The organism is Candidatus Yanofskybacteria bacterium (assembly GCA_003514055.1).
Taxonomy (GTDB): domain Bacteria; phylum Patescibacteriota; class Minisyncoccia; order 2-02-FULL-40-12; family GWA2-44-9; genus UBA12115.
In genome coordinates this window covers 1-44,546 of sequence record DOSG01000004.1, presented here as the reverse complement: position 1 = coordinate 44,546, position 44,546 = coordinate 1, and the positions used below count along the sequence as shown (strand labels likewise).

At 44.7% G+C, this 44,546-nt stretch carries 41 protein-coding genes and 2 tRNA genes; 36 read left to right on the top strand and 7 right to left on the bottom strand.

Features of this window, described 5'->3' with window-relative positions; translation table 11 throughout:
• The 6 genes from DEG18_01970 to DEG18_01945 form a co-directional block, all read left to right on the top strand.
• The coding region (locus DEG18_01970; protein HBX58352.1) for a hypothetical protein at positions 1-600 on the top strand (600 nt) is incomplete at its 5' end.
• A 45-nt stretch (positions 601-645) separates the two neighbouring features.
• A complete protein-coding gene (locus DEG18_01965) occupies positions 646-2,271 on the top strand; it encodes an arginine--tRNA ligase (protein HBX58351.1) in 1,626 nt (541 codons plus the stop codon).
• A gap of 83 nt (positions 2,272-2,354) precedes the next feature.
• The gene (locus tag DEG18_01960; protein ID HBX58350.1) at positions 2,355-5,810 is read left to right on the top strand and encodes an isoleucine--tRNA ligase; all 3,456 of its coding nucleotides are present in this window, start codon (positions 2,355-2,357) and stop codon (positions 5,808-5,810) included.
• Positions 5,811-6,040: 230 nt separating this feature from the next.
• Complete coding sequence (gene recO, locus DEG18_01955) at positions 6,041-6,766, top strand: DNA repair protein RecO (GenBank protein HBX58349.1); 726 nt, start codon at positions 6,041-6,043, stop codon at positions 6,764-6,766.
• A gap of 30 nt (positions 6,767-6,796) precedes the next feature.
• Complete coding sequence (locus tag DEG18_01950; protein ID HBX58348.1) at positions 6,797-8,602, top strand: hypothetical protein; 1,806 nt, start codon at positions 6,797-6,799, stop codon at positions 8,600-8,602.
• A 31-nt stretch (positions 8,603-8,633) separates the two neighbouring features.
• Positions 8,634-9,902 (top strand): glycine--tRNA ligase, encoded by a 1,269-nt coding sequence (locus tag DEG18_01945; GenBank protein ID HBX58347.1) that lies wholly within the window; start codon positions 8,634-8,636, stop codon positions 9,900-9,902.
• A gap of 90 nt (positions 9,903-9,992) precedes the next feature.
• Here the strand turns inward: DEG18_01945 and DEG18_01940 are convergent, their stop codons facing one another.
• The gene (locus DEG18_01940; GenBank protein ID HBX58346.1) at positions 9,993-10,559 is read right to left on the bottom strand and encodes a hypothetical protein; all 567 of its coding nucleotides are present in this window, start codon (positions 10,557-10,559) and stop codon (positions 9,993-9,995) included.
• A gap of 168 nt (positions 10,560-10,727) precedes the next feature.
• On the opposite strand from DEG18_01940, the gene DEG18_01935 reads away from it, so the two are divergent.
• From DEG18_01935 to DEG18_01910, 6 genes are all read left to right on the top strand, one after another.
• Positions 10,728-11,873 carry a hypothetical protein gene (locus DEG18_01935; GenBank protein HBX58345.1) on the top strand — a complete coding sequence of 382 codons (1,146 nt, stop codon included), beginning with the start codon at positions 10,728-10,730 and terminating at the stop codon, positions 11,871-11,873.
• 111 nt (positions 11,874-11,984) lie between these two features.
• Entirely contained in the window at positions 11,985-12,476 is a 492-nt protein-coding gene (locus tag DEG18_01930) for a hypothetical protein (protein ID HBX58344.1), read from the top strand.
• A 1-nt stretch (position 12,477) separates the two neighbouring features.
• Positions 12,478-14,664, top strand: a complete 2,187-nt coding sequence (locus tag DEG18_01925) for a hypothetical protein (protein HBX58343.1) — start codon at positions 12,478-12,480, stop codon at positions 14,662-14,664.
• Between the two features lie 73 nt (positions 14,665-14,737).
• Complete coding sequence (locus DEG18_01920) at positions 14,738-15,181, top strand: hypothetical protein (protein ID HBX58342.1); 444 nt, start codon at positions 14,738-14,740, stop codon at positions 15,179-15,181.
• Positions 15,182-15,514: 333 nt separating this feature from the next.
• Positions 15,515-16,963 carry an IMP dehydrogenase gene (locus DEG18_01915; protein HBX58341.1) on the top strand — a complete coding sequence of 483 codons (1,449 nt, stop codon included), beginning with the start codon at positions 15,515-15,517 and terminating at the stop codon, positions 16,961-16,963.
• Between the two features lie 68 nt (positions 16,964-17,031).
• Positions 17,032-17,105: transfer RNA gene (locus tag DEG18_01910), tRNA-Asp, on the top strand.
• 206 nt (positions 17,106-17,311) lie between these two features.
• Here the strand turns inward: DEG18_01910 and DEG18_01905 are convergent.
• The gene (locus DEG18_01905; GenBank protein ID HBX58340.1) at positions 17,312-17,530 is read right to left on the bottom strand and encodes a hypothetical protein; all 219 of its coding nucleotides are present in this window, start codon (positions 17,528-17,530) and stop codon (positions 17,312-17,314) included.
• Positions 17,531-18,572: 1,042 nt separating this feature from the next.
• On the opposite strand from DEG18_01905, the gene DEG18_01900 reads away from it, so the two are divergent.
• The 12 genes from DEG18_01900 (at position 18,573) to DEG18_01845 (ending at position 29,290) form a co-directional block, all read left to right on the top strand.
• Entirely contained in the window at positions 18,573-20,186 is a 1,614-nt protein-coding gene (locus DEG18_01900; protein ID HBX58339.1) for a hypothetical protein, read from the top strand.
• Positions 20,187-20,275: 89 nt separating this feature from the next.
• Positions 20,276-20,659: a hypothetical protein gene (locus DEG18_01895; GenBank protein ID HBX58338.1), complete on the top strand. Its 384-nt coding sequence runs from the start codon at positions 20,276-20,278 to the stop codon at positions 20,657-20,659.
• Between the two features lie 4 nt (positions 20,660-20,663).
• A complete protein-coding gene (locus tag DEG18_01890; GenBank protein HBX58337.1) occupies positions 20,664-21,800 on the top strand; it encodes a hypothetical protein in 1,137 nt (378 codons plus the stop codon).
• A gap of 58 nt (positions 21,801-21,858) precedes the next feature.
• Entirely contained in the window at positions 21,859-22,101 is a 243-nt protein-coding gene (locus DEG18_01885; protein ID HBX58336.1) for a hypothetical protein, read from the top strand.
• Between the two features lie 168 nt (positions 22,102-22,269).
• Positions 22,270-24,363 carry a DNA topoisomerase (ATP-hydrolyzing) subunit B gene (gene gyrB / locus DEG18_01880; GenBank protein HBX58335.1) on the top strand — a complete coding sequence of 698 codons (2,094 nt, stop codon included), beginning with the start codon at positions 22,270-22,272 and terminating at the stop codon, positions 24,361-24,363.
• Between the two features lie 72 nt (positions 24,364-24,435).
• Positions 24,436-24,624, top strand: a complete 189-nt coding sequence (locus DEG18_01875) for a preprotein translocase subunit SecE (GenBank protein HBX58334.1) — start codon at positions 24,436-24,438, stop codon at positions 24,622-24,624.
• A 72-nt stretch (positions 24,625-24,696) separates the two neighbouring features.
• Positions 24,697-25,242, top strand: coding sequence for a transcription termination/antitermination protein NusG (locus tag DEG18_01870; GenBank protein ID HBX58333.1), 546 nt, complete (start codon positions 24,697-24,699; stop codon positions 25,240-25,242).
• Between the two features lie 43 nt (positions 25,243-25,285).
• Entirely contained in the window at positions 25,286-25,708 is a 423-nt protein-coding gene (rplK, locus tag DEG18_01865; protein HBX58332.1) for a 50S ribosomal protein L11, read from the top strand.
• A 104-nt stretch (positions 25,709-25,812) separates the two neighbouring features.
• Positions 25,813-26,535, top strand: coding sequence for a hypothetical protein (locus DEG18_01860; protein ID HBX58331.1), 723 nt, complete (start codon positions 25,813-25,815; stop codon positions 26,533-26,535).
• A 70-nt stretch (positions 26,536-26,605) separates the two neighbouring features.
• The gene (locus DEG18_01855; GenBank protein HBX58330.1) at positions 26,606-27,514 is read left to right on the top strand and encodes an FAD-dependent thymidylate synthase; all 909 of its coding nucleotides are present in this window, start codon (positions 26,606-26,608) and stop codon (positions 27,512-27,514) included.
• A gap of 49 nt (positions 27,515-27,563) precedes the next feature.
• Positions 27,564-29,060, top strand: coding sequence for an Asp-tRNA(Asn)/Glu-tRNA(Gln) amidotransferase subunit GatB (locus DEG18_01850; GenBank protein ID HBX58329.1), 1,497 nt, complete (start codon positions 27,564-27,566; stop codon positions 29,058-29,060).
• 2 nt (positions 29,061-29,062) lie between these two features.
• Positions 29,063-29,290 (top strand): hypothetical protein, encoded by a 228-nt coding sequence (locus tag DEG18_01845; protein ID HBX58328.1) that lies wholly within the window; start codon positions 29,063-29,065, stop codon positions 29,288-29,290.
• On the opposite strand, the gene DEG18_01840 is transcribed toward DEG18_01845, so the two are convergent.
• Positions 29,279-30,187 (bottom strand): tRNA (adenosine(37)-N6)-dimethylallyltransferase MiaA, encoded by a 909-nt coding sequence (locus tag DEG18_01840; GenBank protein HBX58327.1) that lies wholly within the window; start codon positions 30,185-30,187, stop codon positions 29,279-29,281. The two genes, DEG18_01845 and DEG18_01840, sit on opposite strands and share 12 nt — an antisense overlap.
• A gap of 50 nt (positions 30,188-30,237) precedes the next feature.
• Here DEG18_01840 and DEG18_01835 point away from each other — a divergent pair, with 50 nt between their 5' ends.
• Positions 30,238-30,705, top strand: a complete 468-nt coding sequence (locus tag DEG18_01835; protein HBX58326.1) for a hypothetical protein — start codon at positions 30,238-30,240, stop codon at positions 30,703-30,705.
• Between the two features lie 74 nt (positions 30,706-30,779).
• On the opposite strand, the gene DEG18_01830 is transcribed toward DEG18_01835, so the two are convergent.
• The gene (locus DEG18_01830) at positions 30,780-32,567 is read right to left on the bottom strand and encodes a threonine--tRNA ligase (GenBank protein HBX58325.1); all 1,788 of its coding nucleotides are present in this window, start codon (positions 32,565-32,567) and stop codon (positions 30,780-30,782) included.
• 97 nt (positions 32,568-32,664) lie between these two features.
• On the opposite strand from DEG18_01830, the gene DEG18_01825 reads away from it, so the two are divergent.
• Positions 32,665-32,970, top strand: a complete 306-nt coding sequence (locus DEG18_01825) for a hypothetical protein (GenBank protein HBX58324.1) — start codon at positions 32,665-32,667, stop codon at positions 32,968-32,970.
• Positions 32,967-33,152: a hypothetical protein gene (locus DEG18_01820; protein ID HBX58323.1), complete on the top strand. Its 186-nt coding sequence runs from the start codon at positions 32,967-32,969 to the stop codon at positions 33,150-33,152. The genes DEG18_01825 and DEG18_01820 overlap by 4 nt, the downstream gene beginning before the upstream one ends.
• Positions 33,153-33,612: 460 nt before the next feature.
• Here DEG18_01820 and DEG18_01815 read toward each other — a convergent pair whose 3' ends face one another.
• A complete protein-coding gene (locus DEG18_01815) occupies positions 33,613-36,822 on the bottom strand; it encodes a DNA polymerase III subunit alpha (protein ID HBX58322.1) in 3,210 nt (1,069 codons plus the stop codon).
• A gap of 170 nt (positions 36,823-36,992) precedes the next feature.
• On the opposite strand from DEG18_01815, the gene DEG18_01810 reads away from it, so the two are divergent.
• From DEG18_01810 to DEG18_01780, 7 genes are all read left to right on the top strand, one after another.
• Positions 36,993-37,208 (top strand): 50S ribosomal protein L32, encoded by a 216-nt coding sequence (locus DEG18_01810; protein ID HBX58321.1) that lies wholly within the window; start codon positions 36,993-36,995, stop codon positions 37,206-37,208.
• Positions 37,209-37,211: 3 nt separating this feature from the next.
• Positions 37,212-37,754, top strand: coding sequence for a transcription antitermination factor NusB (nusB, locus tag DEG18_01805; protein ID HBX58320.1), 543 nt, complete (start codon positions 37,212-37,214; stop codon positions 37,752-37,754).
• Positions 37,755-37,839: 85 nt separating this feature from the next.
• Positions 37,840-38,532: a ribonuclease III gene (gene rnc, locus DEG18_01800; GenBank protein HBX58319.1), complete on the top strand. Its 693-nt coding sequence runs from the start codon at positions 37,840-37,842 to the stop codon at positions 38,530-38,532.
• A gap of 457 nt (positions 38,533-38,989) precedes the next feature.
• The gene (locus DEG18_01795) at positions 38,990-39,589 is read left to right on the top strand and encodes a hypothetical protein (protein ID HBX58318.1); all 600 of its coding nucleotides are present in this window, start codon (positions 38,990-38,992) and stop codon (positions 39,587-39,589) included.
• 153 nt (positions 39,590-39,742) lie between these two features.
• A complete protein-coding gene (gene rpsP / locus DEG18_01790) occupies positions 39,743-40,129 on the top strand; it encodes a 30S ribosomal protein S16 (GenBank protein HBX58317.1) in 387 nt (128 codons plus the stop codon).
• A 74-nt stretch (positions 40,130-40,203) separates the two neighbouring features.
• Positions 40,204-40,839 (top strand): threonylcarbamoyl-AMP synthase, encoded by a 636-nt coding sequence (locus DEG18_01785; protein ID HBX58316.1) that lies wholly within the window; start codon positions 40,204-40,206, stop codon positions 40,837-40,839.
• Between the two features lie 128 nt (positions 40,840-40,967).
• Complete coding sequence (locus tag DEG18_01780; protein HBX58315.1) at positions 40,968-41,777, top strand: bifunctional 5,10-methylene-tetrahydrofolate dehydrogenase/5,10-methylene-tetrahydrofolate cyclohydrolase; 810 nt, start codon at positions 40,968-40,970, stop codon at positions 41,775-41,777.
• A 47-nt stretch (positions 41,778-41,824) separates the two neighbouring features.
• Here DEG18_01780 and DEG18_01775 read toward each other — a convergent pair whose 3' ends face one another.
• Both DEG18_01775 and DEG18_01770 read right to left on the bottom strand, forming a co-directional pair.
• Positions 41,825-42,322: a hypothetical protein gene (locus tag DEG18_01775; GenBank protein HBX58314.1), complete on the bottom strand. Its 498-nt coding sequence runs from the start codon at positions 42,320-42,322 to the stop codon at positions 41,825-41,827.
• A gap of 252 nt (positions 42,323-42,574) precedes the next feature.
• Positions 42,575-42,658 (bottom strand) — tRNA-Leu (locus tag DEG18_01770).
• A gap of 220 nt (positions 42,659-42,878) precedes the next feature.
• Between DEG18_01770 and DEG18_01765 the strand changes: the two genes are divergently transcribed.
• Together DEG18_01765 and DEG18_01760 are read left to right on the top strand one after the other, a co-directional pair.
• The gene (locus DEG18_01765) at positions 42,879-43,643 is read left to right on the top strand and encodes a hypothetical protein (protein HBX58313.1); all 765 of its coding nucleotides are present in this window, start codon (positions 42,879-42,881) and stop codon (positions 43,641-43,643) included.
• Positions 43,644-44,519, top strand: a complete 876-nt coding sequence (locus tag DEG18_01760; GenBank protein HBX58312.1) for a chromosome partitioning protein ParB — start codon at positions 43,644-43,646, stop codon at positions 44,517-44,519. It abuts the gene before it with no gap.
• Positions 44,520-44,546 lie beyond the last annotated feature (27 nt).

The following is a 44,546-nucleotide window of genomic DNA, read 5'->3' as shown; positions in this document are numbered from 1 at the left end:
CAGATCAGTCCCGTTACTGAGAGATATGAATATCTGTATGAGCAGGGAGTAATGTTGCTGTATGGAGAAGTCAATCCAGAGATGATGCTTAATTTCTTTATTAATTCGGTGGCATTTGCCAAAAGGAATGGCAATCGGAAGCCTATCTGGGTCGTCTTATATAGTCCAGGCGGATATTTTGACGATGGGTTTGGTATATATGACACCATAAGGGCGTTAGTCAATTCGGGAATATCCGTAAACACGGTTGGTCTTGGGGATGTGTCTTCTATGGCTGTTTGTATATTGCAGGCTGGATCAAGGAGATACGCTATGCCCAATACGCAATTTGTAGTCCATCAGGGTAGGAGTAACGATGGTCCGGATATGAAAGAGATTAATGAGCAGAAAGAGGCGATCCGTAACTTTGATAGATTGAATGACAGGATATTGACGGTTATTGCTCAAAGGATAGGCATGTCCTTGAAAGATATTAAGGCCCACACTCGAAAGAAAGATAGACTTCTGATAGGCGAAGAAGCTTTGACATTCGGAGATAATGGTCTAGTTGATGAGATCGTGAGCTCATTCCCATTCGTCCCATTGATCAACAACTCTTAAGCGGCGATATCGCCGTTTTTGTTTTTTTATTGTATATTATCGATAATGGCCAAAACGACTAGGCAGATAATCTATAATGCTATCTCGAAACACTCTGCGGAGGCTGGCTTCGATATTTTGAATCCGCCTAGCTTAGATTTGGGCGATTATTCCGTTAACGTCGCTTTTAAGCTGGCTAAAATAAATGGCCAGAAAGTTAACGAAGTGGCCGAAGACATAAAAAGCAAGCTAGAACTAGACAAAGACATCCAAGATATTTGCAGAGAGATAAGGGTGGTCAACGGATTTATAAATTTTTACCTAAAAGATGGGCATCTATTAAATGAGCTGGGCAATATAATTAAGGAGGGGAATGATTACGGCAGTTCTGTGCTTGGCTCCAATAAGAAAATAAATCTAGAATTCGTGTCCGCGAATCCAACCGGACCGATGACGGTTCATAATGTCCGCGCTGGATCGTTTGGTGATTGCCTGGGTAATATATTTAAAAAGGTCGGCTTCGATGTAGCTAAGGAATACTACATAAATGATGCTGGTGTTCAGGTTGGGAAGCTTGGGAAATCGGTTCTACGAAGACTGCAGGAGTTAAAAGGTGAGGCTATAGAATTTGAAGACGGGCTGTACAAGGGGGACTATATAGTGGACATCGCTAAAAAGCTTATCGATGAAAAGTTGCCAGACGGAGAAGCGGCGCAGATTGATCATTGTCGAGAGTTTGCGGTTGAACACATGATTAAATCGGCCCAAGCCTCGATGGCCAATGTGGGCATTAACTTCGATGTATGGTTTAGGGAGAGCCAGCTTCACGAAAAAGGATTAGTCGTTAGTGTTTTGGGTGGCCTAGAAGCGAGTGGCTTGGTATATGAGAAAGAAGGCGCTAAATGGTTTAAGGTCAGTGATTATTTTCCAGATCAACAAGATGCGGTTGTAGTTAAGAGCGATGGTCAAACTTCTTATCTAATGAATGATATCGCTTACACCAAGAACAAAATTGAGGAAAGAGAATTTGATAAGGCTATAAATATTTGGGGGACTGACCACCATGGCGATGTGCCGCGACTTCTGGCTGGAGCCAAGGCTCTTGGCTACGAAGACGGTAAGTTGGAAATCCTACTGCATCAACTGGTCTTAGTTAAAGAGAAAGATGAATATCAGAGAATGTCTAAGCGAGAGGGTAAGTTTATTCTGTTGGATGATTTTTTGCCCAAAGTCGGCCGGGATGCTCTGAGATTTTTCTTTTTGGCAAAGGATTTAAACACTCATATGGAGTTCGATGTCGATTTGGCTAAGGATCAATCAAGCAAGAACCCAGTATTTTATATTCAGTATGCTTTTGCCAGATTAAATAGCCTGCTTGAGAAGATAGGAACTAAGCCGAGTGATGGCGATTATGAGATTGGACAATCATACGATGAGGTAGAGATGAATTTGGTCAGGAAGATGGCTAAGTTGCCCGAGTTGCTCGAAGACATTTCTAGGAGCTATAAAGTCCATCATCTGGCTGAGTATTCTTTGGATCTAGCCAATAGCTTTCATGGATTCTATGAAACTCATAGGATTATCGAAAACGACAAGATCAATAGGCCCCGAGTCGCCTTAATAGGCGGGCTGCTTATTATTATGAATATTTGTTTTGATCTGATGGGTATCACGGCTCCGAAAAAAATGTAAAAACATTAAAACACACGGGGCCATTCCGGCCCCGTGTGTTTTAATTGAAATATAGCGCCATTCAGGCTATATTTAATAACATCATGTACGATTTCAATAAGACAGAGAATAGGGTACTAGATTTTTGGAAGAAGGATAAAACCTTTGAAAAAAGTTTAGAAAAAACCAAAGGCGGTAAAAGCTTCGTATTTTTTGATGGTCCGCCCACGGCCAATGGTAGGCCGGGTATTCATCACTTTCTAGGGCGAGCTTTCAAAGATCTCTATGGACGCTATAAGACTATGCGTGGTTTTTATGTTTTACGTCGAGCTGGCTGGGATACCCATGGATTGCCAGTTGAGATAGAAGTTGAAAAACAGCTAGGCTTTAAGTCTAAAAAAGATATTGAGAATTACGGCATAGCCGAATTTAATAAAAAATGTCGTGAGAGTGTTTGGCAATATAAAAAAGACTGGGAGAACATGGTCCACAGAATGGGCCATTGGATAGACATGGATGACGCCTATATTACTTATTCTCCTAAGTACATGGAGACTCTGTGGTGGATCATAAAGCAGATCTGGGATAAAAAATTGCTCTACAAAGCTCATCGAGTCGTACCATTTTGTACAAGATGCGGCACGCCGTTATCATCCCATGAAGTTGCACAAGGTTATCAATTAGTCAAAGAGCGATCGGTCTATCTAAAATTTAAAGTTAAAAATTGGCCGTATAGAATGGTCTCTGGCGCAACATCGGTTATGAAGGCTCATTCCATGGGAGATGTTTTTATTTTGGCGTGGACGACTACCCCGTGGACATTGCCAGGCAATGTCGCATTGGCGATCGGCAAAAACATTGAATATGTTGTAGCCAGAAAAGATGGCGAGGATTTAATATTGGCTAAAGATTTATTAGCCCAAGTTCTACCTGAGGGCGAGATTATCATGGAGGTTAAGGGAAGTGATTTAATTGGCATAGAATACGAATCGCTGTTTGATATCCCTGAATTAAGATCGGAGAAATCATACAAGGTTTACGATGCTGACTTTGTTTCAACGACTGACGGCACGGGCGTGGTCCATACTGCAGTCATGTACGGAGTTGATGATTATAATCTTGGCTTTAAGATCGGCTTGCCGACGATTCATACCGTCGACGAGCAGGGTAAATTTAAAGAAATCGTTGGCGATAATCTGGCCGGGATGTACGTCAAAGACAAGAAGGCCGAGGCAATAATCATCGAGAAACTTGAGAAGGAAAACAAGCTTTTAAAAACCGAGGATTACGAGCACGACTATCCTTTCTGCTGGCGTTGTAATTCTCCTTTGCTTTATTACGCTAAAGATTCTTGGTTTATAAGCATGTCTAGCATCAACGAGAAGATGCTGGCTAATAATGATCAGATTAATTGGCAACCAGAGCACGTCGGTAAGGGAAGATTCGGCGAATGGATCAAGGAAAGTAAGGACTGGGCATTCTCTAGGGAAAGGTACTGGGCCACACCTCTCCCCATATGGGAGTGCGCTGATTCTAAGTGTGATAATAGGCGAGTCATTGGAAGTATTGAGGAGATGGAGAAAGACTCGATTGGTAGCGGCAATGAATATTATATTTTGAGGCATGGTCTTAGCGAGAGACAAGAGCAGACGAAGATGATTATCGGTTGCCATTTAGAGCACGATAAATATCCATTAACCGAAGAAGGCCGGGGCATGGTTAAGAAATCGGCCCGAGAGCTAAAGGATCTTGGCGGAGTAGACTATATTTTCTCGTCACCATTTTTGAGGACTAAAGAAACGGCCGAAATCGTGTCTAAGGAATTAGGCGTGGACGTTGTAATTGACGAGAGGCTAAGGGAGATAGAATGGGGGATGCAAACGGAAGGCAAAAGCATATCTGAATTTCCGGGAGATTGGGGTAATGATTTCAATAAGAAGCATTACGATGGTGAAAGTTGGAATGACGAAAGAGAACGAATCGCCAGTTTCATGAAAGAGGCAGATGCTAAGTACAAAAATAAAAAGATATTAATTGTTAGTCACGGGGATCCTCTGAGGATGATTCGGGCTGCTGCTGAAGGCATAGGCGAGAATGAGATATATGATAGAGGCGAAGAGATGGAGCCTAGGTGGGCCGAATTGATTAAGCTCGATTGGCGAAATATCCCTAGGAATGACCTGGGGGAACTGGACTTGCACCGACCGTTTGTCGATCGAGTTGAATTGAAATGTGACAAGTGCGGACAGTCGATGAAGAAAATACCAGATCTTATTGATGTTTGGTTTGATTCTGGAGCCATGCCTTTTGCGCAATGGCACTATCCTTTTGAAAATGAAAAAACTTTTGACGGTCAGTTTCCGGCCGAGTTCATAACTGAAGGCACGGATCAAACTCGTGGATGGTTCTATACGCTCTTAGCAATATCTACCTTGTTGGGCCGCGGGGAACCGTTCAAAAATGTTATCAGCTATGCCCATGTATTAGATGAAAAGGGCAAGAAAATGTCTAAATCAAAGGGTAATATTGTTTTGCCTTTCGATATCATTGAGAAATATGGCGCCGATGCCCCACGCTGGTATTTCTATACCGTAAACGCACCAGGGGAATACAAGCTATTCTCAGCTAAAGAACTACAGATGCGTTCGCAGGGATTCTTCTCTACTCTTCAGAACTGTTTAAGATTCTATGAGTTGTACAAAGAAGGATCACGAGGTTCGATTAAGGCCAGCGACGACGCTCTGAATCGATGGGTAATCTCGAGATTAAATAAAACCATAAAAGATGTAACTGAGAGACTAGATGCTTATGATCCGACCGGGGCAGCCAGATCAATAGAAAAATTCTCAGGAGACGATTTCTCGAACTGGTGGCTGAGAAGGTCTAGGAAGAAAGACGACGTTCTTGAGCTTTTGAAGCATATATTGATCGAGATATCCAAACTCTCAGCGCCATTTGTACCCTTTATAGCTGAAGATACATTCCAAGCCTTAAACGGCGAAGAGAAGAGTGTTCATCTTGAAGATTGGCCTAGAGTAGACGAGTCAGTGATAGATGAGGAACTTGAAACTGCCATGGCCGAAGCTAGGGAAGCGGTGGCTGCGGGACTAGCCTCAAGGAAGCAGAACCAAATAAAGGTTAGGCAACCATTGAAATCGGTTACCATAAATCGAATTAAAGAGTTTGATGCCGACATCGAGAATCTAATAAAAGACGAGCTTAACGTTAAAGAGATAAGGTATACTAAGGGCGATACTATCAGCCTCGATCTTGAGATAACGTCAGAGCTGAGAGACGAGGGCTATGCCCGCGAAATGATCAGGCAGATTCAGGATATGAGAAAGGAAATGAAATATAAGATGGATGAAAAAGTAACTGGTCAGTGGCATAGTGATGATCCCGAATTGTCGGCCGCCATTAATAAATGGATTGATACGATTGCTAGAGAGACACTTTTCGAAGAATTCAAGAATATTAAAGACGATTCTGGATCTTTTGATGTCGAGAAGGAATCCGAGATAGTCCCAGGCAAAAAGATTTCGATTGGTATTAAAAAATAAGCGCTCCGACCCAAGCCTCTGACTCGACCGATAGTCGAGCCGCTCCTGCGGCGGCTCGCTGTCTACGCGCTACAGAGACTTAGAGGATGGGCTAAAGCACCATCCCTCCGAGACGGCCATCGGTCCGGCATCCCGGCAACTGCCGGAGCCGGAATCCAAGCCCTCGGGCCTGCGCGAGTTCTCGCTGTAGGCTTGGGCCTTCGCTAGATGATTAATATAACCTACAAGGAATGAGAACTAAGGCGATTGTGATTAAGAAGCAGAATACCAACGAGTACGATCAACTTGTGACTTGTTATACTGAAGAATTTGGCAAGCTCACAGCCATAGCAAAAAGTATTTTAAAGAAGTCGTCTCTGCAAGCGATGCATCTTGACGTTCTGAATATGGTTGAGTTTGATCTGGTTGCCGGTCGTGCACTTCCGATTATTGCCAGCGCTCACTCGGACAACGTATATTCAGCGATAAAGAAGTCCATAAAATTAACAGCCGTGGCTAGTTTTTTTGCCGACTTAGTAGATAAGATAATTTTTGATAACGAGAAAGATCCTGCAATGTGGGATCTTCTAAATCATACGTTGCAGGCTATAAACGATGCCGGCGAGAATAAGGTTTTAAACGTAATGCGCAATGCTCAGGCGAAGTTCTTAAATGTCTCTGGATATTCACCGCAGACCAGTCATTGTGCCTTATGCTTAACCCAAGTGACTTCCGACAGTCACATAGATCACGAGTGGGCTCTTAATTTTGATCTTGGTGGTCTCATCTGTCGTAACTGCCACTTGCAAACTAATCGGGGCTTCTTACTTAGAAGCGAAGATTTAAAAATTTTGAAGAATGGCCAATCCGATTCCAGCCACATAGGCAAGTCTTCGTTGGATATAATATTTGAGGGCATTACTGGCCGCAAATTGAATTCATTGCAATTCGTATACCAAGCAAGGATTAAATCGTAAGTTGGCTTCTTGTGTGTTAGGATTAACTCAATGAACGAGATAATATATACTAAACCTACGCCTCCGGTTGCTCCCAAACAGCCCGAGTTGTTGGTTATTAAGCAAGGTTTTATGCATAACAAGATATTCAAGTGGCTGGTTGCTTTGGCTTGTGCCCTATTCATTATCAGTTTAATGGTCTTTTGGTTTGGTGGATCATCTTTTGTCGAAAGTGGCGTCGAGTTGTCTATATCTGGCCCGACCCAAATTGGGCTAGGCGATGAAATGATCTATAGGGTTAAATATACGAATTCGACCAACACCGACCTTGTCGACTTAAAATTCTCTTTCAATTATCCAGGCAAATCAATTATTCTTAAGGACGGCATCCTCGTCGAAGACTTAACTGAGAAGTTTAACCTAGACGTGTTGGCCAAAGGACAGTCTGGTGAGAAGGAGTTTAAAACATTCTTGGTTGGCAATCGAGGAGACGTAAAGACTGCAAAAATGGTTATGTCTTACAAGGCTAGTGATCTTAATTCTCAATTTGAGAAAACTGCAACGTTGGGGACTACCATTATCAGCGTGCCGGTGTCGCTAACTCTGAGTGCTCCGCCAAATTCTACTACAGGCCAAGTTGTTAATTACATTCTTGATTATAGGAATGAGTCTGCCGGAGATATCTCGGGCTTAAAGTTTGTGTTTGATTATCCGGATGGATTTGTCTTTCAAAGCTCTAGCCCGGCTAGCGACCCAGGCGATAATAACTCTTGGACTGTGGCCAACCTGAGAAAGGGTCCAGGGTCAAGAATAAGTATCCAGGGAGTTCTAAGTGGCAGCGAAGGTGAGAGTAAGGCGGTGGCCGTGCATTTAATGCGTAAACTTGGCGACCAGCATATAAATTACGAAGAAGCTTCTAATACGACAGTAATCTCTAGTCCTTTGTTGGCCGTGGATATTCTGGCTAACGATAGCAAGGATTACGTTACTAATCCGGATGACAGACTGCGCTACACTCTTAAATATTCAAATAATTCGAATTTTAATCTTGTCGGTTTGACCTTAACTGCCAAGCTAGAAGGCGACATGTTCGATTTAAATAGTGTAAATCCTGGTGGAGGTTATTTTGACTCATCTAGTAATACTATTACTTGGAACTCGAGCACTGTTTCAAATTTTGCCAATTTGTCGTCTAGGAAAACTGGGACTGTCGATTTCTCCGTAAAGATCAAACCGCAGTTCAGCTATGGTGGCACTGGAACAAAAAACACGTTAGTGAAAGTTTCGGCCAGATTGAGCACTCCTAATATCCCTCCAGGCATTGATGTTGAAGAAATCTTTTCGGCCGGAACTCTAATCACTAAAGTTAGCACTCAACCTGCTTTTGCTCAGTTGGCATACTACAATGACCCGGCGTTTGGTTCTTCTGGGCCCATGCCCCCCAAGGTAGGCGAGACTACTACCTATACTATCCATTGGCAGTTGGGTAACCCTGGTAACGATGTGGCCGAAGCTAAAATTGTCGGAACTTTGCCGCTTGGCGTTTCTTGGAAGGGTAGTAGCAGTGTAACTTCCGGTCAGCCGGAGCCGACTTATAATAAAAATTCTTCAGAGATAGTCTGGGATATAAAAAATATACCATCGGGAGTAGGTGGGAATCTGACTCCTAAATACGAAGCCGTATTTCAGGTGACTATCAAGCCGTCGGCCGCTCAGAAAGGCTCGGTCATGGACATACTTAAAGACATAGTTTTTTCTGGGAAGGATAGCTTTACTAAGCAAGCCATAGTCATAAACGCCAAAGACGTAGATACCAACAGTATGGTTGACGGCCGCGGCGAAGGCGTGGTTCAATAGACAAAATATGGAGAAAGAAAAAAATAACTTGATGGAGAAGATTGTATCGTTAGCTAAGCGTCGAGGTTTTGTTTTCCCCGGATCCGATATATACGGCGGCCTGCAGGGTTTTTATGATTATGGTCCGTTGGGCGTGGAATTAAAAAACAACCTAAAGGCTTTGTGGTGGAAATGGATGACCAAGGATCACGAGAATATCGTCGGTATCGACGGCGCGATAATAACTAATCCCAAAGTCTGGGAGGCTAGCGGTCACCTGAAGAGCTTCGTTGATCCACTAGTTGAATGTAAGAAGTGTCACCATCGTTTCAAGGCTGATGATATAGAGGGCGCCAAGTGTCCCGATTGCGACGGAGAGCTGACCGAGCCAAAGATATTTAATATTTTGGTGCCAACTAAACTTGGCATCATTGAAGGTGAGAAAATCGAAGCCTATCTTCGAGGCGAAGCTTGTCAGACTATCTATCTAGATTATAAAAACGTTTTGAGCTCGACACGACTCAAGGTGCCATTTGGTATCTGCCAAATTGGTAAAGCTTTCAGGAACGAAGTTACGCCTGGCAATTTTTTGTTCAGGCAGAGAGAATTCGAGCAATGGGATCTGCAGTGGTTCTGTCATCCTTCAGAAATGGAGAAGTGGTTTGAATTTTGGAAGCAGGAGAGAATGAATTGGTACAAGAGCATATTCACTCATCCTGAGAATTTAGGATTCTATCAGCATGAAAAGCTGGCTCACTATGCCAGAAAAGCTTTTGATATAAATTATGAAGCGTCGCCGATAGGCAAGGAGATGGAGGGGATCCACTGGCGTGGCGATTGGGACCTATCTCGACATTCTGAATACTCCGGCGAAGATCTAGGCTACACTGATCAAGAGACAAAAGAAAAGTTTACGCCTAATATCGTGGAGACGTCTGGTGGCGTCGATCGTACATTTTTATTCTTATTGTTGGATGCTTATGCGGAAGAGGGCGACAGGGTGATCTTAAAGCTAAATCCAAAATTGTCGCCATACAAGGCTGCCATATTCCCATTGCTAGCCAATAAGCCGCAGTTGGTCGAGAAGGCTAGGAGGGTCTACGACGATTTAAAACAAGAATTTTCTATTGCTTGGGATGATCGTGGCAATATCGGTAAACGCTATTATTCTCAGGACGAGATAGGCACGCCATTTTGCGTGACCATAGACTTCGACACGCTTGAAAATAATACCGTGACTGTCCGCGATCGAGATACGGCCACTCAACAGCGCATAGCCATATCTGAACTTCGCGACTTTATTTACCAAAAGATAAAATAATGAGACTGGGCGTCTGATATCAGAATCTTCTATTGAGAATTATTAACTTAGCGTATTAAAATAATTCCCCGCCGGAGGCGGGGATTGTATTTATTTCCGAGCTAGTTCTCCTTCAATCTGCTGAAGAAGAAGATCAATGTAAACCTTGGCCAGGAACGTCCCGGCAGATTCTTGGCCGGAGGCATTGATATTCCGAAGACATACGAGGCCAATATCGCCATCGCCACTCAGGGACTTGAGCTTACTTGAGAATTCGTAGAAGGCCCTTTCTCCGAAGTTAGCCATATCTTGAAGATACTCATCAAACATGTCTTGAGTAAGCTTTGGCAGGCGATTGCCAAGAGCTTTGTACATCGCGGCATATATTAGTCCGATAGCTGTTATCATCGCCTGGGCCTCATTAATATTCCGTTCAGGCTTGTCGACGCGTTCGAGCGAAGAATGATCATGAGCTATTCGGTACATCATTGAGACGTAGAATTTCTGAGAATCTAGTTGGCGGAAGAGATATTGCTGCCAATTGGCCTCGTGGCCGCGACTTATCCCAAGCGATGTCCTTTTGCCGGCAAGAATCATCATAAGCTGTTCTCGGGCGTATTTGAGTTGATCGGAACTGATTTTGATAGGGAATTCTCTGCTCCTGCTAAGTCCGAACATAGTGTCTCCTGGATTGGAACTGGGCCCATAGTAACAGCATATAGTGCCCTTGACAAGCCCAGAATCTTGGGTTTGACTTTTTGGGGGTAGAGTGGTATAATTAAGGTACTGATAGGTCTTTAAAAACTGGGGCCAGAAAATCCCCAAAACAGATCGAAGGAGGCTACCATGACCACGAAGATTCGTTCGACGGTGACGGTCGTGATGGCCATTCTGACCATCACTTTCTCGTTGGGCTGTCCGGGTAACCCGGTTCAACCCACTACGCCTACGTCTACGGCGACAATTACCTGCAATAAGCAGGCCAACATTTGCTCAGTTGATTCTGGGGATGCGCCCCTGATTGACTGGACGGCTACTAATGTTGAGAACTGCGTCGTCAAGCGTGACGGCGTGCCAGTTATCGGTTGGGCCGGCCTTGTCGGTGCTAACAACACTCCGACACTTACGGCCAATACCGTGTATTCTCTGGAATGTACCGGTCCGAATGGATCGGCTACTGCCAGCGTGAGCATCACGGTAGTTGCGCCAGTAGTAATAGAGCTGACGTTCGTCAGTCGGCTAACTGGACAACCCGTCACGGGTGCGACGGTGACGGTGCTTGAGAAAAATTACGTTACTGATGGCCAGGGCGTGGTGAAAGTTATCGTGCCAGCAAATACGAAGAGTTATTTTACCGTGCTGGCTATTGCAACGGGCTTTCTGCCTCGCGGAGATGCCTACACTGGGACAACGAGTACGTTCTCGATGTTTCAGTGTTACGACGGCAACTGCGAGACACAAGTCAAGCAGATGCTGTACGGAGATCAATCAGCTCCGAATAACACGGGGCTACACCCGTTGAAACGGCTGAAATATCCAGCGGTGATCGGAGAGTTGTCTCAGAACATGGCCGATAATCCCACGGTTGTGGCCATCCACAAACAGGCACTTTCCATCGCTCAGACGGCGACGGGCGGTGCAGTCTTCTTCTCGATTGGAGCATCCAATCCGGCATCCGTGCCGGTGAAGTTCTCGATCGATTCGGCTACTTGTCCCTATGTCGGATGTACCACAATGGTGGACGTTCAGAACGTCGCTCAGAGTGGTAAAGTGCAGTACCGTGATTTAGGCGGGGCAGTCTCTCTATTTGATGTGGCGCATGAGCAAGGGCACGTATTGAGATTTGAGCATCATGCGTTTATCGGTCTTATGGGCGGGAATCTCGGCGGCATAGTAATAGATTTCTCGCCAGCCGAGAAAACGTATATCCTGCAGGCTTTGCGCACGGAGGCAGGGAACACGTTTCCCGATAATGCGCCTGCAAGGCGCTGACGGTTTGCGAGTGAGCCCGGATGAGGTGTAGGCACGTAGCCTGCGCTTCGTCCGGGCTTTTTTGTTGATAAGTATTAAGCGTTTACTTATCTTTGGTGCTATAATTTATATATGGATTTGAAACTCTTAATAAGAGACAAAAGAACGATATATATTGTCGTCGTTTTTGTTTTAATTTTGGTCGTTCTAGCTAGCGCCAGTTTTTTCTATAAAGGATCTCTAGTCATGCCCCCCGATAACACAAAACAGTTTTCTATCGGCGGCACAGTTCTAGTGGCTACGGCCAAGGATAATGGAGGTACGTATACCCTAAAAACGGCCTTGCCTTATTCTAAGTTCGGCCGATCAAGTCTTATCGATACGGAAAAGCTTTTTTATATAGATAATAAATCTGTTGTCCAGGTGTTAATGAAAGACGAGAACGGCAACTGGGCTACCGCGCACCCAACGATCATAAGAGACGACAGCGGCAAAGTAATCAAGGTATCCGGAGAATTAGCTAATAATATAATCAGAGAGGGAGATGCTATAACTATCTCTACCAAAGAAAATGTTTTCTCGGTGTCTAATTTCCATGCGGATAAGGTAACTATTTACAGGTAATATGAAAAAAATACTTTTTGGTTCTACATTATTGGTCGCAGCTCTCCTATTCTATACCCTTTCTTTCGATACATCGCTCGCTCTTACCACTTCTGGTAGTTGTAGCGGTTGGAACGAAGACGTATCGTGTAGCAGCTTATCCGAGACTTCTTGCGATGCGACTTCTGGTTGTTTCTGGACCCCAGCTGGCGATGGCGGAGGCACATCCGAGGATGGAGTTTGTGGAGGTGCCAACGCAACTTATGCCTATGATGCCACCGACTATATAATGATAAGCACTTCGGGCATACCTTATTATTGTCAAAGTGGCGTGACCTCAGCTACTCCAGCTTTTCCAGCCGCGGGCGAGTCTTCAAGCTGGATATGCGAAGGACAGGGCATGGGCGTTGATAGCGGTACTTGCACTGCCAATCATGAGCCTGTACCACCGGTCATCCAACCAGCTACTGGTAGAATAAATGTTACTTCGAAATATCTTGATACTTCTTCTGCTATTGCTTCATGGCAGATATCAGGCCCAGAGAATTTAGCGGGTACTAATATGCCCGGAGATTCTTATCTATCAAAACCCCTGGGCGACTATACGATAGTAGTAACGGGAGGACCAGCAGGGTACACATCGGCTGTAAATAGTGGACCTCTTACTTTGACGGCTGATCAGATTATTACTTTTAATATAACTTGGACTTATAGTGGAGGAGGCACTCCTGAGCCAACGCCTACCCCGACTCCAACTCCGACTCCGACTCCTGTGTCAGCAACGCCTACGCCTCCACCAGCGACTGCTCCGGCGCCAGCGCCAGCTACTTGTGGAGAAAATGCCTCGATACCTAGCACGAATTTACCGAGTTCTATCACCATGACTCCAGGAGAAACGCAAAGCTTTTATGCTGATGTAAATAATGCGGGAGACACTATGTGGTATAACGGTAATTATTTTAAATTTGTAAAAACAGGCGGCGCTCCGATTATAAGTCCGACGTATGGCCACTTGCCAGCAGTGATTAATCCGGGGGATACGCCTAGATGGAGCTTCTCGTTGACTGCTCCTGCGGCAGAAGGATCGTACCCCTTTGCTATGCAAATGGTGCATACTGCTGGCGCTCTCTACATGAAGCCAGATGGAACCACTTGTGCGGCCCCGGTAGCTGACTCTTATTTCGGTGGCGTTTGGGCATCTACAATTGTAGTTAGCTCCGGTCCCACGCCGACACCGGTTCCAACTCCTACGCCGACGCCTATACTACCCTTATCTTGTAGCCCGACTACTCAAAATGCTCAAACTAACGTTGATGCGACTATAACCGCTACTGGTGGCAATGGTACATTCTCTTGGTCGGGTGGTGGCACTCCAGCAACTGGAAGTGGGAGTTCGTTTACTACTAGATACGCAGCCTCAGGCACAAATAATGTAATCGTAACAAGTGCTAGCCAGACGGCCACGTGCCAGGTTATTACTTCGAATCCGCCATTGGGCAGTAACATCGGTCTAGTATTGCCAAGCACAAATGATTATTGTTTTGGCGGCGGAGCGTTCGTCCAGCTAACCTGGACGTATTCGGGTGAAAATCCTCAGGCTTCATATGACATGCAGATCGTTGAGAGTGGCCAAGCTTTTAGCGATATAAATAACGTTGTCGAGAATCCTAACGCTTTAGTTCCAAGCTCTCTTGGTGGTGACAGATATGCATCTCGCGTTGTGAACATTACAACTGATCCAGAATATAGTTATAACAAGACCTACAAGGCTAGAGTAAGACTGCGCGATACTCTTGGCTATGTATCTGATTGGCTGGTATCATCACCAGCTACATGGAGTACGCCAGTAAATGCTTATCCTAAGGCTGACTTTACATTCAGTCCAACTAGACCAGCGGTAGGACTTCCGGTCTTATTTAATGGAGATGCGCCTAACGTGGAATTTTATGATGGACTTGCGTTTGGCCATGCTTCGCATTTATGGAAATGGGTATTTGGCGATGGCACAGAATTACCTGAGGGCGGTTCGACACTGGCTACTACGACTCACGAGTATCAATCAGAGGGCATATTTTATCCAAGCTTAAGAGTTGTCGATGGTAGTGGTCTATCGTGCACATATCAGACGAGTTCCGTTGCTGATGGCGGCACTGGCGGTGTAAATGTCCAAAAGCCAATACCGGAATGGAAAGAGGTGGCTCCTAGATAAGAACTACAAAACAAAACCAGTCCCATCATGGGGCTGGTTTTGTTTTGGGCGTATGTGATACAATGCCATTGCCATGACGATCAAACTTCTAAAGTTAAAGAATTATTTGACAATGATTAGTAATTCGGCCAAAGGCGAGAACAACATGTTTCGTAATCTATTTGGATTGGCTGAAAATCAAGAGGTTGATCTTCTGGATAACGGTGGCAAAAGTTGTGCCGTTTTCGTATCGGCAGTTCTTTATTTGCAGAAATTAATCAAAGATATCCACGCTACTGTCGAGAGCACAGAGAAGGATATGTTGTCTTTTGGCTGGCAGGAAGTTCCTGAACTAAAAGTGGGTGCGGTTATTGTGTGGGAAAGGCAGGGCGGACATCTTCACGTGGGCTTCTATGCTGGCAACGATAAGGCTATTAGTAACGCCTCCAACTCATCTGGCGTACCCGAAGTTCATGATGCTACGTATGGTGGTACTCGAAAGATAGAGAGAATTTATTGGCATAAGAGTCTAGATTAGGCATGCTTACGCAAGCCCCGCCTCCGGCGGGGCTTTTTAATTAAAATTGAGTAGCCGCGGCGGCTTCGTGCAAGTTTCGCAGGCCCGAGGGCTTAATCCTACCGAATACAATGGCTGCCTTTGCAGCCAAAAAGGCGGCCATTGTATTCATGATTGTCTATGGTGACTTTTATTATGGGACTCTGGTAAGGCTTTCGAGAGGCCCGCGCAGGCTCGACTGGAGCCGAGCGAGAGGGTGATTTCTCAGCAGAGAAATACAGCCCGTACTCGAGAAGGCCATGCCAAGGTCCTTCGCCATTGTATTGTTTGCCGTTTAGATTATAATTTTCATGTATGAAAATTAGACTTGAAGAGATATTCTACGGAGCCACATATAATGATTTTCTAATGCGACCTCAGCACGCCGTGGTTAAGAGTAGGAAGGTGATTGACCTAACCATGCCTCTCTCTCGCAATATTGATATTGCTATACCTATTGTTGGAGCGAATATGGATACTGTGACTGGCGAAGAGATGATGAAAACCCTTTCGCTAGAAGGCGCCTTTGGATTCTTAGATCGAAACTGTTCAATTGAAGAAGAGGTGCGCAGAGTAGAATATGTTAAGAGCCAGCACTCTTTTGTAATCGAGAACCCGCTGATAGTTCACAAGAAGGCCACCATGGGCGAGGCCAAGAAACTTATCAACGAGAAAAACTCAAGTAGTATTTTGATTGAAGAAGATGCCGGCAACGGCGTACTTGCGGGCATACTTAGTCATAGGGACATGCCGGCGGTGAATCAAAATGAAAAATTAGTCACTGAATTTATGACGCCGTTTTCTGAGATGATTACGGCCAAGCCAGGCATAAGCATGGACGAAGCCGAAAAATTAATGTTCGACAATAGAATCGAGAAGTTGCCATTGATAGATTCCAAAAGAAAGGTAAAAGGATTGATCACCATGCGTGACTTAAAGATGGCTAAGCAGAAGCCATACTCATCCAAAGACAAGAAGGGCAGGTTGTTGGTGGGTGCATCTATCGGCGCAGTGGGTGATTATATGGAGAGAGCAGAGGCACTGATAGAGGCTGAGACAGATATCATTCTCATGGATATAGCTCACGCTGATTCTGAAGTGATTCGTGAAGCCGTAAAGAACTTTAGAAAAAAGTTTGGCAGGTTCGAATTGGCAGTTGGGAATGTAGGTACGGCTGAAGGTGCTGAATTCTTGGCAGGACTTGGCGTAGATGCGATCAAGGTTGGTATTGGGCCAGGCAGGGGATGTCGTACTCGATTGGAGACGGCGGCTGGCGTGCCACAATTGCAGGCCGTACGAGAGGCTTATCTAGCCGTGGGTGGTAAGGTGCCTATCATCGCTGATGGTGGTACTAAAAATGATAAAGATATATTTCTAGCTATAGCTACTGGGGCATCAACGGTAATGCAGGGTAGTATGTTGTCGGGCACAGATGAGGCGCCTGGGATAATCGTGGAGGATCCGGCTACTCGTCAGAAGGTTAAGTTCTATCGCGGCATGACTTCGCCCGAAGCAGTTGTCGATGGTACCAAGGGCGAGACCGAAGAAGCTCTGAGTACGCCGTCGGAAGGACAATCAATCAGGGTGCCTATAGTTGGGAGCGTTGTGGATATACTTCATAGGGTTAAAGGGCATCTTCAGTCATCAGTCAGCTACGCCGGCGAAAAAGATATGGTCAGCGCTCATAAAAAAATTGCTAAAAATCCAGAAAAGTATTTAATAAAGTTATCGAGCGCATCTCGGGCAGAATCTTTCGATAGATAGGCCTTTTCAATCGGCCCAAACTATGTTAGGATTTTTTAGGTTTTACAACGTATCATTCCCCACAAGCTGGGGACGTAGCTCAATTGGTTAGAGCGCTTCCCTGTCACGGAAGAGGTCGCGGGTTCGAGTCCCGTCGTCCCCGCATATTATAAAAGGAGTGCCATTTGGCACTCCTTTTATAATCCTGTTGATGGATACGACGGGACTCGAACGCCGGAGCGATGTTGCACTAGCAAGTGCAGCCGCGAGGCGGTGGCCAGGCCGAGGAGCGCGACGGCGCGACGAGAGCTGAAGCAGAGTCCCGTCGTCCCCGCCAGTTATCAAATAGACTCCTCTTAAATGAGGAGTCTATTTGATAATAGCCAGCAAAGTGCTGGCAGCGTGTGGATAAGCTATGTGTATTAAATATTGATGAGCTCGTATACTTAATCTAATGAAAAGAACTAACATCTCTATCGTTTTCGCGGTGGCCATCTTCGCCATTGGGTCTTTTGTGTTCACGTCAAACAATTCTTCAGCGGCTATTGATTGCAGTCTATCCCTATCAGATAAGGCTGGAAATATCATCACTCAAGTTAAAGCCGGAGACCCAGTATCTTGGAAATTTAAATCAAGCATGAATGGTCTTAGGGCATACTGGTTCGGTTCCAGAGATGGCAAGAATGATATTTGGGACATATACAATGGCTATACATCCAATTCAACCTACTCAGGCATACTATACAAATCAGGAGAAGAAGGTAGTTACTCTAGATACGTAGCTTTCAAGAATAGCGCAGGCAGAACTATCTGCGTTAGTCCTAAGGTTGAGTTTTCGGTGGTCGGCGATGGTGTGGCTAGGACAACCGTAAGCACAAGGCCCACGGCCTCAAAGAAGGCGAATGGTCTAGGCGCCGCTATAGTAGGCGCCATGTCGCCCGTATCATTAACTCCAAGTATTTACGCCCCGTCTTGTTCGAACACGGATTATACTGTTCAAATTTCTTATACGCCAGTCGATAATAATATTTTGATATTTATCGACGACGAGCCATCTTCATCGTCAGCGTGGAGTAAATATTTTAGCGGCTCAAGTGGTTCTACCTCGGCGCCTAGCGGGTTTACTCCAAGATTACCAGGCATGGCTAGTCTAGCGCTTCAGCCTGGTGTACAATATTACGCTTTCATTCAGAATAACTCTGATGTCGATGGGCCGGTATCAAGCTGGATGGTGCCTAGATGCGCAACTCCTACCCCAACTCCAGCGATATCCTCGCCGACACCAATACCAACATCGGCACCATTGCCGACTCCTACCCCAACACCCGTCCCAACACCAACGCCTGCGCTCACTTGCGAATCGAGAGGAGCTTTTAGCCAACAATATCAGTGCACATCTTACTACCCATCCGGATGCTACTTCTCAGATCTTACCGGGCAAGGGTTAATGTGTTGGAGGGGAGCAACTGCAACGCCGACGCCGATTCCAACGCCGTCATCAACGCCGATACCATCGTCGACGCCAGCGCCTACCTTGACGCCGATTCCAACTAGTATCCCAAGTCCAACTAGTATCCCAAGTCCAACTCCAGTCCCAGTAGGCTCTAATATTCTCGGCTCTGGGCAGGTTATGAGAGTTGATAGTCCTATCTTATCCCCAGACGGGCGCTATTCTCTCAGATTTCAAAGTGATGGCGATCTAGTCTTATATGGTGGCGGTGTGGCAGTATGGAGTAGTAACACTTACAGGACAGGGATGGGCGGAAGAGTAGTCATGCAGGGTGATGGCAATTTAGTGTTGTATAGTAGTAGTAATGCGCCATTGTGGCATGCTAGCACTCATGGTAATTCAGGAGCTTATCTGAAGGTACAGAATGGTGCAGGCGTATATAGCGCCAGCGGATATTTGCTTAAGGCCTTAAGTGGTGGATCTAATCCGGTTCCGACCCCGGCTCCAACGTCAACACCGAGACCCAACCCAACACCGACGCCAATGCCAACGCCGTCATCAACGCCGATACCAACTCCGATACCGTCGTCGACGCCAGCGCCTACCTCGACCCCGGCTCCAACGTCAACGCCTACACCTGCCCCAACAACGACGCCAATTCCTAATCCCAGTCCGGTGCCCGGCGGATCCGATACTTTGGCTTCTGGGCAGTCTCTAAACGGAGCATCTTCGGCGCTTATTTCTTCTGATGGTAAATACATTTTAGGCTTCCAATATGGTGGAAATCTAGAATTATGGGAACGCCCTGCAGACAGCGCCTTAAGAATTAGAATTTGGTCTAGTGGAACCGATTCAGTAGCTGGCTCCCAAGCTAAGTTGGTGATGGAGCCTTCTGGTAATTTAGTTATATATAGTGGCAGTGGTGTCCCAGTATGGCATACCGGGACCAGCAGTTCTCCGGACAACTATCTCAAGCTCAGCAACGGGGGAGCTATTCTATATCGCAAAGACGGATCTACGATATTAAATCTGAAAGGATTCGTATCTCCACCTATTGCTTCTCCAGCTCCAGCCCCTAGCCCTGCCGGCTCTGATGTCCTAGGCTCTGGTAAGAACTTAGGAATTGGGGCATCCATCCAATCTCAAAATGGACGGTACGTCTTAAAATATCAAAGTGATGGTAACCTTGTCCTTTATGGCGGATCCTCCCCAGTCTGGTCTTCTGGTACGAATGGTCCTGGTGGTGCCGGGTTTGTTGGAATGTTAACCACCGGAGATCTTATAATATTCGACTCCTTCTATAGGCCAATTTGGTCTTCTAACACGAATGAGAATAGCGGAGCTTACTTGAGAGTGGAGGATACTGGCCAAATAAAAATCTACAGTTCAGGAGGATCTGAGAAGTGGACCTCGTCTCAGTCTACCGCCACAGCGTCAGCACCTACGGGCGTGCTAGATATTTCCGGGTCAAGCATCTTGTCCTCGGGCGAGACTATGGGAGTCGAGAATCCTATCCTATCTCCCGATGGCTGGTATTCTTTAAGATTTCAAAGTGATGGCAATCTTGTCCTTTATAATAAGGGTAATCCAGTTGGAGATAGCAAGACCTATAATTCTGGAATTGGCGGTCGCGTAATCATGCAACCTGATGGCAATCTAGTTTTGTACAGTAGCAGCGGCACTCCGCTATGGAACTCGAAAACTTTTGGTAATCCAGGAGCCTATTTAAGAATAGATGGCGGAGCTGCCATATATAGCAACAGCGGAGTTGTTATAAAACGCCTAGGCTTCTAGGATTATCTCAACAAAACAAGTCCCCGATATCGGGGACTTGTTTTGTTGATTTATTGTAATTGCTAGCCACAATTGATAGTATTTACTCAATGCCAAGAGAGATTATCGCTACTTTATTAATCGCCATCATAGGATTGATTGGCACTCTGCTGATCACATTTAGTTATGACCCATATCAATCCACGGCGGCAATAAGAATACTTTTCTTATTGGCGTTGTCCATAACCATCTGGGCTTCGACTTTTATCTTTTTGTCTGCGATTGCTCGAATGCTAATCGAGTCTAAATACGATTCATGGTTATCGCTGGTCCAGTCACTATTTATTACCCTTGGCGTGATTACATTCTTTTCTTTAAATATTCTAAAGATATATACTAATGTTTATTTTGGCGTGGCGGCCATTATCCTGATCACAATATACGCACTAGCTGTAAGGGTGCATAATAAAAATAAATATTATAATTTTGCATAATAATATGAAAAATATAGTTATTAGCTCAGATGAAGAAAAGAGAATAAAAGAGGAAATAGGTAAGCGAAGTGATCCTGAGAGCCAGAGGTTGGCCAGATTCTTAGCCATGCCTGATCTAACGCGCACCGAGAATAGTCCGTTGCATGAAATAGCGCAGCGCGTAATAGCCTTGCCGGATTTCGCAGATTTTTATGTTATTGAAGATCCAGAGATTGTCAGGGCTGACATAAGTTTTGACTTATTTGATTTCGCGCAAGATCACCCAGCTCGAAGCAAATCCGATACCTATTACTTAGATGATCAGCATATCCTTAGAACGCATACGACCATTATGTGGTATTACCTTCTAATTCAAGAAGAGGTGAAGAAAAAGATAGCAGCTGGTCAGAATATCGGATCATTGTCGTATGGTAAGGTTTATAGGAAAGACGAGATAGATCGCAACCACATGAATGTATTCCACCAAATAGATGGTTGGTATCTATGTCCACGATCAGTCAAAGAGATTACTAAAGATGACCTGCAAGATGTTCTGGTGAAGATCGCCAAAGCGATTTATGGGGAAGATATTAAATATAGATTTAATGAAGATACTTTTCCATATACGAATCCCAGCATTGAGATGGAGATAGATAAAGACGGCAAGTGGCTAGAGGTTCTCGGCGCAGGAGTAGTTAAGGGGGTAGTTTTAAAAAATCTTGGCGTTGATCCCGAAGTCTATAATGGCTGGGCCTTTGGATTTGGCTTAGAGAGATTGGCCATGATCAGCATGGAGCTACCGGATATACGTCTTCTTTGGTCTGATGACGAGCGTGTAAAAAAGCAATTGGTCTTGGGTAATAAATTCAGAGAAGTTAGTAAATTCCCACCAATTACTCGTGATATATCTTTTGTCGTTGATAAAGATTTTACTCCTAATAATTATTACGACTTGGTTAGAGATCTGGGTGGCGGTTTAGTAGAGGAGGTTAAGTTACTCGATAACTATGACAACGAAAAGTTTGGTGCTGGTAAGACTAGCTACACTTTTAGAATAGTTTATCGAAGCAATGAGCGCACCCTTGTCTCGGAAGAGATAGACGCGATTCAAGACAAGATATGCGAAGACACAAAAAATCAATTTAAGGCCGAGATCAGATAGACAGCAGCTGAAAATTGTGATATAAAATAGATAAGTTCTTTGCTATCGGGAGGCGCCGATGCCACGCCTGATCATCGCCTTCGCCGCATCTATTATCTTGGGTGTACTTATTGGACTAAATGTTGCATTGGTTAATATTCTCGTTCTTACCGCGATTATCGCATTCTTCTGTGCGATTTGGTCTTTAGGAATGCCTCCCGCTGGTGGTAGTAATTTTCAATGGATGGTGCTGCTCTCTGTGGTTGTATTTGGCGCAGAAACGATCTTCGTGGCCCTAGTGTGTAATTGGCTATTTCGTTAGCGCATGGCACTCATTTGAAAACCCGCATTAAAAGCGGGTTTTTGTATATCAAATTAGCCACAAATATTGTTGATTTAAGCAAGCTAAAATGCTATAATAATCCTATGTAGATTAAGCTAAATCCCGCAAGGAAGTGGCGGGATTTTATAAGCGATTCCCTGTATTACTATGGCAGATAAAGAAACGAAACAGCAATCATATTCGGCCAAAGACATTCAAGTCCTCGAAGGGCTTGAGCCAGTTAGGAAAAGACCAGGTATGTATATCGGCTCCACTGGAGTCGAGGGACTTCACCATTTAATATGGGAGGTTTTTGATAATTCGTTAGACGAGGCCATGGCGGGTCATGCTAAGAATATTGAAGTTGCATTGTTACAAGATAACAAAGTTAGGGTAGTTGATGATGGTAGAGGTATACCGACAGATATCCATCCTAAGACTAAAAAATCTGCTCTTGAGACGGCGGCTACAACCTTGCATGCCGGAGGTAAGTTCGGCGGGGATTCCTATAAGGTCTCTGGCGGATTACATGGAGTCGGTTTGTCTGTGGTTAATGCATTATCAACTTGGATGAAGGCCGAGGTCCATCGTAAACCAGATATCTTTGTCCAAGAATATAAAATTGGAAAACCATTATATGCGGTTAAGAAAGCTGGAAAAACAAATCGAACGGGGACGTCGATCACATTTCAACCCGATCCCGATATATTTAAAGAGATAGTTTTTGATTGGGACTCTATCTTGAATCATCTAAGGCAGCAGGCCTATCTAACTAAAGGCGTACGCATCTCAGTGAAAGACGAGAGAGAGCCATTGAAAGCGGCTGATTCAAAAGAGGAAGAGATAAAAGACTACAACTTTTATTTTGAAGGCGGTATTGTCTCATATGTTAAATATCTAAATAGGCTAGAGGAACCAAAGCATGACAATGTTTTTTATGTTGGCAAGGAATCTGAAGACATTTTTGTCGAAGTTGCATTGCAATACGTAGAAGACGTCCAAGGCAGAGAATTAAGCTTTGCAAATAATATCCATACAATTGAAGGCGGTATGCATCTGACTGGATTCAGAACGGCCATCACCAGAACTCTAAATGATTACGCAAGGAAGAATGGATATCTTAAAGAGAAAGACGATAATTTGACGGGCGAAGACATCCGCGAAGGATTAACCGTCGTTATTTCGGTTAAATTAAGAGAGCCTCAGTTTGAGGGACAGACCAAGGCTAAATTGGGAACTCCAACTGCTCGTTCGGCCGTGGATTCCGTTGTTAGCTTGGAGTTCGCTGATTGGCTAGAAAGGAACCCCAACGATGCTAGGGGCGTACTCGATAAAGTAATACTGGCTTCGAAGGCTCGTTTGGCAGCTCGTGCGGCCAGAGATACTGTTTTAAGGAAGGGAGCTCTCGAGGGCATGACTCTTCCTGGAAAACTTGCCGATTGTTCAAGCCGTGATGCTTCGGAATCGGAATTGTTTATTGTCGAGGGAGATTCTGCCGGAGGTAGCTCCAAATCTGGAAGAGATAGAAGGACGCAAGCCATACTGCCGCTGAAAGGCAAGATCTTAAACGTGGAAAAAGCCAGAATCGATAGAATGCTAGCCTCCGAAGAGATCAGAGCCCTTATTATAGCTATGGGAACGGCTATAGCCGAAGAGTTTGACCTAGCTAGGCTTAGGTACCACAAGATTGTAATCATGACCGATGCCGATGTCGACGGAGCCCACATAAGAACCTTGCTTTTAACTTTATTCTTCCGCTATTTTCCACAGCTAGTTGAGGCTGGCCATTTGTTTATCGCGCAACCTCCTTTGTATAAGATTTCAAAAGGCAACAAATCGTTCTATGCTTATAGCGATGCCGAGAAAGATAAGGTTTTGGCTGAATTTATTAAAACCTTACCGACGGGTAAAGACACCAAAAAAGAGAAAGCTAAGGACTCTGGAGATTGGGAGGTGACTCCATTGGAGGGAGAAGGTTCGTCAGAGGTGGTTGTCGATGATATTGACAACGCTACAAGGGGTGACAGCGAAGATAAAATAAGTGGGGTGAATATCCAACGCTACAAGGGTTTAGGAGAGATGAACCCAGATCAGCTATGGGACACAACCTTGAATCCAGAGAATCGGGTTTTGCTCCAGGTAACCATAAAAGATGCCCAGGAAGCCGATAAGATATTCGATATATTAATGGGGTCCGATGTTATGCCGAGGAAGAAATTCATCCAAACACACGCGAAAAGCGTGCAAAACCTAGATATATAATTGACAAACGGTGCCGGATTTGGTAGGCTAATAATACGCCTGCGGGCGATTTTTAAATCCTTTATTAAGAACATGGAAAAGATAATAAATTTTCTAAAAGAGGTAAGAGTCGAATTGTCAAAAGTAACTTGGCCAACAAAGAAGCAGACCACAGTCTATACTCTTGTTGTTATTGGCATAAGCTTATTCTTGGCCATATTCCTAGGATTGCTAGATTTCTTTTTTGAATTTTTATTAAACAAATTTATCTATCTTGGATAGATCGAGGTTCTAGGCGGCTAGCTAAAACTATTTAACGAGTTTTTGAGCGAGTGCCTAGGAAATCATTAAATAATGCCAAAACAAGTCGCAACAGGAGAAAGACACTGGTACGCAATCCACACCTATTCTGGGTATGAAGACAGCGTCGCAAGAAGCCTACAGCAAAGAGTGGAGTCTTTAAGTTTCGAAGACAAGATATTCAATGTTTTAGTACCTAAAGAAAAAAAGATAAAAATTAAAGGCGGCAAAAGGGAAACCATAGAAGAGAAGATCTATCCTGGATATGTTTTAGTTGAGATGATCGTCGACGATAGCTCGTGGTATGTTGTTAGAAACACGCCCAGCGTGACTGGATTTATTGGTGCCGGAACAGTGCCGACCCCATTATTACAAGCTGAAGTGGATACGCTTATGAAGAGAATGGGCGTGGACGAGCCGAAATACAAAATTGACGTGGCTGTGGGCGACAGGGTTAAAATCACCGATGGACCATTTAAAGATTTTGATGGTAAGATTGACGAGATTGATATGGAGAGGGGAAGAGTCAAGGTATTGGTGACGATATTCGGAAGAGAGACGCCAGTCGAATTGGACTTTTTGCAAATAAAGAAATTATAATTAGTTTAGATTGCATCGCTTCTAAGCAATCTAATTTAAAGAAATGGCAAAGAAAATAAAGACAATTGTAAAACTTCAGGTTGAAGGTGCAAAGGCTACGCCGGCGCCTCCAGTTGGCACGGCTTTAGGTCCTCATGGAATAAATCTTCAGCAGTTTGTGCTTCAATTCAATGAAGCTACAAAGGATAAGCCAGGAGAGGTTACTCCAGTTGAGATAACTATTTTCGAGGACAGAACATTCGAATTCAAGCTCAAGACCCCGCCAGCCGCCTACTTGATAAGAGTTGCAGCCGGCGCTGATAAGGGTTCTGGAGAGCCAAACAAGAAGAAGGTTGGCTCAATAACTCAGGCCCAACTGAAGGAGATAGCCGAGAAGAAGATGCTAGACCTTAACGCCAATGATATCGAAGGTGCGATGAAAGTTATCGCTGGCACAGCTCGATCCATGGGCATAGAAGTTAAGTAGAATTTTAAACTAAAACCCCCACTAGGTGGGGGTTTTAGTTTATCCACTTTAGTTTTATTAGTTTTTTGATAGGCTTTCATAAACTAGTTCTTTGAGAGGACGCCATGATACCAAACGGATTGCCCGGTGCGTTTATTGTTTTCGAAGGTATGGATGGATGTGGCAAGACAACAATATCTGAGATGTTGAGCAGGCTTCTTAGGTACGATCCGCGATATCGAGCGAAAGGAGCCATAGGGCTCAGTGAGAATCTTATCGTTACCAGTACTGCTAAGCCAATCGAAATCGTTGAGACAAAAGAGCCTGGTAAGAGCAGACTCTGGGGCGGGAGGATATATCAAGAGCTTCCGAAGCCAGTTGGTGTACATACGATGGATCCATTCGGTTTTCAGAAGTGGTATGCCCTCGACAGCGCCGAAAATTTGGAAACGATCATCGTCCCAAGTTTGAAACTCGGCAAGCTAGTTATTAGCGATCGATTTAGGCCGTCTATGGTTTATGGTGCTCAGAGTCTAAAAGATATTCAAAGGCTGATGCGCATGAATGAAGTCATTATTGGCAGACACTTTATCTGGCCAGATCTAATCCTCATATTCGATGTCCCAATTAGTGTCGCTGCTGAGAGGCTCGCCAGGAAGGGTCGACCTATCGACCAATACGAGCGAGGTCCAGTTCTTGAGCGGGTAAGGCGAAATTATAAACTGTTCGCCGAAAATTATCCTAATTGTTATGTCATCGATGCTGCAAGATCGCCAGAAGAGATTCTGGAAGAGGTTCTCGGTTTAGTGATTCCGGTTTTGGTAGCCAAGGGCATCATGGTTTCATAAGGGGATAACTACCCCTTTTTTGTTTATTATTTTTTGATAAAGTAATCGCAGCTTCTTGAAAGGATAGCTTATGATAATCCTGCCAGATCGGATAAACGAGCAAGCCAATTCGACCTTGCGCCCAATATCTATTGGCGCGGAGAAGTGGTTGTATCGACCCATACAATGCCTAGACCATGGCTATGTATATCTAGTTGATTATATGGGCAACGATGAAGCGATCGCCGAAGCGGCGCGCACTTCCTATGGTAAAGGCACCAAGCAAATTCGTCGAGATAGGGGGTTGATCAGATATCTTCGAAGGCACGTACATACCGGTCCTTCGGAGATGGTCGAATTCAAGTTCCATTGTAAAATGCCAATCTTTGTCGCTAGGCAATGGATCCGTCATCGTACGGCGAATGTGAATGAGTATTCGGGAAGATATTCGGAGATGCTGGATGAATTCTATTTGCCATCGCCGGAAGTTATCCGAAGACAATCCAAAACGAATCGCCAGGGACGAGGCGATGAGCTTGATCCTGAGACCCAGGCTACTGTTCTCGAGTTGCTAAAGTCGGAGTATGAAGGCCAGTTTAAGGGCTACAAGAAACTTCTTGAGCTAGACGTAGCTAAGGAGTTGGCTAGAATCGGATTGTCGCTCGCGAGCTATACCCAATGGTATTGGAAGCTTGATCTCCATAACCTGATGCACTTCTTGAGACTCCGCCTAGATGCGCATGCCCAGTACGAGATTCGTGTATATGCCCAAGCCATGGCGACGATAATTAATGATGCCGTACCGGCATCATTCGAAGCCTTTGAAGACTATCAACTCTATGCGCTTACATTCTCGAGGCTTGAGCTAGATATACTTAGCCAGAACCAGTGGCCTAAGGACCAAGCGGATATTTTGAAAATCGGCGAAGATACATTCGGGGACAGGCTAGAAGCCCAGGAATTTCTAGAAAAGTTAAGGCGAGTTAATTTTGTGATTTAAGCCCCTGCCGGGGCTTTTTTTTATAGATAAATAGTGATAAATTGGTCTTATGCGTAAACCAGTTATCGGTTTAGAAATTCATACTGAACTCAAGACAAATACGAAGATGTTTTGCGATTCGTTAAACGATCCGAACGAAAGACACCCTAACATAAATATCTGTCCAATCTGCATGGGTCATCCGGGCACGTTGCCGGTAGCCAATAAAGAAGCTATCGAAAAAACAGTTATGGCTGGGTTGGCGTTAAATTGTTCGATAAATGAAGAAACTTTTTTTGAGAGGAAGAACTATTTTTACCCTGACTTGCCGAAAGGTTATCAAATTACTCAATATCAAAAACCGTTTTGCGAGAAGGGCTATCTTGAGATAGGTGAAGGGAAAAACATCAGGATTACGAGAATACATCTCGAAGAGGATGCAGGTAGGCTTCAGCACGTGCCCGACAAAGACTACTCACTAGTGGATTATAACCGAGCCGGCGTGCCTCTTATGGAGCTTGTCACCGAGCCGGACTTTGAGAACGGTCAGCAGGTAAAACAATTTGCCGAAGAGTTGCAACTAATTTTTAGATATTTAGGCGTTTCTGATGCCGACATGGAGAAAGGCCAGATGCGGGTTGAGGTCAATATCTCGCTTACAAATGACGATGGGTCGTGGGGAACGAAGGCCGAGATAAAAAATCTGAATTCGATCAGAGCCGCGGCCGGAGCGGTTGATTATGAGATACAAAGACAAGGTGACATCCTAGATGAAGGCGGTAAGATAATTCAAGAAACCCGAGGCTGGGACGATTCGAAAGGAGTAACATTCAGTCAACGCTCGAAAGAGGAGGCTCATGATTACAGATACTTTCCAGAACCAGACTTACCGCCAGTAAGAATCGATGCCAGCTGGTTGGAGTTAATAAAATCAAGGATGACCGAATTACCAGCTCAACGACGTGTCCGTTTCCTTGGATATGGATTGAATAAATCCCAGATTGAAGTTTTCACGATAGCTAGGCACTTAGGAAATTATTATGAGCACGTGGCCAGCGAAATCGATTCCGCAGCCAAAGATTATCATCATAAAAAAGGCTTACCCGGAGATTTCTCGAGTGAGTCTGGAGTTGCTAGTAAGCTTCATTCTATGGCGGCTAATTATATTATCACCGAATTCCCGCCGCTGTTTAATATGAAAGGCATGGAGATTGATGATGTCGAAGGACTAAACATAACGCCAGAATCATTTGCTGAGCTGATGGTTTTAATTTTTCATAAAGAGTTGTCGTCGACTGGGGCAAAGGTTGTCATGAAAGAAATGGCCGAGACTGGTCTACATCCAGAGCAGATCATGAAAGAAAAAAACTTGGGACAGGTATCTGATGCTGGCGAGCTTGAATCTATCATTCAAAAAGTTATAGACGACAATTCGAAAGCGGTCACTGATTACAAGGCGGGCAAAGAGGCTTCACTCAAATTCTTAGTTGGCATGGTGATGCGTGAATCGAAGGGCAAGGCCAATCCACAAGTGGCCGAGGAGTTAATTAAAAAACTAACCAAATAAAAATGTTTAAATTTCTCGCAAAATTAGTTAATTGGGAATCAGTAAGAGGTGGGGATCAGTCGACGGCAAAAAGATTTGCCGATATCCAATCCAGGGAAGGGGTGCTTGCTAAGGAGAGAGAGGCCGACGCATTAAGGCTTAGGCAAGAAGACCTTAGAAGACAAAGAGACGGATCTGAACCCGCGAAAGGCGCTGAAGAGACTGATCCACACAGCGAGCTAAGAATGTAGGAATTTCTTAACCAGGCCGAAGGCCTGGTTTTGTTTTTTAGGATTGATCCAAGCTATATCCTTATTTCTCTTAAACCAAGTCGCCTGTCTCTTTGAGAATTTTATGATATCTCTATATAGCCCTTCGGCCATTTCTTGGCGACTTGTCTTGCCTTGGAGGTATTCCGAAATCCAGCGATATTCCAATCCAAAACTAAAGAGGCGTTTATGGCTCAGGCCAGCGGCAGAAAGCTTTTTAATCTCACTGACCAGCCCTTGTCTCAAGCGCTTGTCTAGGCGTATTTTTATGCGCTCAGTGAGTATCTTCTTGGGCCAGGTGATGCCAAGCCAGATAATCTCATAGGCTGATCCGTGAGACTTAACTGGTGGCACCGGCTTCCCGGTGGCGAATATAATTTCTAGGGCCCTAGTTAGGCGATATTTGTTGTGCTTATCAATGTTCTTAGATCTTTGAGGATCTAGCCTGGCCAGCTGTTTGAATAACTGTTCCGCTGTTTGTTTCTCAAGTTTCGCACGCAATTTTTTGTTTGGCGGAACATTTGGCAGGGAAGTGTTATAAGCTAGGGCGTCGATCCAAAAACCAGTTCCGCCACAGACTATAGGCAACTTACCGCGAGAGATAATTTCGCTTATAGTTTTACCGCTAAGCTTTTGAAAATCCGATACGTTGAATTCTTTTTTAGGCGATGCAATATCGATTAGGTGATGCTTGACTAGTTTTTGTTCTTTCTTGGTGACCTTGCCGGTACCAATGTTCATGCCCCTATAAACCTGTCGGCTGTCGGCGGATATAATCTCGCCATTAAAATGGCGCGCCATTTTAATGGCGAGATCCGACTTACCCGAAGCCGTCGGTCCGAGTATGACTACAATTTTAGGCCTCTTCTTGACATCCATCGCAAATATATTAATATCACCTCAGCACGTTTCATGCAAGGAGCACCAGTATGGCCACGACTAAGCCTTTTAGGCAAATGATTATTGAAGCCCAGAACTCTGCTCAGGCAAAACGCGAAAAAGAAAGAATCAAGTGGTTAGAAGAAACAAGGCCCATTGTTGAGGGAGTGGCCAGAGGAATCTTTCTGGCGCTTACGAATAATGCCCGCATCATGAGAGACCTGGAAGGAGCTATCATAAGAGGCGCCAAGAGGTCTAGCGGGGTATCCAGCCAGACCCACTCGCTGGTTTTGCTGGTGAACTCTCCGACTAATGGGGATAAAATAGATAGGTACATAACCATGGCACGAGACGAGAGAATCCTGGCAATATTGAATAAGAGATTGGCAGAATTCGTAGAATCTAGAAAACGTTATGCTGGGCTTAGATTCACGATCTCAGAAGTCAACCACAAGGCACGTCAGGTGGACCAAATTGATCAATTGGTCTATGGGGTTGAGCTGACCGTTACTTGGTAGAGAAAAAAACAACCGCTTAATGCGGTTTTTATTTAAAATAAAACGCCGCTTCAGATTTGAAGCGGCGTTTTTGATTATATCTTATTCTTAATTTCCTCAGTGATCTGCTTTGTGAATTCGGCGATTTTAACTTGGCCAATATCGCCTTTGCCACGCTGGCGGACGGCGACCGCTTCGGCGGCAATCTCTTTATCGCCGACGACTAATAAATAGGGGACTTTCTGCATCTCAGCTTCGCGGATTCTTTTACCTAAAGTATCGTTGGCATCGCTGATCTCGGCGCGGACTCCAGCGGCGATTAAGTCGTTGTATACTTTTTGAGCAAAATCTTTTTGTTTTTCGCTTATGGGGATTATGGTTGCTTGCACTGGTGATAGCCAAGTCGGGAAAGCTCCGGCATAATGCTCGATTAGTATACCCATAAATCTTTCTAGCGATCCAAATATGGCTACATGCAGAACGGCTGGTCGTTGCTTGGAGCCATCGTGGGCAACGTAAGTCATGTCGAAATTCTCGGGCTGATTGAAGTCCAATTGCACGGTGGTGAGCTGCCATTCTCTGCCAATAGAATCTTTGACCATGATGTCTATCTTGGGACCGTAGAAAGCGGCTTCTCCTTCTTGGATAGAATAGGGCTTGCCCCAATTCTTAGCCGCATTTATGAGGATGTTTTCCGATTTATTCCAAAGCTCATTGTCTCCGAAATATTTTTCTTTGTTCTTTGGATCGCGGACAGAAATCTGAACTCTGAAATTATCAAATTTAAAGATGTTAAAAACTGTAGTCATTAGTCCCAAGATCATTTCAATTTCACTTTCTATCTGATCATGACGTACGAAGTGGTGGGTGTCGTCTTGGGTAATAGACTTGACTCTGGTTAGACCAGACAGTTCACCGCTTTTCTCATTTCTGTAGACAGTGGTATTCTCGGCAATGCGATACGGCAGATCTCGATAGCTATGAGGTTGAGCATTGTATATCTCAAAATGGTGAGGACAATTCATAGCTTTCATGACGTAGGTGCTACCTTCTTGGTCGGTCATGACTGGCATCATGGCGTCGTATTTACCCATGTGCCCGCTCTTAATATAGAGATCAGTTTTGGCGATGTGGGGAATGGCTACGAAGCTATAGCCTCTCTTTTCTTTTTCAGCTCTAATGAAATTCTCTAGTTCCGTGCGTACTCTGGCTCCACGAGGCAATAATAAGGGTAGACCAGGTCCGACTAGGGGGCTGAAAGCAAATAGGCCTAATTCTTTACCAAGCTTTTTATGATCTCTTTTTTCTGCTTCTTCGAGTCGAGCTAAATAGTTGCCTAGCGCGTCTTTGTCCTCAAAGGCGACGGCGTATAGGCGAGTCATCATCTTATTCTTTTCGCTGCCACGCCAATATGCTCCAGCGATTTTGGTCAGTTTAAATCCGTCTTTGGGCAAATCATTAGTTTTTTCAACGTGAGGACCTTTGCATAGATCCATAAATTGGCCGACTTTATAAAAGCTAATCTGCCCATCCTTTTGTTGTTCGATATCGGCTTCGGTTATGGCTTGTCGTTCTCCATTTTTGATTTCTTCGAGGATTTCTACTTTGTAATCTTGGCCATCATCCTTGTATCGTTTTATCGCTTCGTCTGCGGGTATGTACAGGTGCTCGACGAGAATGCCGCTGTCGATAATTGCGACCATCCTTTTCTCTATCTCGACAAAATCTGTTTCGGTAAACTTATGAGTAGAGTCAAAATCATAATAAAAACCATTTTCTACGATGGGACCTATACCGAACTTCGTGTCGGAATACATTTGTTGGACAGCCGCAGCCATGACGTGGGCGAGCGTATGTCGGATTGTTTCTATGGGATGTTTCATATCTCTACATGATAGCAAAGAGGGAGTTTTAAATGAAGGTATTGACGAGTATGCTATTTTATGATATACAGATTAAGCTCTTTGTATTGGAGGTAGTATGGACCAGATTATCCACGTAATTGGTTGGATTGGTTTGATCGCAATTGGGTTTCTAGCGTTCAGGTTGCTGGGTGGCTTAGTAGGCTTTTGGTTAAGTAAGCCTAATTGCCCAAAATGTGGCAAGCCCATGAGAAGAGAGCCGATCTTTAAGGTTGAGAAAAGTGAAGATCAGCATAAACAATATATCGTGCAGTGTGAGTTCAGCTGTCAGAGCTGTTCATATAAAAGCAATCGTGATGGCCCTGAAGGATTTGCATTTGTGTATACGCGCGAGTTAAGCCCTAATCAGGAGAAGGCCGAATGACCGAGAAAGAGAAGAAGGTAGTCGTGGGGGTTGCGGCCGGGGTGGTGGCGGTTGGCGCGGCTATTGCTGGCGTTGTCATCCATCGCAGGGGCAAGCGTCGCTGCGATCACTGTGGTGAACTGTTCGAGGCTGGCCAAGGTGGCGGGCAGTGTCCACACTGCCACCGCGTTTACTTCGCGTAGAAGGGAGAGGAAGAATGGAACCCATTTTGTTCGTCCCTGGTGTCTTGTCTCTGGTATTGCCAATCGCGATGGTGATCTTCGTGATCTGGTGCGTGGTGGGCGTCGTCCGATCGCGAAAGATGCTCAGCGTGGGATTGACCAGGCAGGAGTCCAGATCGTAGTCCTGGTAGCTGGGGCGGCAGTGAGGCCGCCCCAGCTACCAGGCTTTTTTATTTCCTTCTGAGAATTTAATGGCGGTCTTTTCCGCCTAAAAGAAAAAGACCGCCATTGTTTTTAGATCAAGCGAAGCCTCGCCTAATATTCGATACTCCGCAGGCAAATGAGTCTTTGAAGAGTAAGCCTCATTATATACAAAAACAACAGGTCAAGCGCCGAGCGAAGCGAGGAGGCAAGCGCGGGTTACCTGAAGATGAATGCAGACGAGGACTGGGACCGAATTTGGGAGAGGCGGAGCGTTTATTTATGCTAACGACGCCAGGCATTTAACATTGTCACATAATAACTTGAGTGATCCATCGCGGTCGTTGATTTTGCCTGTTGCGATAATGATAGAGTTCTCTTTCCATGTGTCTGGATATCTTTCTAGAACATTTGGGAAAACGACTACTTCTATCTTCGCGCCGATATCTTCTATCCACGAGAATAGCATCGGTTTTCCGGTCTTGGTTACTATTTTCTGTGTTTTTGTAATTATGCCGCCAACGCGTACGGTTCCGGCTCGGGCATTTAAATCTTTTATTTGAGTAACTTTCTCTAGCGTAAGCTGAGTCTGATATTCGTTGAGCGGATGATCGGAGACAAATAGTCCCAATAATTCTTTCTCCCACATTAATTTCTCCCAGCGTTGAACTGGTTCAGCGGTGAGTAACCTTAGCGGTGGCATAGAAACCTCGCTTGATCCGCCGAATAAGCTGATTTGGCCCGTGGATCGATGCTTTTGCTTCTCTCTGGCATATATTAAAAGCGAATCGGTGTTCGCAAGTAGCATATTCCTTTCTCCAAACGCATCTAAGGCGCCGCATTTAATTAAGCTTTCCATAGATTTTTTATTTAAGTCACGATTAGCGATTCTGGATATGAGATCTTCGAGATCTTTGAATGATCCATGGACTTCTCTCTCGTGGATAATGGCAGATACGACATTCTCTCCCACATTTTTTACTGCAGTTAACCCAAATCTAATCGCGGGAGCTACGCTGGGGTTTATTACGGCAAAGCGTTCAAAGCTCTGATTTATATCTGGCGACAGAACCTCGATCCCCATATGTTTACATTCTTCGATTAAGAAGGCTATTCTCTCGACGTCACCAGTCTCACTATTCATGAAGGCGGCCATAAATTCATATGGATAATTTGCTTTCAAGTATGCGGTTTGATAAGCGATGGTAGCATAGCAAGCGGCATGAGACCTATTGAAGGCGTATCTATTGAACGGTTCAACTAACGACCAAAATTCGTCAGCTATATTTTTGGGCGTACCCATCTTAGCTGCGCCTTCTTTGAATTTGCCTTCTTGCTCGTCTAATAGTTTCTTAATCTTTTTTCCGACTGCTTTTCTTAACACATCGGCTTCAGCGCGACTAAATCCAGCTAGAACACGGACGGCTTCAATTAGCTGTTCTTGATAGACCATAATCCCATAAGTGTTTTTTAGTACCGGAGCTAGACTCGGATGCAGATACTCGGTTCTTTTTTTACCGTTTTTGCGGGCGATGTAGTCGGGAATTAAATCCATAGGGCCAGGACGATATAGAGAAACCATGGCGATTATATCTTCAATCTCGCTTGGCTTTAGCTCTCTTAGGTAGCGCTTCATGCCCGAGCTTTCGAGTTGAAATACTCCGGTTGTTTGGGCTTGTTGCAGAAGTTTGAATGTTTTTTTGTCGTCGAGGGGAAGATTGTCTATGTTTATCTCGGTGCCGTAATTCTTTTTTACTAGTTCTAAAGTATTTTGGATTATAGTCAGGTTGGCCAATCCGAGAAAGTCCATTTTTAATAGGCCCAAATCTTCTACCGCATGCATCTCATATTGAGTGATTATATCGCCGTCATTAGTACCATTTTGAAGTGGCAGATATTCGGTTAGGGGTTCTGGGGTTATAACTACGGCGCAGGCATGGGTAGATGAGTGTCTAGCGACACCCTCTAGCTTGGATGCGGCGTCGATAAGAGCTTTTGCATCCGGATTGGTGTCGTAAAGATTTTTAAGTTCGGCGACCGTCTCGAGCGATTTTTTAAGATGTCCAGTTTTGTCAGTGTTCACCGCTATGGGGATCAGTTTTGCGATTTGGTCGCAAAAATCATAAGAGAATCCGAGAGCTCTGCCGGCATCTCGGATGCTACCTCGAGCAGCCATAGTTCCAAAGGTTATAATCTGGGCTACATGGTCTTTGCCGTATTTTTGGCCTACGTAAGCCAAGACTTCGTCGCGTCGAGCGTCATCAAAATCCATGTCGATATCCGGCATGGATATACGCTCCGGATTCAAAAATCTTTCAAATAGTAGATTGTACTTTAGGGGATCAATATTAGTTATATTCAATAGGTAGGCCACCAAGCTACCAGCCGCCGAGCCTCTGCCAGGGCCAACTACTATTCCATTAGATTTTGCCCAGTTAACAAAGTCCTGAACGATTAAAAAATATGAGGCAAAGCCTGTTTGAGCAATAACTCCCATCTCGTACTCAAATCTTTCGCGTATTTCTTTAGTTATTCCTGAGCCGAATCTCCTCTCTAGTCCTTCTTCCGCTAGTTTACGCAAAAAGGTCATGTCATCGGCATAGCCTTCGGGTAGTGGGAAATTGGGGAGTAGGGTTTTGCCGAGCGATATCTCGACGTTACATCTGTCGGCTATTTTGCACGTATTCTCAAATGCTTCGAGAATTATATCTTCTCCGAGGGGCTTAAACTTCTCAAACATTTCTTCGACGCTTAAAATCGAGAAATTGTCATCTCTCATTGTCATGCGGTCCTTGTCGTCTAAGCTGTTGCCAGTTTGTACGGCTAATAAAACATCGTGAGCGTGAGCATCGTCGGATTTCGCATAGTGGCTATCTTGGGTCGCAACCATGGGGATATTCAGCTCTTTGGCTAGCTTGATTATCTGAGGCGTTACGATATTTTGATCTTCAATGTGGGGGTGCTGTTGGATCTCTAGAAAGTAATTATTGACTCCAAATATTTGCTGGTATTCTAGGGCTATATCTTTCGCCTTGGCATAATTTTTAGCCATGATGGCGCGGGAAACTTCTCCGGCCAGACAGGCCGAACAAGCGATTATACCTTCAGAATATTTTCTTAGAAGCTCTTTATCTACGCGAGGTTTGTAGTAAAAACCGTCCAGATGGGCGGCGCTAACAATTTTTATTAAATTCTTGTAGCCGACGTTATTCTCGGCGATGAGGAGAAGGTGATAGCGCTTATCATCTATACCAGCTCTCTTGTCGCGCATGCCATTCTCGGCTATGTATATCTCACATCCAATTAATGGTTTAATTCCCGCTTTCTTGGCTTTTTTGTAGAACTCAATTGCGCCGTACATTACGCCGTGATCGGTTAGGCCGATAGCCGGCATATTAAGCTCTTTCGCGCGATTAACTATCTCATCAATACGAGATAGCCCGTCGAGTAGAGAATAGTGTGAATGTAGATGAAGGTGGGTTAGACGCATAAATTAACACCCAGTTTTTATTTTCTGGTTTTATATTTTTCAAATCCAATTATTAACTAATTCTAGCACTCGAGATTTTTGCCACAACTGTTGATAACGACGTATCGGCCCGATGCTTTGCATTTATCTAAATTGTATGTTAAAGTATCTTCTGTTAATTCATCAAAAATATGGCACTACCTAGACATCACATGGCCAAGGGTAAGCAGAAAAGGCGCAGGAGCCATCTGGCCCTTAAGGTCAAAAAAATGACAATTTGTCCTCATTGCAAGAAGTCTGTTATGCCCCACACCGTGTGTAAGTTTTGCGGTTTCTATAAGGGCAAGGAAGTAGTTAATGTGCTTGCAAAAGAACTAAAAAAGAAAGAGAAGAAACATTCTCATTAATTAATGGCTTCAAGACACCTATCAAGATCGGTGGCAATGCAGTCGCTCTATGAGTGGGATTTTAAGGGGCAAAAAGAGGGTAATTTACTAGAAGTAACCGACAGAAATGTAAAAGAATTTGCTTCTGGTTTAGAGGACCCAGCTTTCATCTATCAGCTTGTTAATGGCGTGGTTGAACATATGGCTGAGATTGATAAGATCATAGAAAAGGCAGCGCCTCAATGGCCCTTAGCTCAGATTGCTGCGATTGATAGAAATGTCCTAAGGCTTGGTCTTTATGAGCTTCTCTTTGGTAATAGGGACGAGGTTCCACCTAAGGTAGCTATTAACGAATCAATTGAGTTGGCCAAATCTTTCGGTGGCGATTCTTCCAGTAAATTCGTGAACGGAGTTCTGGGAACAATATATAGGGAAATTGGTGAACCGGGGAAAGATGATGCTCCAAAAGCTAAGGACAAGAAGGAAGATGAAGTTACCGATGATAACGCTAAAGCCGTAGAGGCGATTTCAACGGAGGAGGTAAGTGAGGCAGAGCTAGAACAGTAGAATTTTATAGATATTTGCACTAACCATGGATTAGGGATTATGAAAAAATATTTCGTAGTTCATAACTCATGGTTATTTTTTAAAGATGTCGGACGTAGACGTTTCTGTGCTAGAGAAAAATATTGGCGGAGAGTTTGAAGATAAGGACTTGCTACTGCAGGCCCTTACTCATCGATCATATATAAACGAAAATCCTAAATGGCGCCTAGACCACAATGAACGTCTGGAATTTTTGGGTGACGCAGTCTTGGAGTTGGTGATAACTGAGTATTTATACAATACCTATCCCAATCCAGAGGGGGAGATGACTAATTGGAGAGCTTCTCTTGTGAATGCGAATATGCTTTCCAAGATTGCATTGGAATTCGATCTAAATGCGTTTATGCTGCTATCTCGTGGTGAGGCCAAAGATACTGGTCGGGCTAGGCAATACATATTAGCCAATGCCATGGAGGCCCTTATTGGTGCCATATATCTGGATCGTGGCTATGCCGCGGCAAGTGCTTTTATACATAAGTTTGTGATAAAGGAGCTGTCTCATATTATCGAAAACGAGTTGTATCGCGATGCTAAAAGCCTATTCCAAGAGAAGGCTCAGGAGAAAATGAGCGTAACTCCAACGTATGAAGTTATAGAGGAGTGGGGCCCAGATCACGCTCGTAGTTTCAAAGTTGGGGTATTCCTGGGCAAAGAGATGACTGGTCAAGGCGAGGGTCCATCTAAACAGGAAGCCCAGCAAAAAGCCGCCGAGGATGCCCTTAAGAAGAAAGGGTGGTAGGCGCTCCACCTCTCCCATATTCGGTCCCAGTCCTCGTCTGCATTCATCTTCTTGAGTAAGCCTCATTATATATACAACAAAAACAACAGGTAACCCGCGCTTGCCTCCTTGCTTCGCTCGGCGCTTGACCTGTTGTTTTTGTATATAATGAGGCTTACTCTTCAAAGACTCATTTGCCTGCGGAGTACCGAATATGGGAGAGGCTTCGCTTAATTATGGAAGAATCGCAATTTCCTCTGAAGTGATTAAGACGTCGCTTGCTTGAATAAAATGGCTTGCCTAGGCCATTTTTGCTATTGCGATTTAGACGAATCTGTGGTATAATTAAAGGATAATAAAAGTACTTTAAATTTATTACTTGCGAGACAGTCATAGCTATTAGCTTCTGATGTTTGTCGGTATCTGGTAGCTATGACTGTCGTCCCGATGGTCCGCTAGCGCAACCCAAGGAGGTTGTATGGCTATCGATGTCTCTGCGTTGAGGGGACCGCTTGGAGAACTGATGGATCAGCTGTCTGGCGAGAATGGTCCAGCGCGATTCGAGGAGTTCAAGCTTTGGCTGAAGAAGGCCAACTTGCTTCTGCGCCGCATCACCACCGTGACCCTGCCCGCCGTCCCGCATTTCGTGGTCGCGGACCACTTCAGGGTCGACACCTCGAAGTCGGCCACAGTGAAAATCGGCTTCGTCGGCGACAACTTCAAGCGTGTCCTCCTCGGCAAGATCGAGGAAGGTGTCCAGGCTGCTACACTGGCCGTCGATACCCTGATCAAGGCATCTGTTGATGCCTCCATCCGAACCGAGCTTGGAAAGAAGCGAGAGATCGTGAACCTCGCTCACGTCTGGGCACTGATGAATAGTCAGCCCAACGGCGAGAACGGCGTTCTCTGCACTAACGGCTTCGCCAACATCTTCTACGTGGTTGGCCTTGACAGCAACGTCTGGGCCGTGGATGTTTGTTGGAATTCTTCTGATGAGAGCTGGCAAGTCGGTGCCGGTTTGGCTGCGGGTCCGCCTTGGTGGAATGCTGGCTGCCGGGTATTATCAAGAGTCGACTAGGTCTGACAGTTGCCAGATCGGTTCTTTGGTCAGTTGCTCATTTGGCCCGCACAGAGATGTGCGGGCCTCTTCGTTTTATTGAGGTAATTTGAATATTGTAATGACTCCGTCGGGTACTTGCCTGATTTTATTTTATCTGGTAGAATCTAAGCCATGCTTATAATTAGATTACAACGAGTCGGGAAGAAGGGTCAGGCCTACTTTAGAGTAGTTGTGACCGAGCATACTAAAAAGCCAAAAGGTGAAGCTCTTGAACTTTTAGGTTCTTACGATCCTCACCAGAAGAAATTGACCGTCAAGAAGGAAAAGATCATGGCGTGGATCAGTAAGGGAGCTCAAGTTTCGCCTACTTTGAATAATCTGATGGTTAACTACAAGATTTGGGATGCTCCAAAAGTGCAAAGCTGGAGAGTGAAGATTTCTGTTAAGACAAAAAAGGCAGAAGCCGCTAAGGCTAAGCAAGCTCCGGCGATTGTCGAGAAAATCGTAGAAGCCGGACCTCAAAAAACGGAAGATGTTCAAGAGGCAGTCGCGGCATAAACAAAAAATCTCAGACGACAGCCACGGGGCTGTTTTTTGTTGCCTTTATCTTTAATAAATTATAACCTAAGCAGATGGAAATACTTCGCATAGATTTAAATAAGGGCTACTCGGAAGAGATCGCTTTTGCTGTGGAAGTTTTGAAGAAGGGCGGCGTAATAATATATCCGACCGACACTCTTTATGGTATCGGTGCCAATGCGTTAAACCTCGTGGCTGTAGAGAAGATTTTCGATATCAAGGGCAGAGATTCGTCTAAGCCGATACCGATACTGGCTAGAAATATTAAATGGGTTAAGGAGATGGCCTACGTAAATAACTGGGAAAAAACTCTCGAAAAGATATGGCCGGGCAAGGTGACCGCCGTACTTGAGAAGAGAGACATAATTCCAAATAAGATTACTGCTGGCGGGAAAACGGTGGGCATAAGGATTGCTGATCATCCCTTAGTCGATAAAATATTGGCCAAGTTCGGATATCCGCTGACGTCATCTTCGGCTAATATCTCGGGTCAGGAACCTACTAACAATATTGATGAGATTATCTCGACGTTCGAAGGCAGAAAATATAAGCCAGATTTAGTTCTGGACGTTGGGACATTACCTAAATCCGACCCTTCCGTCGTCGTCGATTTTACTTCGAATAAACCGAAAATACTCAGAGTTGGACCATCTAAGCCAGAACAGCTGATGAAGATATTGGAGATATAGAGTGTGAAGATGTTATTTTCGAGAGGCCCGCGCAGGCGCGACGGCGCCGAGCGAGAGGGTGATTTTCCAGAAGGAAAATACAACCCGTACTCGAGAAAACAATATCTCCACACTCCCAAGCCGAGAATATGATAATTAATTGTAGATTTATTGCCGATAGGATATTGGAGAAAGTCAGAGCTGAGGCTGAAAGCCGAAGCTTAAGTTTGGCCTCGGTCCTTGTGGGTGACGACGAGAGATTGAGAAAGTTCGTTGAATTAAAACGAAAGGCCGCCGAAAGCGTAGGTATTGGTTTCAAATCGATGTTGCTTCCAGCAGATGCAAGCCAGGAAGATCTAGAGAAAGAGATCATTATATTAAATAATGACAGTTCTGTGGGCGGTATATTCGTCGAGTTACCATTGCCCAGTCAACTTTTGAGCCAGAAGGCGTTAGATACCGTAGCCGTAGAGAAGGACGTTGACGTTCTGTCGACTCAAGCCAAGGAATTATTCAGGCAGAATAAGTCTAAAATTTTACCGCCTACAGTGGCCGCTGCGAAAGCCATATTAGAAGAATTCAACATTGCCCCCAACTCTAAGAAGGTGGCTATTTTTGGCATGGGTAATCTAGTCGGTGAGCCGGCTTCTACGTGGTTCAAGGCAAATGGGGCAGAGGTCTTCGAGATAGATGAATTTACAAAAGAACCTGGAACCATATCGATAGGAGCTGATATAATCATAGCCGGAGTAGGGAAGCCGGGTTTGATTAAGTCGGATATGGTTAAGTCTGGTGCGGTGGTAATTGATTTTGGATATGGTCTGGTTAACGGTAAGACTGCGGGCGACGTTGATGCCGATGTTGCGGCTAAAGCTGGGCTAATAACTCCTGTGCCTGGTGGTGTAGGGTCAGTAATGATCGCGGCATTATTGGAAAATGTCGTAATGTTGAATAAATAAGGCCATGCTTGCCTGAGCATGTTTAATCGCAATTAAAAAGCCCCGGCTTAGGGCTTGGTGCTGAGGATCTCTTTGTAATCCCTCTCGATTTCTTCGATTTGTCTGAGAGCCTCCTTCTCTAGGCCTTTCCGGTCGTATGATGACATTGTATATCTAGCATCTGATCTAAACTCGAATTCGGGGCAATTTCTAACGACCTTGAAAGGGATTTTGGATCTATAAAGTTTTTGCTCGATCATATCGGCTAAAGGGCTACCGTCGTGGCATATCTTGAGCGTTGGGATATATCGAGACCAAGACGTCGGATTTGGCATATCGTCGGTCGGTTTTAAGTCAAGTAGTTCGGCTAACCGTTGTGCGGCCTCCCACGATGCATCTCGTATCTCGAGTATGCTTTCGCCTCCGCCGCCATCATTTACTGACAACTTTACAGTCTCTTTGACGGGATCATAACTCATGAAATAATGAGATTTTATCAGAAATTGTCGCAACACTGCGATGTCTATCGCCACGTTGTGAAGGATCATTTTGCTAGGACTTCTCATGGATCTCCTCCCGGGTAGACTGTAGGGATTTTAGGATAATAAAGATTAAAACGCAATGTGATTGTAAATTAAAACGACCGTTAAGGTCGTCCTAATTTGAAAATGTGCCCGAGGTGGGAGTTGGTCACAACTTTTTGCTTCGCAAAAGTCGCGACCCCGCCTCGCGTCGCCTTTGGCGACAAGCTCCGGCTTTTAACTGCCCACTCGCAAATCAAACATTTGACTTGCTCTCTGTCGCTTCACTTCGTTCAGTGCCCGAGGTGGGAGTTGAACCCACAATTCCGTAAGGAAACACGATTTTGAGTCGTGCGCGTATGCCAATTCCGCCACTCGGGCAAATATGCTCGGTAGGGCCTCGATCAAAAAACTGTTACCGAGTGTCGGCCCTGGGAAACTTTTATTTCCCGTCTAAACGCTTGTTCGTTTAGACCTACTCGGGTAAATTCGAAACCTAATTATCAAGCCATCTACAATAGATCAAATCTTATCATTTTTGCTATTTTTTTCAACCTTAATGCCAATTGCAAAAAAGAGGCGAGATGATATTATTAGATCAATGGCAAGAGTAATAGCAATCTGTAATCAGAAAGGTGGCGTGGGTAAGACTACTACCTCTGTTAATCTCGCCGCATATCTTGCCGCTCAGGGCAAGTATGTGCTACTTGTCGACTTAGATTCTCAGGCTAATGCGACCGTGGGGCTGGGAGTACATGTCGCTGACAGCCATCCTAACCTCTACCATGCCCTAGTTGTCGATCATAATCCGGAGACCATCATAAAGAGAACATCTATGTTTGGGTTCGATGTCCTCCCGTCTGCTCAGAGTCTAGCCGGCGCAACTGTCGAGTTGGTATCTATGGAGGAGCGGGAGAGTAGACTGAAGAAGGCCTTAAATTCGGTGAGAACTAATTATGATTATATATTGATTGATTGCCCTCCGTCTCTCGGATTGCTAACCATAAATGGTCTTGTAGCCGCTGAACGAGTTATCATACCGGTGCAGTGTGAGTATTATGCCCTAGAGGGACTTAGCCAGCTATTAAAAACGATTGATTTAGTTCGAGCTGGCCTTAATCCAGATTTGCAAGTATTGGGGGTAGCCCTTACAATGTATGATAAGAGGAATCAATTAGCGCGTCAGGTGGTAAACGAAGTTTTTAAAAATTTTCCAGGTAGAGTTTTTGATGCAATTATACCTAGGACCATCTCTTTAGCTGAGGCGCCAAGTTTTGGCAAAACAATATTGCAGTTCGACCCAAATTCAAAAGCGGCCAGGGCCTACAAGCAATTGGCTGATGAGGTAATAAAATATTCTAATTAAATGAAAAAACTTTTCGGATTAGGCAAGGGATTGGGATCATTGATTCCGGCTTCAACGGATGTAAGACCTCAGCTACAAAAGGAGAATGTCTTTTATGTTGAAATAAATAAGGTCAGGGCAAATCCTGACCAACCAAGACGAGATTTTGATGCCGATGGCATAAAAGAATTAGCTAAGTCTATTCGCAGGTATGGCATATTACAGCCGTTGCTAGTTACGAAAGTTGAAGAGGAAAATGCTAGAGGGATTGGGGTCTCTTATAATCTTGTTGCTGGGGAGAGAAGATTGAGAGCGGCCAGAGAGGCTGGATTGCCTCACGTTCCAGTTATAATCAGGGACGATTTTGATGAAGACAGAACAAGACTAGAAGTTGCTATGATAGAAAATGTCCAAAGGAAGGATCTTAATCCGATAGAAGAAGCCGAAGCCTATAGCCGATTTCAAAAAGAATTTGGCTTGACTCAAAACGAGATTGCCGAAAAAGTTTCTAAGTCTCGCGAGGTGGTGGCCAATGCTGTTAGATTATTAGGCTTGCCGCAGGATATGAAAGAAGCTCTGCGCGCTGAGAAAATATCTAGAGCCCACGCCAGAGCATTGCTTGCTTTTAATGACGAATCAAAGCAGCGCGACATATTTAATCAGATACTTGGAGGGGGACTATCGTCGAAAGATGTGGAGGGCATTGCTTCGGTAGAAAAAGCCAGATCTAAGCCCGGAGTCAAGCAAGAGAACAAATTCGGAGAGTTAGAAAAAAATCTTGGTCGTACCTTGGGCGTGCCGGTTCTCATCCAGGCTTCTACTGGCGGCGGTAAAATAGTAGTTAGATTCGCAAACTTAGAAGAGCTGAATCGAGTGGCTAAGACAATAATTGATTAGTTAATAAAATAAAATAATGGCCACGCT

Excerpts from the sequence above, each read along its gene's own strand:
- DEG18_01760 (HBX58312.1), top strand. The coding sequence starts at position 43,644 with ATGAAAAAACTTTTCGGATTAGGCAAGGGATTGGGATCATTGATTCCG.
- DEG18_01950 (HBX58348.1), top strand. The coding sequence starts at position 6,797 with ATGAACGAGATAATATATACTAAACCTACGCCTCCGGTTGCTCCCAAA.
- nusB (HBX58320.1), top strand. The coding sequence starts at position 37,212 with ATGGCTTCAAGACACCTATCAAGATCGGTGGCAATGCAGTCGCTCTAT.
- DEG18_01810 (HBX58321.1), top strand. The coding sequence starts at position 36,993 with ATGGCACTACCTAGACATCACATGGCCAAGGGTAAGCAGAAAAGGCGC.
- DEG18_01875 (HBX58334.1), top strand. The coding sequence starts at position 24,436 with ATGGAAAAGATAATAAATTTTCTAAAAGAGGTAAGAGTCGAATTGTCA.
- DEG18_01850 (HBX58329.1), top strand. The coding sequence starts at position 27,564 with ATGCGTAAACCAGTTATCGGTTTAGAAATTCATACTGAACTCAAGACA.
- DEG18_01775 (HBX58314.1), bottom strand. The coding sequence starts at position 42,322 with ATGAGAAGTCCTAGCAAAATGATCCTTCACAACGTGGCGATAGACATC.
- DEG18_01855 (HBX58330.1), top strand. The coding sequence starts at position 26,606 with ATGATAATCCTGCCAGATCGGATAAACGAGCAAGCCAATTCGACCTTG.
- DEG18_01840 (HBX58327.1), bottom strand. The coding sequence starts at position 30,187 with ATGGATGTCAAGAAGAGGCCTAAAATTGTAGTCATACTCGGACCGACG.
- DEG18_01965 (HBX58351.1), top strand. The coding sequence starts at position 646 with ATGGCCAAAACGACTAGGCAGATAATCTATAATGCTATCTCGAAACAC.
- DEG18_01905 (HBX58340.1), bottom strand. The coding sequence starts at position 17,530 with ATGATATTTCCAGCCTTATCTGATAGGGATAGACTGCAATCAATAGCC.
- DEG18_01920 (HBX58342.1), top strand. The coding sequence starts at position 14,738 with ATGACGATCAAACTTCTAAAGTTAAAGAATTATTTGACAATGATTAGT.
- recO (HBX58349.1), top strand. The coding sequence starts at position 6,041 with ATGAGAACTAAGGCGATTGTGATTAAGAAGCAGAATACCAACGAGTAC.
- DEG18_01935 (HBX58345.1), top strand. The coding sequence starts at position 10,728 with ATGACCACGAAGATTCGTTCGACGGTGACGGTCGTGATGGCCATTCTG.
- DEG18_01825 (HBX58324.1), top strand. The coding sequence starts at position 32,665 with ATGGACCAGATTATCCACGTAATTGGTTGGATTGGTTTGATCGCAATT.
- DEG18_01820 (HBX58323.1), top strand. The coding sequence starts at position 32,967 with ATGACCGAGAAAGAGAAGAAGGTAGTCGTGGGGGTTGCGGCCGGGGTG.
- DEG18_01960 (HBX58350.1), top strand. The coding sequence starts at position 2,355 with ATGTACGATTTCAATAAGACAGAGAATAGGGTACTAGATTTTTGGAAG.
- DEG18_01925 (HBX58343.1), top strand. The coding sequence starts at position 12,478 with ATGAAAAAAATACTTTTTGGTTCTACATTATTGGTCGCAGCTCTCCTA.
- DEG18_01785 (HBX58316.1), top strand. The coding sequence starts at position 40,204 with ATGGAAATACTTCGCATAGATTTAAATAAGGGCTACTCGGAAGAGATC.
- DEG18_01900 (HBX58339.1), top strand. The coding sequence starts at position 18,573 with ATGAGAGTTGATAGTCCTATCTTATCCCCAGACGGGCGCTATTCTCTC.
- rpsP (HBX58317.1), top strand. The coding sequence starts at position 39,743 with ATGCTTATAATTAGATTACAACGAGTCGGGAAGAAGGGTCAGGCCTAC.
- DEG18_01870 (HBX58333.1), top strand. The coding sequence starts at position 24,697 with ATGCCAAAACAAGTCGCAACAGGAGAAAGACACTGGTACGCAATCCAC.
- rplK (HBX58332.1), top strand. The coding sequence starts at position 25,286 with ATGGCAAAGAAAATAAAGACAATTGTAAAACTTCAGGTTGAAGGTGCA.
- DEG18_01915 (HBX58341.1), top strand. The coding sequence starts at position 15,515 with ATGAAAATTAGACTTGAAGAGATATTCTACGGAGCCACATATAATGAT.
- DEG18_01780 (HBX58315.1), top strand. The coding sequence starts at position 40,968 with ATGATAATTAATTGTAGATTTATTGCCGATAGGATATTGGAGAAAGTC.
- DEG18_01830 (HBX58325.1), bottom strand. The coding sequence starts at position 32,567 with ATGAAACATCCCATAGAAACAATCCGACATACGCTCGCCCACGTCATG.
- DEG18_01895 (HBX58338.1), top strand. The coding sequence starts at position 20,276 with ATGCCAAGAGAGATTATCGCTACTTTATTAATCGCCATCATAGGATTG.
- rnc (HBX58319.1), top strand. The coding sequence starts at position 37,840 with ATGTCGGACGTAGACGTTTCTGTGCTAGAGAAAAATATTGGCGGAGAG.
- DEG18_01890 (HBX58337.1), top strand. The coding sequence starts at position 20,664 with ATGAAAAATATAGTTATTAGCTCAGATGAAGAAAAGAGAATAAAAGAG.
- gyrB (HBX58335.1), top strand. The coding sequence starts at position 22,270 with ATGGCAGATAAAGAAACGAAACAGCAATCATATTCGGCCAAAGACATT.
- DEG18_01860 (HBX58331.1), top strand. The coding sequence starts at position 25,813 with ATGATACCAAACGGATTGCCCGGTGCGTTTATTGTTTTCGAAGGTATG.
- DEG18_01795 (HBX58318.1), top strand. The coding sequence starts at position 38,990 with ATGGCTATCGATGTCTCTGCGTTGAGGGGACCGCTTGGAGAACTGATG.
- DEG18_01945 (HBX58347.1), top strand. The coding sequence starts at position 8,634 with ATGGAGAAGATTGTATCGTTAGCTAAGCGTCGAGGTTTTGTTTTCCCC.
- DEG18_01940 (HBX58346.1), bottom strand. The coding sequence starts at position 10,559 with ATGTTCGGACTTAGCAGGAGCAGAGAATTCCCTATCAAAATCAGTTCC.
- DEG18_01765 (HBX58313.1), top strand. The coding sequence starts at position 42,879 with ATGGCAAGAGTAATAGCAATCTGTAATCAGAAAGGTGGCGTGGGTAAG.
- DEG18_01815 (HBX58322.1), bottom strand. The coding sequence starts at position 36,822 with ATGCGTCTAACCCACCTTCATCTACATTCACACTATTCTCTACTCGAC.
- DEG18_01845 (HBX58328.1), top strand. The coding sequence starts at position 29,063 with ATGTTTAAATTTCTCGCAAAATTAGTTAATTGGGAATCAGTAAGAGGT.
- DEG18_01835 (HBX58326.1), top strand. The coding sequence starts at position 30,238 with ATGGCCACGACTAAGCCTTTTAGGCAAATGATTATTGAAGCCCAGAAC.
- DEG18_01885 (HBX58336.1), top strand. The coding sequence starts at position 21,859 with ATGCCACGCCTGATCATCGCCTTCGCCGCATCTATTATCTTGGGTGTA.
- DEG18_01930 (HBX58344.1), top strand. The coding sequence starts at position 11,985 with ATGGATTTGAAACTCTTAATAAGAGACAAAAGAACGATATATATTGTC.